General features: G+C 38.1%; 49 protein-coding genes and 3 tRNA genes (1 of these 52 cut by a window edge). 25 read left to right on the plus strand and 27 right to left on the minus strand.

Features of this window, described 5'->3' with window-relative positions:
- The 4 genes from PYV58_RS08000 to PYV58_RS08015 all read left to right on the plus strand — a co-directional run.
- Window positions 1-3,633: the 3' portion of a SwmB domain-containing protein gene (locus tag PYV58_RS08000; protein ID WP_275059794.1), read on the plus strand. Its footprint begins 12,753 nt before the window's first position; 3,633 of the gene's 16,386 nt are visible here — the last part of the coding sequence; its start codon lies beyond the left edge, outside the window; the stop codon is at window positions 3,631-3,633.
- A 110-nt stretch (window positions 3,634-3,743) separates the two neighbouring features.
- The gene (locus PYV58_RS08005) at window positions 3,744-4,340 is read left to right on the plus strand and encodes a YigZ family protein (RefSeq protein ID WP_034615880.1); all 597 of its coding nucleotides are present in this window, start codon (window positions 3,744-3,746) and stop codon (window positions 4,338-4,340) included.
- Window positions 4,333-4,950 (plus strand): acyltransferase, encoded by a 618-nt coding sequence (locus PYV58_RS08010; RefSeq protein ID WP_034615877.1) that lies wholly within the window; start codon window positions 4,333-4,335, stop codon window positions 4,948-4,950. Before PYV58_RS08005 ends, PYV58_RS08010 begins: the two co-directional genes overlap by 8 nt.
- Before the next feature lie 128 nt (window positions 4,951-5,078).
- Entirely contained in the window at window positions 5,079-5,921 is an 843-nt protein-coding gene (locus PYV58_RS08015; protein ID WP_004719212.1) for a universal stress protein, read from the plus strand.
- A 382-nt stretch (window positions 5,922-6,303) separates the two neighbouring features.
- Here the strand turns inward: PYV58_RS08015 and PYV58_RS08020 are convergent, their stop codons facing one another.
- Window positions 6,304-6,969: an O-methyltransferase gene (locus tag PYV58_RS08020; protein WP_004822576.1), complete on the minus strand. Its 666-nt coding sequence runs from the start codon at window positions 6,967-6,969 to the stop codon at window positions 6,304-6,306.
- 199 nt (window positions 6,970-7,168) lie between these two features.
- Entirely contained in the window at window positions 7,169-8,221 is a 1,053-nt protein-coding gene (locus PYV58_RS08025; RefSeq protein WP_034615874.1) for a Rieske 2Fe-2S domain-containing protein, read from the minus strand.
- Window positions 8,222-9,079: 858 nt separating this feature from the next.
- Here PYV58_RS08025 and PYV58_RS08030 point away from each other — a divergent pair.
- From PYV58_RS08030 to pstB, 4 genes are all read left to right on the plus strand, one after another.
- Window positions 9,080-10,087: a substrate-binding domain-containing protein gene (locus PYV58_RS08030; protein ID WP_004822573.1), complete on the plus strand. Its 1,008-nt coding sequence runs from the start codon at window positions 9,080-9,082 to the stop codon at window positions 10,085-10,087.
- A 103-nt stretch (window positions 10,088-10,190) separates the two neighbouring features.
- Entirely contained in the window at window positions 10,191-11,570 is a 1,380-nt protein-coding gene (gene pstC / locus PYV58_RS08035; protein ID WP_004822570.1) for a phosphate ABC transporter permease subunit PstC, read from the plus strand.
- Window positions 11,567-12,961, plus strand: coding sequence for a phosphate ABC transporter permease PstA (gene pstA / locus PYV58_RS08040; RefSeq protein WP_004822568.1), 1,395 nt, complete (start codon window positions 11,567-11,569; stop codon window positions 12,959-12,961). The genes pstC and pstA overlap by 4 nt, the downstream gene beginning before the upstream one ends.
- A 17-nt stretch (window positions 12,962-12,978) precedes the next feature.
- A complete protein-coding gene (gene pstB, locus PYV58_RS08045; protein WP_004719228.1) occupies window positions 12,979-13,890 on the plus strand; it encodes a phosphate ABC transporter ATP-binding protein PstB in 912 nt (303 codons plus the stop codon).
- Between the two features lie 487 nt (window positions 13,891-14,377).
- On the opposite strand, the gene PYV58_RS08050 is transcribed toward pstB, so the two are convergent.
- Window positions 14,378-15,724, minus strand: coding sequence for a dicarboxylate/amino acid:cation symporter (locus PYV58_RS08050; protein ID WP_275059795.1), 1,347 nt, complete (start codon window positions 15,722-15,724; stop codon window positions 14,378-14,380).
- Between the two features lie 626 nt (window positions 15,725-16,350).
- Here PYV58_RS08050 and sohB point away from each other — a divergent pair.
- The 3 genes from sohB to PYV58_RS08065 all read left to right on the plus strand — a co-directional run bounded on the left by sohB (window position 16,351) and on the right by PYV58_RS08065 (window position 19,257).
- The gene (sohB, locus tag PYV58_RS08055; RefSeq protein ID WP_004822565.1) at window positions 16,351-17,313 is read left to right on the plus strand and encodes a protease SohB; all 963 of its coding nucleotides are present in this window, start codon (window positions 16,351-16,353) and stop codon (window positions 17,311-17,313) included.
- Window positions 17,314-17,507: 194 nt separating this feature from the next.
- Entirely contained in the window at window positions 17,508-18,650 is a 1,143-nt protein-coding gene (locus tag PYV58_RS08060; RefSeq protein WP_034615871.1) for an acyl-CoA dehydrogenase family protein, read from the plus strand.
- 307 nt (window positions 18,651-18,957) lie between these two features.
- Window positions 18,958-19,257 (plus strand): DUF1905 domain-containing protein, encoded by a 300-nt coding sequence (locus PYV58_RS08065; protein WP_004822562.1) that lies wholly within the window; start codon window positions 18,958-18,960, stop codon window positions 19,255-19,257.
- Between the two features lie 350 nt (window positions 19,258-19,607).
- Here the strand turns inward: PYV58_RS08065 and PYV58_RS08070 are convergent, their stop codons facing one another.
- Window positions 19,608-20,126 carry a DJ-1/PfpI/YhbO family deglycase/protease gene (locus PYV58_RS08070; protein WP_004719237.1) on the minus strand — a complete coding sequence of 173 codons (519 nt, stop codon included), beginning with the start codon at window positions 20,124-20,126 and terminating at the stop codon, window positions 19,608-19,610.
- A gap of 251 nt (window positions 20,127-20,377) precedes the next feature.
- Here PYV58_RS08070 and pheA point away from each other — a divergent pair, with 251 nt between their 5' ends.
- The 4 genes from pheA to PYV58_RS08090 all read left to right on the plus strand — a co-directional run bounded on the left by pheA (window position 20,378) and on the right by PYV58_RS08090 (window position 24,868).
- On the plus strand, window positions 20,378-21,484 hold the full coding sequence (gene pheA, locus PYV58_RS08075) for a prephenate dehydratase (RefSeq protein WP_004719240.1): 1,107 nt from the start codon (window positions 20,378-20,380) through the stop codon (window positions 21,482-21,484).
- A 32-nt stretch (window positions 21,485-21,516) separates the two neighbouring features.
- On the plus strand, window positions 21,517-23,763 hold the full coding sequence (locus tag PYV58_RS08080; RefSeq protein ID WP_034615868.1) for a bifunctional prephenate dehydrogenase/3-phosphoshikimate 1-carboxyvinyltransferase: 2,247 nt from the start codon (window positions 21,517-21,519) through the stop codon (window positions 23,761-23,763).
- A 118-nt stretch (window positions 23,764-23,881) separates the two neighbouring features.
- Window positions 23,882-24,262 carry a hypothetical protein gene (locus PYV58_RS08085; protein WP_004822559.1) on the plus strand — a complete coding sequence of 127 codons (381 nt, stop codon included), beginning with the start codon at window positions 23,882-23,884 and terminating at the stop codon, window positions 24,260-24,262.
- A 21-nt stretch (window positions 24,263-24,283) separates the two neighbouring features.
- Window positions 24,284-24,868, plus strand: a complete 585-nt coding sequence (locus PYV58_RS08090; RefSeq protein ID WP_034615865.1) for a GAD-like domain-containing protein — start codon at window positions 24,284-24,286, stop codon at window positions 24,866-24,868.
- An 86-nt stretch (window positions 24,869-24,954) separates the two neighbouring features.
- Here the strand turns inward: PYV58_RS08090 and PYV58_RS08095 are convergent, their stop codons facing one another.
- The 9 genes from PYV58_RS08095 to PYV58_RS08135 all read right to left on the minus strand — a co-directional run bounded on the left by PYV58_RS08095 (window position 24,955) and on the right by PYV58_RS08135 (window position 35,158).
- A complete protein-coding gene (locus tag PYV58_RS08095; protein ID WP_004822556.1) occupies window positions 24,955-25,398 on the minus strand; it encodes a DUF2147 domain-containing protein in 444 nt (147 codons plus the stop codon).
- Between the two features lie 186 nt (window positions 25,399-25,584).
- Complete coding sequence (rtcA, locus tag PYV58_RS08100) at window positions 25,585-26,616, minus strand: RNA 3'-terminal phosphate cyclase (protein ID WP_034615889.1); 1,032 nt, start codon at window positions 26,614-26,616, stop codon at window positions 25,585-25,587.
- Window positions 26,594-26,872: a CPCC family cysteine-rich protein gene (locus tag PYV58_RS08105; RefSeq protein ID WP_051671060.1), complete on the minus strand. Its 279-nt coding sequence runs from the start codon at window positions 26,870-26,872 to the stop codon at window positions 26,594-26,596. The genes rtcA and PYV58_RS08105 overlap by 23 nt, the downstream gene beginning before the upstream one ends.
- 487 nt (window positions 26,873-27,359) lie before the next feature.
- On the minus strand, window positions 27,360-27,821 hold the full coding sequence (locus tag PYV58_RS08110) for a DIP1984 family protein (RefSeq protein WP_004822548.1): 462 nt from the start codon (window positions 27,819-27,821) through the stop codon (window positions 27,360-27,362).
- A 26-nt stretch (window positions 27,822-27,847) separates the two neighbouring features.
- Entirely contained in the window at window positions 27,848-28,030 is a 183-nt protein-coding gene (locus tag PYV58_RS08115) for a hypothetical protein (RefSeq protein WP_034615861.1), read from the minus strand.
- Between the two features lie 440 nt (window positions 28,031-28,470).
- Window positions 28,471-29,736 (minus strand): RtcB family protein, encoded by a 1,266-nt coding sequence (locus PYV58_RS08120; RefSeq protein ID WP_034615856.1) that lies wholly within the window; start codon window positions 29,734-29,736, stop codon window positions 28,471-28,473.
- Between the two features lie 723 nt (window positions 29,737-30,459).
- Complete coding sequence (locus PYV58_RS08125) at window positions 30,460-30,741, minus strand: hypothetical protein (protein WP_034615853.1); 282 nt, start codon at window positions 30,739-30,741, stop codon at window positions 30,460-30,462.
- 1,166 nt (window positions 30,742-31,907) lie between these two features.
- Entirely contained in the window at window positions 31,908-33,539 is a 1,632-nt protein-coding gene (locus tag PYV58_RS08130) for a TROVE domain-containing protein (protein ID WP_275059796.1), read from the minus strand.
- Between the two features lie 641 nt (window positions 33,540-34,180).
- Complete coding sequence (locus PYV58_RS08135; RefSeq protein WP_034615849.1) at window positions 34,181-35,158, minus strand: ribonuclease Z; 978 nt, start codon at window positions 35,156-35,158, stop codon at window positions 34,181-34,183.
- A 272-nt stretch (window positions 35,159-35,430) separates the two neighbouring features.
- On the opposite strand from PYV58_RS08135, the gene rtcR reads away from it, so the two are divergent.
- Entirely contained in the window at window positions 35,431-37,032 is a 1,602-nt protein-coding gene (gene rtcR / locus PYV58_RS08140) for an RNA repair transcriptional activator RtcR (RefSeq protein WP_034615846.1), read from the plus strand.
- Between the two features lie 52 nt (window positions 37,033-37,084).
- Here rtcR and PYV58_RS08145 read toward each other — a convergent pair whose 3' ends face one another.
- Window positions 37,085-37,717 carry an alpha/beta fold hydrolase gene (locus tag PYV58_RS08145; RefSeq protein WP_004719268.1) on the minus strand — a complete coding sequence of 211 codons (633 nt, stop codon included), beginning with the start codon at window positions 37,715-37,717 and terminating at the stop codon, window positions 37,085-37,087.
- Window positions 37,718-37,841: 124 nt separating this feature from the next.
- Here PYV58_RS08145 and yaaA point away from each other — a divergent pair, with 124 nt between their 5' ends.
- Window positions 37,842-38,621 (plus strand): peroxide stress protein YaaA, encoded by a 780-nt coding sequence (gene yaaA, locus PYV58_RS08150; RefSeq protein ID WP_034615843.1) that lies wholly within the window; start codon window positions 37,842-37,844, stop codon window positions 38,619-38,621.
- Window positions 38,622-38,775: 154 nt separating this feature from the next.
- Here the strand turns inward: yaaA and PYV58_RS08155 are convergent, their stop codons facing one another.
- Together PYV58_RS08155 and PYV58_RS08160 are read right to left on the minus strand one after the other, a co-directional pair.
- A complete protein-coding gene (locus PYV58_RS08155) occupies window positions 38,776-38,952 on the minus strand; it encodes a hypothetical protein (RefSeq protein ID WP_275059797.1) in 177 nt (58 codons plus the stop codon).
- 71 nt (window positions 38,953-39,023) lie between these two features.
- Window positions 39,024-39,395, minus strand: a complete 372-nt coding sequence (locus PYV58_RS08160; RefSeq protein ID WP_227504295.1) for a hypothetical protein — start codon at window positions 39,393-39,395, stop codon at window positions 39,024-39,026.
- Window positions 39,396-39,451: 56 nt separating this feature from the next.
- On the opposite strand from PYV58_RS08160, the gene PYV58_RS08165 reads away from it, so the two are divergent.
- Window positions 39,452-40,084, plus strand: coding sequence for a metal-dependent hydrolase (locus PYV58_RS08165; protein WP_034618302.1), 633 nt, complete (start codon window positions 39,452-39,454; stop codon window positions 40,082-40,084).
- Window positions 40,085-40,221: 137 nt separating this feature from the next.
- On the plus strand, window positions 40,222-40,911 hold the full coding sequence (locus PYV58_RS08170) for a hypothetical protein (RefSeq protein ID WP_034618303.1): 690 nt from the start codon (window positions 40,222-40,224) through the stop codon (window positions 40,909-40,911).
- Between the two features lie 36 nt (window positions 40,912-40,947).
- On the opposite strand, the gene PYV58_RS08175 is transcribed toward PYV58_RS08170, so the two are convergent.
- Window positions 40,948-41,385 (minus strand): PaaI family thioesterase, encoded by a 438-nt coding sequence (locus PYV58_RS08175; protein ID WP_034618304.1) that lies wholly within the window; start codon window positions 41,383-41,385, stop codon window positions 40,948-40,950.
- 108 nt (window positions 41,386-41,493) lie between these two features.
- Window positions 41,494-41,739, minus strand: coding sequence for a hypothetical protein (locus PYV58_RS08180; RefSeq protein ID WP_004719281.1), 246 nt, complete (start codon window positions 41,737-41,739; stop codon window positions 41,494-41,496).
- A gap of 166 nt (window positions 41,740-41,905) precedes the next feature.
- Between PYV58_RS08180 and PYV58_RS08185 the strand changes: the two genes are divergently transcribed.
- Entirely contained in the window at window positions 41,906-42,325 is a 420-nt protein-coding gene (locus tag PYV58_RS08185; protein WP_034618305.1) for a GFA family protein, read from the plus strand.
- Window positions 42,326-42,433: 108 nt separating this feature from the next.
- On the opposite strand, the gene PYV58_RS08190 is transcribed toward PYV58_RS08185, so the two are convergent.
- The 6 genes from PYV58_RS08190 to PYV58_RS08215 form a co-directional block, all read right to left on the minus strand.
- Window positions 42,434-44,446 carry an alpha/beta fold hydrolase gene (locus PYV58_RS08190; protein WP_034618306.1) on the minus strand — a complete coding sequence of 671 codons (2,013 nt, stop codon included), beginning with the start codon at window positions 44,444-44,446 and terminating at the stop codon, window positions 42,434-42,436.
- 102 nt (window positions 44,447-44,548) lie between these two features.
- Window positions 44,549-45,475: a hypothetical protein gene (locus PYV58_RS08195; protein ID WP_034618307.1), complete on the minus strand. Its 927-nt coding sequence runs from the start codon at window positions 45,473-45,475 to the stop codon at window positions 44,549-44,551.
- A 462-nt stretch (window positions 45,476-45,937) separates the two neighbouring features.
- On the minus strand, window positions 45,938-46,762 hold the full coding sequence (cysE, locus tag PYV58_RS08200) for a serine O-acetyltransferase (RefSeq protein ID WP_034618153.1): 825 nt from the start codon (window positions 46,760-46,762) through the stop codon (window positions 45,938-45,940).
- Entirely contained in the window at window positions 46,762-47,595 is an 834-nt protein-coding gene (locus tag PYV58_RS08205; RefSeq protein WP_034618151.1) for an RNA methyltransferase, read from the minus strand. The genes cysE and PYV58_RS08205 overlap by 1 nt, the downstream gene beginning before the upstream one ends.
- A gap of 41 nt (window positions 47,596-47,636) precedes the next feature.
- Window positions 47,637-51,209, minus strand: coding sequence for a DNA polymerase III subunit alpha (dnaE, locus tag PYV58_RS08210; protein WP_004822504.1), 3,573 nt, complete (start codon window positions 51,207-51,209; stop codon window positions 47,637-47,639).
- Window positions 51,210-51,612: 403 nt separating this feature from the next.
- Window positions 51,613-52,485, minus strand: a complete 873-nt coding sequence (locus PYV58_RS08215; protein WP_034618149.1) for an ATP-binding protein — start codon at window positions 52,483-52,485, stop codon at window positions 51,613-51,615.
- Window positions 52,486-52,686: 201 nt separating this feature from the next.
- On the opposite strand from PYV58_RS08215, the gene PYV58_RS08220 reads away from it, so the two are divergent.
- The 5 genes from PYV58_RS08220 to PYV58_RS08240 all read left to right on the plus strand — a co-directional run bounded on the left by PYV58_RS08220 (window position 52,687) and on the right by PYV58_RS08240 (window position 55,436).
- Window positions 52,687-54,198, plus strand: a complete 1,512-nt coding sequence (locus PYV58_RS08220; RefSeq protein WP_034618147.1) for a DUF3336 domain-containing protein — start codon at window positions 52,687-52,689, stop codon at window positions 54,196-54,198.
- Window positions 54,195-55,007 (plus strand): protein kinase, encoded by an 813-nt coding sequence (locus tag PYV58_RS08225; protein ID WP_034618144.1) that lies wholly within the window; start codon window positions 54,195-54,197, stop codon window positions 55,005-55,007. Before PYV58_RS08220 ends, PYV58_RS08225 begins: the two co-directional genes overlap by 4 nt.
- 108 nt (window positions 55,008-55,115) lie before the next feature.
- Window positions 55,116-55,200, plus strand: a tRNA-Leu gene (locus PYV58_RS08230).
- A 41-nt stretch (window positions 55,201-55,241) separates the two neighbouring features.
- Window positions 55,242-55,315 (plus strand) — tRNA-Trp (locus PYV58_RS08235).
- A 36-nt stretch (window positions 55,316-55,351) separates the two neighbouring features.
- Window positions 55,352-55,436 (plus strand) — tRNA-Leu (locus PYV58_RS08240).
- Window positions 55,437-55,608: 172 nt separating this feature from the next.
- On the opposite strand, the gene PYV58_RS08245 is transcribed toward PYV58_RS08240, so the two are convergent.
- From PYV58_RS08245 to gloB, 3 genes are all read right to left on the minus strand, one after another.
- On the minus strand, window positions 55,609-55,812 hold the full coding sequence (locus PYV58_RS08245) for a hypothetical protein (protein WP_004719296.1): 204 nt from the start codon (window positions 55,810-55,812) through the stop codon (window positions 55,609-55,611).
- Between the two features lie 399 nt (window positions 55,813-56,211).
- Window positions 56,212-56,874: an alpha/beta fold hydrolase gene (locus PYV58_RS08250; RefSeq protein ID WP_227504229.1), complete on the minus strand. Its 663-nt coding sequence runs from the start codon at window positions 56,872-56,874 to the stop codon at window positions 56,212-56,214.
- Window positions 56,875-56,898: 24 nt separating this feature from the next.
- A complete protein-coding gene (gloB, locus tag PYV58_RS08255; RefSeq protein ID WP_034613366.1) occupies window positions 56,899-57,630 on the minus strand; it encodes a hydroxyacylglutathione hydrolase in 732 nt (243 codons plus the stop codon).
- Window positions 57,631-57,671: the final 41 nt, after the last annotated feature.

Genomic DNA, 57,671 nt, shown 5'->3' on the forward strand with positions numbered 1-57,671 from the left:
TTGGTGACTGTAACCGGTGTTGCGGTGGTGGGTAATAACGTGGTGTTGACTTTAGGTAGCCCAGTGACAGTAGGTCAAGCGGTGACCGTGGGCTATACCGATCCAACCACAGGTAATGATCTAAATGCGATTCAGGATCTTGTTGGCAATGATGCGGCAACGCTTCCAACCACTACAGTGACCAATGATTCAGCTGTGCTTGATACCACAGCGCCAAGCTTTGTTAGTGCGGTGGTTGACCCACTCGGACTGAGTTTGACACTGACGTATAATGAATTGCTCGACTTTAATCCACTGCACTTGCCAACAACAGGTAGCTTTACAGTGACTGCTGGTGGTCAATTGGTGACTGTAACCGGTGTTGCGGTGGTGGGTAATAACGTGGTGTTGACTTTAGGTAGCCCAGTGACAGTAGGTCAAGCGGTGACCGTGGGCTATACCGATCCAACCACAGGTAATGATCTAAATGCGATTCAGGATCTTGTTGGCAATGATGCGGCAACGCTTCCAACCACTACAGTGACCAATGATTCAGCTGTGCTTGATACCACAGCGCCAAGCTTTGTTAGTGCGGTGGTTGACCCACTCGGACTGAGTTTGACACTGACGTATAATGAATTGCTCGACTTTAATCCATTGCACTTGCCAACAACAGGTAGCTTTACAGTGACTGCTGGTGGTCAATTGGTGACTGTAACCGGTGTTGCGGTAGTGGGTAATAACGTGGTGTTGACTTTAGGTAGCCCAGTGACAGTAGGTCAAGCGGTGACCGTGGGCTATACCGATCCAACCACAGGTAATGATCTAAATGCGATTCAGGATCTTGTTGGCAATGATGCGGCAACGCTTCCAACCACTACAGTGACCAATGATTCAGCTGTGCTTGATACCACAGCGCCAAGCTTTGTTAGTGCGGTGGTTGACCCACTCGGACTGAGTTTGACACTGACGTATAATGAATTGCTCGACTTTAATCCACTGCACTTGCCAACAACAGGTAGCTTTACAGTGACTGCTGGTGGTCAATTGGTGACTGTAACCGGTGTTGCGGTGGTGGGTAATAACGTGGTGTTGACTTTAGGTAGCCCAGTGACAGTAGGTCAAGCGGTGACCGTGGGCTATACCGATCCAACCACAGGTAATGATCTAAATGCGATTCAGGATCTTGTTGGCAATGATGCGGCAACGCTTCCAACCACTACAGTGATCAATGATTCGACTGTACCTGCTGGAGATACTACTCCACCTATATTTGTAAGTGCTGCAGTAGGGGCAAGTGGAACACAATTAACACTAACGTATAATGAACCGCTTGATTTAAATCCACTGCACTTACCAACAGTAGGAAGTTTTAATGTTAATGTAGGTGGTCAATCAGTGACTGTAACTGCTGTTGCGGTAGTGGGTAATAACGTGGTGTTGACTTTAGGTACAATTGTAACTGCTGGTCAGAATGTTAAAGTTTCTTATACCGATCCAACTGCAGCCAATGATCTAAATGCGATTCAGGATTTGGCTGGTAATGATGCAGCAACACTTCCATCAACCACAGTAAGCAATGATTCTCTCATACCAAGCTTTGATACTACTCCACCTGCATTTGTAAGTGCTGCAGTAGGGGCAAGTGGAACACAATTGACTCTTGCTTATAATGAAGCTTTAGACGCAGTGAACTTACCACCACTCGGCAGCTTTAATGTTAATGTGGGGGGGCAGTTAGTGGCTGTGACAGGTGTATCTATAAGTGGTACTAATGTTATCTTGACTTTAGGCACAGCAGTGACTCAAGGTCAAACTGTCAAAGTTTCTTATACCGATCCGACTACAGGCAATGATCTAAATGCGATTCAGGATCATGCAGGTAATGATGCTGTGACGCTTCCATCAACCACAGTAAGCAATGGTTCTCTCATACCAAGCTTAGATACCATTCCTCCTGCATTTGTAAGTGCTACCGTAGGGACAAGTGGAACACAATTGACACTGGTTTATAATGAAGCTTTAGACGCAGTGAACTTGCCTGCAATAGGTAGCTTCGCTGTTACAGTGGGTGGACAGCTTGTCACAGTAACTGGTATCTCTGTTAATGGTTCAAACGTAATATTGACTTTAGGTTCTGTAGTGACATCTGGTCAAAGCGTCCAAGTGGGTTATACCGATCCAACTGCAGCCAATGATCTAAATGCAATTCAGGATCATGCAGGTAATGATGCAGCGACACTTCCGTTAACGACAGCGATCAATGATTCTACAATTCCACCAGCACCAATTATTTTAGGTGCTCAAGACAATGTCGGAAATACAACTGGAAATTTATATTCAGGTGATTCTACAGACGATTCAACGCCAACTTTGTTTGGTCAAGCACAAAGTAATAGTACTGTTACGATCTATGTTGATGGATTAGAGGTTGGAACTGTATTGACAAATGGTGCTGGTAATTGGAGTTATGAACCTACTTTAAATTACTTATCAAATGGTCAAATTACTAATCATAAAATTACTGCTACAGTCACAGATTCTTCTGGACATACAAGTTTAAGTAGCAGCGACTTTAACATTGGAGTATACGCTCCTAGTACAGTTCAAAATCCTATAACAGCACTAAAATCAGGAAGTCTACTTGGTTTAATTGAGCTTGATGCACTTGGATTAATTAAATTAGATAACCAGCCTTTGGCAGCTTATGATGTAAATAATGACTTAAAGAAAATATCCTTAAAATCAAGTGCATTAGTGGGGCTGAATCCGACATGGTCATATTCTCAAGCTGTAGCTGATATCTTAGGTTTAAAAGTTACGCTTACAAATACTGGTATCATAGGAATTATTGCTGCCACTTCAACAATAGAAATTACATCCTTAGATGGAGGTATAGTTGATAATGCTAAGGTGATGGAGTTTTTAGCGACAGTATACAACCCAAATCTCTTAGGATTGGCAAATCTTACTTTATTGGGAAGTATCACTTTGGAAGCTTGGGACTCTCGATACACTGTAGATACCAATATAGTGGGAGGTAATATTGTTGGTTATAGCAAATCAACTGCCGGTTCCGTTGCTGATGTCAACTTACTAGGCTCAACTCAAATTTCATCTTATGATAAGGTTGCTAATTTTGATCAAAGTGCCTCAAATGTGAATGTTAGAATTTATGGAACCAACGGAAGTGATACTCTTCATGGCGGACATAAAGATGATATTTTACGCGGTGGCGATGGTAATGATACTTTAAATGGTGGTGCTGGCAATGACTTACTAGAAGGTGGTAAAGGCAACGATATTCTAATCGGTGGTACAGGTTCAGATACTGCTGTATATCGTTTATTACTCTCTACGGATGCTACTGGTGGAAATGGAACAGATACATGGACGGATTTCCATAAAGGGAATGTTACCACGGATACTGAAGCAGATAAGATTGATATTCGCGAATTACTCGATAGCACTGCCAATATGGGTAATATCTCACAATATGTCTTTACAACTTATGATTCGGTCAATAACAAAACCGTGGTACAGATTGACCGTGATGGTTCTGGTACGACATATGCGAAGGCTGATCTTTTAATCCTTGAAAATGTCAATACAACGCTTGATGAGTTGCTGCACAATCAACAACTTATATTCTAATTGCTAAACTTAAAAAAACCCTAAGTTCGCTTAGGGTTTTTTATTGTCCAATGTATTTTAAAAGCACGTTATAATGGCAATATATTGAGTTTGAATGTTTTATTTTCATTATGGTTTATACACTTGTATCCGAAACGATTTTTGAGGAAGATATTAAAAAGAGTCGATTTCAAGCCATTGCAGCGCCTGTTGAAAATGAACAGCAAGTTAAAATGTTTCTGGAAAAACATTTAGATCTAACAACAACACATCAATGCTGGGCATGGAAAATAGGTCATAATGTTCGTTTTAATGACGATGGTGAACCTTCAGGTACAGCAGGTCGCCCGATCCTTGCGACCATTGAGGGCAATGATTTAACCAATGCAATTGTATTGGTCAATCGTTGGTATGGTGGCATCAAGTTGGGCACAGGTGGTTTAGTTCGTGCCTATGGTGGTTGTGCAGGGCAATGTCTGCTTTTGGCTGAAAAAATAGAACTGATTGAAAAGAAGAAAATTTATTTTCAATGCCAATTCAGCGAATGGTCAATTTTTCAGTATGAATTAAATACCCAAGGTATTGAATATACAGAACAATATACTGCTAATGGGGTTGAAGTTGAGGCATTATTACAAATACATCAAATTGATCCACTTAAGTTAAAAATTCAAGATGTAACGCGTGGGCGTGAGCAACTTAAATTGTTGGAAGACGTTGATGATTGAACAAGACCCATTATTGAAATATCGTGAACAACATAAGCATCGCTTAAATTATATGCCGTGGCTGTATTATTCACTTAAACCGAAAAATCGAGTTTGGGCGGAGCAGTGGCAGCAGCATTATCAAGCGTATTTGATGGCAATGGAAACTGTTGAAATAGGTCAAAATTGTTTTATTTCACCATTGGCGCATATTTTTGCTGAGCCTGGTCGGAAAATTGTCATTGGGGATAATACTTTTATTGCAGCGGATTGTACCTTGCATGGACCGTTAGAGATTGGTAATGAAGTCGCGATCAACCATCATTGTATTTTGGATGGGGGTAAAGTCGGTATTAAATTGCATGATCAAGTTCGTATAGCCGCCTATTGTCATCTTTATGCTTTTGATCACGGGATGGATTTGAGTATTCCTGTTTATCAACAAGCTGTGACTTCCAAAGGCATTGAAATTGGTCAGGATGTTTGGCTGGGCGCGCACGTTGGTGTGAAAGATGGTGTAAAAATTGCTTCACATGCGGTGATTGGAATGAATAGTATGGTCACTAAAAATGTAGCTGAACGAGAAATTGTGGCAGGGAACCCAGCGCGTTTTATTCGTTATCGTGAATGAACGCACAGTTTGTACAAATACATAATTAAATTATGGAATTAATTACATAAAGTTGTCCAAACTTATAAAAACTTATGCTAATTTAAAATAATATAGACCCAAAGCTGTAAAGCTAAAGCGAGGTTAAAATGAACAGAGTAGTGGCTTGTATTGACTCTTCTCCGTGCATCAATGCATTGGCAGAAGCAGCCGCATGGATTGCTCAAAAAACTGGTCGTGAACTGGTTTTATTGCAAGTATTGGATTATTACCCTGCAAGTTATCATTTAGGGGAAATTAGTGGGGTAATTGGCTTTGAAAGTAATGCGATGTTACTTAAAGAGCTGGCTGAACTTGAACAAAAGCAAAGTGAGTTAGCACTGGATTACAGTAACAATTTACTCAAGCATATTTCTGAAATGATTCAAGAAAAATACAATATCACACCAATTCAAATTCAAGCCAAAGGTGATTTTCTCGAACAAAGCTTCAATGAATTGACTGAAGATGATATCGCTGTCATCGGTCGAGTGGGTGAGCGTTCAGCTGAGAAGAATAAAATATTGGGCAGTAATGTTGAAAACTTTATTCGTGGAACCAAAAGTACCGTATTAACTGTTGGGCAAACATTTAAACCACCTACACGGTTTATTTTTGCTTATGAGCTTTCAGAAACATGTCAAAAAATGCTAAAACGCGTTGAAAAAAGTGATTTGCTTAAACTTTTGCAATGCCATTTACTCTATGTTGGTGATCATCCTGAAATTCTCAATGAGCCTGCGCAACGTTTAAAAGATGCAGGTTTAGATGTGGTGGTAGAGTACCGTTATGGTGATGTTGCTGAAAATATTTTGGATTATCAAGATCAGCATCAAATTCAATTGATTGTTCTAGGTGCATTTAGTCATAGTAAAATTCATCAATTCTTTTTGGGTAGTGTAACGACCACTATTTTTAGAAACGCTGCAGTTCCATTGTTGGTTGCAAAATAAGTTTGATTTGAAGATAAAAGACAACGCGATTGAGCAATCGAGATTCAGTCAAATGACCGATCAAACAGAAGAGATGAAATGCCACAAATAATATGATTTGTGGCATTTTTTTTGATTAAAAAATTTGATAAAAATATTGCATTTTGAAATGCAAGCACTTTTTCATGAACCATGAATTTAACTGGTTGAAAATTAATCGACGATTAAAAGTATTTTATTTTCATGGGTTTATTAAAGCATTATTGAGTTATCCACAATTCTACAAACAAGTTCAGGGGATAACTCTCAGGAGAATGATTGAAGCTAAGCTGGACTTGTTAAAATTTTAGCTATAAAAAAACTGCTATCTAAATAGCAGCTTTAAAAATTAAATCAGCATGCTTTATTTTACTATCGCAATGGCAAAACCATCATGTCCTTTGCTACCTACAGTTTGCAAAGCTGTACATGACAGAATTTTAGGATGGTTTTGCATGGCTTTATACATGTCACGGATCCCTTCAATACTTGGTTTGACATTGTCTGGGTCAAGAATGTCACCAGCACGAATCACGTTGTCCAAAACAATCACTGTACCTGAATGCGACAGGTTTAAGCTTAATTCTAAATATTCAGGATAGCTTTGTTTATCAGCATCGACAAAAATAAAGTCAAAAGGTTCTGTAGCTTCAGGTAACGCTTTTAAAATATCAGCTGCACGACCACATTTTAATTCAACAGTTTGTTTGAGCTTGGCCTGATCTATATTTTCTTGACCTAAAGCAGCATGCGTATCACGACCTTCAATTGTTAAAATATAGCCATCTTCAGGTAGCGCACGGGCTAACCACATGGTGCTATAAGCTGCAAAAGTACCTAATTCTAAAACACGTTTGCATTTGTTCATTTGAATCAACATTTGCAATAACATGCCTTGATTTGCGGCAACAGCAAGGTGGTCTGGAAATCCTTTATCCTCAGTGTTTTTTAATGTTTGTATGAGGATTGGATCTTCAGGAATTAAATGTGATTCGATATAGGCATCGATGTCTGACCACATTTGTTGCATGTTATACCACCTAATTGGAGTCACTTCATTTATGTAATGTGCATTTTAATCTTTTAATCGAAGAGTGCAATTTTAATAGAAACTTTTGAGTTAAATTTAATCAACTGAAAAAAATTATAAATATATAGAGCGATACATTCAGGTTTTTTGTTTTAAAGAAGCCTGATCAAGTTCTATAAAACATGGTGATGAAACTGATTTATGCGGCGAATAATGGGCTAAATCCAATTTTCCTTAATAAACGGCGATACATACTTGAACTGCGATCAGCAGGGAAGTGCGCCTCAATGGATAAATCTAAAGGTAGATATTCTGGTTTTTGTGTCTCAACGATCAAACGGTCTTCTTCAAAGATTTTAAGGTTGTATTCGTAAGCATCTTCTATTGGTAAATCTTGATCATAGTTACGACAAATGGGGGCAAATAATCGAGTACTACGTGCAGTCATGGGCGAGGCAGCATTCATAATGACCTGTTTCGCTTGATTGGGGAAATGAATGGTTAATGTTGCGGTAAAAGGTAAATGAATTTCAAAATGGCGTAACCATTGAAAATCCGCTTGTCCTAATTGATCTAGACCAATCGGGTAACGACCTACACTACTGATATAATCAGCACTAAAACCATAGTCTGTTTCTTGCGTGGTGTAATCAGGCACTTCAGTATTTTCTGGGTCACCAAAAGTTTCTGGATGTACCCATGCAAAATGGGCAACATCGATAAAACCTTCCAATTGTCGACCAGCAAAGCATTTTAAATCGACTTGAGGACAAACCAGTTGTTGGTACGTGGTCTCATCCCAATGCGGCATGTTTGGAATATTGGCTATATCCTGTTTTTTTGCTAAAAGTGAACACCAGATTAATCCATAACGTTCAACAGCAGCATAGGTTTTTAGGTGGAAACGGTCCGAAATTTTATGATTTGGGTGCGCAGGGATACGATTACATTTTCCGTTTTCTCCAAAGCGTAAACCATGATAACGACAAACAATACCTTGACCATCATTTGTTCCGATGCTTAAAGGAACACCGCGATGTGGGCAGGCATCTTTGGCAACAATAATTTCAGTATCTATTTTATAAATGACCAATGGCATATCCAGCAACATGGTTCCGAGTGGCTGCTCAGTAATATCTCTTGCTAATGCAATTGGATACCAATATTGGGCTAAAAGCTGCCAATCATGTTCGGAGAAGCTCATATGAACGGGACGGTCTGGATTAAAGGTGTTCAGCGTTTTGCTATTCATATTCAAATCTTTTAGGGAGTGCTCATTTGAATATAAAACAATGCCGTGTTCTTTGAAATTTCAATTATTGTGCGGAATGATTAAGAAAAATAGAACACTTGATTGCATAGTAGGCATGTACAGTGGTGGTCTTTTAGATCTGCTTAGCTGTAATAATCTTTTAACATTTTTCCAAAATTTAATAAAAATGAGCTGACTACAATAAGTGCGATGGAGAAACTGCTGCAAAAGAAAATAATTTTTTGATAATTTAACCTGCAACTATCCATTAAAGGCAAATAGTAGACCTGATACATTGAACGTAAGGTTTGCATGGTTAATATAAATAAACTGATGAAGCTAAAACTAATGACAATATTTTGGATCAGATTGTATTGGCTAATTTGTGCCAATAAAAAGTAAATAATCCAACAACTCATATAGATAATAAACGTGATCATGCTGGCTGAGGCTACCATTTTTAGAAAAGTTTCATGCCATTCTTTACGATTTAATCTGATCATTTAAATTACTCTTTTTTATTTATTTTAAGGGTTTTTAGATGAGAAAATAAGGCTATCACGACATATAGTGTCACTTGAAATGGGTAATCCTTAATACATCTTTTGTGACATACACATGAAATATTACAATTTGAATTGTAATATCCTCAAATTTAAAAAATAGAACACAGTTGATTACATATTGAATTTAAAAGATTTTTAATAAAATCAAATGTGAATTATCAAATATCATAAAAGCGTCATAAAGCTGTAACTTATTTGTCATATTTTAAAATCAAAATGCAGTTATCCGAAAAGTACGACACAACAAGAAGTGGTGTACTTCAAAATAGCAGTTTATTTAAGAGAGAAAAGAATGCGCATTAATCACATCGCACTTGCATTAGCAGTTTCAGGGGCAGCAGTAGCAGCAAACGCTCGTGATACCATCCAAATCGCTGGTTCTTCTACTGTACTTCCTTATGCGAGTATTGTTGCTGAAGAATTTGGTAATACTTTCCCTCAATTTAAAGCACCTGTAGTTGGCTCAGGCGGTAGTTCTGCTGGTCTTAAACAGTTCTGTTCAGGTGTAGGCGATAACACAATTGATATCGCAAATGCTTCACGTAAAATTAAAGATACTGAAATTGCAGCATGTAAAAAAGCTGGCGTAAATAAAATCCAAGAAATAAAAATCGGTTATGACGGTATCGTTTTTGCTTCAAATGCAAGCAAAGCAGCTTATAAATTACGTCCACAACATGTATTTGCAGCCCTAGCAGCTGAATTACCATCAAATGGTAAATTGGTACCAAACCCATATACACGTTGGAACCAAATTGATAAATCGCTTCCAAATGAGCCAATTACTTTAGTTGTTCCAGCTTCTAACCACGGTACACGTGAAGTGTTCCAAGAGAAAATGGTTGAAGCGGGTTGCGAAACTTACGATTACTTCAAAAAGTTAGACAAAGATGCACAGAAAAAAGCATGTTCTAACTTCCGTAAAGACGGTAAAGTAATTGAAATTGCTGGTGATTATACTGAAACTCTAGCACGTTTAAAAACATCTCCAAGTGCGGTAGGTGTATTTGGCTTAGGTTTCTATGACCAAAACAAAGATAAATTACGTGTTGCGACAGTGAACAACGTTGTTCCTTCTGAGCAAACTGTACTAAATGGTACTTACCCTGTATCTCGTCCTTTATACTTCTATGTGAAAGGTGAGCATTTACAGTCAATCAAAGGCTTAAAAGAATATACTGAATACTTCCTTAACAAGAAAGTATCTGGTAAAGGTTCTAAGCTAGACAAAGCTGGTTTGATTTCATTGTCTGACGCTGAACGTGCAAAAGTATTGGCTGGTTTTAAAGCTGGTAAATAATAAAACCGCAATAATGGAGCTGATGGTGGGTGACTACCATCGGCTTTCCTTGCTAAGTAGAGTTTTTTCAAATCATTAAAATTGAAAAAACGGTGGAGAATACATGAATCTGCTACTCATTGGCGTGTTATTGGCTTTAATCGCTATCGCATATCAAATCGGGCTACGAAAAAGCCGAAGCCTAGCAGGTAAGGGAAATAACACTGCAATTTTACATTCACGTCCTGGCTATTATGGCTCTTTGGTGGCGTTGTGGTGTGGAATCCCAGCTTTTTTAATTTTGATTGTTTGGAACTTGGTAGAACCAAGTGTTTTGCAACATCTAATTTTAAAAAATGTTCCAGCAAATATTGCTTCATCGCTAGATACAGCTGGGGTAGATGTACTGGTAGATCGTATTAAAGCAATTGCCTCTGGCTTTGGTGTGACAGATACGCCAGCAGCTTATGAGGTTGCAGCTGCAGAACAACTCTCAAAATTTGAAAGAATTGGCTCGTTTGCAAAGTTTGCTGTGGTAACGTGTGCTGCGATCCTTGGATTGATTTGGGCAAGAAAAAGAATTAGTCAACAATTTCGTGCACGTAACGAAGTTGAAAAAACCATTAACGTTGTTTTGATCCTGTGTTCAGGTGTTGCGATTCTCACGACTGTGGGTATTGTGATGTCGATGTTCAGTGAGGCGATGCACTTTTTCCAGTTTGTGAGTCCAATCGACTTCTTCTTTGGTACAGAGTGGAATCCTGGCTTTAGTACTTCAGGTAATGCTGAAGGAAGTTATGGTTTATTACCATTACTGTGGGGAACACTCATGGTCAGTGGCATTGCGCTACTGGTTGCTGTTCCACTGGGTTTAATGATTGCAATTTATCTTGCTGAATATGCTTCTCCTCGATTCCGTTCATGGGCAAAGCCGACAATTGAAGTTTTAGCGGGTATTCCAACCATTGTTTATGGTGTTTTTGCCATGATGGTGATTGGCCCAATCTTCAAATCAATTGGTGATTCTATTGGTGTTGAAGTCAATGCGACCAGTGCATTAACAGCAGGTTTTGCAATGGGTATTATGATTATCCCATTCGTATCTTCTTTGTCAGATGACATTATCACTCAAGTGCCACGTGCCTTACGTGATGGTTCTTTAGGTTTAGGTGCGACCAAATCTGAAACCATTCGTCAAGTGGTTCTTCCAGCTGCCTTACCAGGTATTACGGGTGCATTCTTACTTGCAGTATCTCGTGCAGTCGGTGAAACCATGATTGTGGTACTTGCTGCTGGTAATAGTCCATTGTTACATATCAATCCACTTGAAGCTGTTTCAACAGTTACTGTAACGATTGTAAAACAATTAACAGGCGACACAGACTTTGCAAGTCCGCAGGCATTGGTTGCGTTTGCACTGGGTTTAACTTTATTTACCATTACATTGTGTTTAAACATTGTCGCACTTTATATTGTGCGTAAATATCGTGAGCAATACGAATGAGTACATCAAATACATCTCCTGTGGATCAAAATGTATTTGATCCTCAAGCTGCCGCTGAGTTGCGAGAAAAACGTAAAGCTAAAATCGCCAGCTCATTGTCAAAACGCCATCGTAAAGAAAAGACCTTCCGTTTTGCTGGTTTTTCAGCAGTGATTATTGGTTTGGCATTTGTTGCAATTTTATTTGGAAGTATCTTATACAAAGGGTTGCCAGCATTTTGGCAAGCAAGTATGACTGTACCTGTGTATTTTGATCCAAGTATGATTGATGCTGGACCAAAACCAACACAAAAAGTGGGCGAATCTCCTGCTGTATTTCAAGAGCGTTATGTCGACTGGCAAACTAAAATGGGTATGGTCGATTGGGATGCATTGATTGTAAATGCAATCATTGCAAAAGACCCTGCACTCGAAAGTCGTCGTGATGATCTTTCAAGTATTTACACCAGTTCAGAAGCATATCGTATCCGTGATATGGTCTTTAAAGACCCAGCATTGATTGGTAAAACGGTAGAACTTAATTTCCTTGCTGATGCCAATATTGATGTGTGGTTGGCTGGTCATATCGATCGTTCATTGCCTGATGAGCAGCAACAACTTAGTCCAGAAGTACGTAAACTTTCTGATGACTTGGCTGCGAAAGGGATTATTAACCGTACTTTTAACACGCAAATGTTCACCAACCCAGATTCACGCAGCTCACCAGCAACAGCAGGTTTGGCTGGTGCATTTATGGGTTCATTGTTCATGATGTTAATTGTGATCGCGATTTCTATTCCATTGGGTGTAGCAAGTGCGATTTATCTAGAAGAGTTTGCACCGAAAAACTTTATTACTGACATTATTGAAGTCAATATCAATAACCTTGCAGCAGTTCCATCGATTGTATTTGGTTTATTGGGTGCTGCTATCTTTATTGGTTGGATGCATTTACCTATATCCGCACCTTTGGTTGGTGGTTTGGTCTTAAGTTTAATGACTTTGCCTACAGTAATTATTACCACACGTGCTTCATTGAAGGCAGTACCACCATCAATTCGCCAAGCGGCGTTAGGTATTGGTGCTTCTCGTTTACAAACAGTATTCCACCATGTATTGCCTTTGGCTCTACCAGGGATTATGACAGGTGCGATTATTGGTATTGCTCATGCATTGGGTGAAACCGCACCATTACTATTAATTGGTATGAGCGCTTTCGTTGCAAATATTCCAGTATCTCCATTAGATCAATCTACGGCTTTACCTGTTCAAGTTTACTTATGGCAAGGTAATGAATTACGTAACTTCTTCGAAGGGCGTACGGCTGCAGCCATCATTGTGTTATTGGCACTTATGGTCGGTCTAAACAGCTTTGCAATTTGGTTACGTAAGAAATTTGAAGTTCGCTGGTAAAAGAGGGCAGAATAGAGATGAATACTGTAGAAACTAAAAATTCCTTAAGACAGGATACAACCGTGAATTCTGAACAATCTCAATTTACATCGACTGATAGTAAGCAAAAGCAAGCAAGCACTTCTTTTGTCTCCCAGTTTGAGTCTTCGACACCGAAGAAAGAAAAAAATACAACTGTGAAACTTAGTGCTGAAGATGTGCATGTTTACTATGGTGACGCAGAAGCGATTAAGGGTATTGATCTTCAAGTTTATGAAAATGAAGTGATTGCATTTATTGGACCATCAGGTTGTGGTAAATCAACATTTCTACGTACCTTGAACCGTATGAATGATACGATTGATACTTGCCGTGTAACAGGTAAAGTGCGCTTAGACAACCAAGACATTTATGATCCAAATCTAGATGTTGTGTTGCTCCGTGCTCAAGTTGGAATGGTATTTCAAAAACCAAACCCGTTCCCTAAATCAATTTTTGATAATGTTGCTTATGGGCCTAAACTGCATGGTTTGGCCAAAGATAAGTATGATTTAGAAGAGATTGTTGAAAATAGCTTGCGTAAAGCAGGTTTGTGGGATGAAGTTAAAGATCGTTTAAGTCAGCCAGGTACAGGTCTTTCAGGTGGTCAGCAACAACGTTTGTGTATTGCACGTACGATTGCGGTAAGCCCTGAAGTGATTTTAATGGATGAACCATGTTCTGCACTTGATCCAATTGCAACAGCAAAAGTTGAGGAGTTAATCTCTGAGCTTTCTACGCAATATACAATCGCAATTGTAACCCACTCCATGCAACAAGCAGCGCGTGTTTCTGATCGTACAGCATACTTCCATTTAGGTGACTTAATCGAAGTGAACTCTACAGAGAAAGTCTTTACTCAACCAGATCACCAATTGACTGAAGCTTATATTACCGGCCGTTTCGGTTAAGTAGAATATTAGTCAAGATAAGTTTAGATGTGAAATTAAAGGGCCGAAAGGCTCTTTTTTTTTATAGATTAAGTATATAAGCATCTGAAGCAATGAATCAAATTGATGAGAATGGTAGATCAAAAACAATTAAAAATTTAAGCTTTAAAATAATGAATGGATCGTCTAAACCTATTCATTGATGAGTACTGAAATAGGGGGTAATACGGTTTTCGTTAAGTCTTTTGAATGAAGTATTTTTGTTTAAGCCTGGTATTATCTGAATAAAACCAATCTATTGAGAATGGGTAAATTAGACAAATGCTTTTCTAAGAAATACATCATTTTAAGCTTTATGTATTAAACCTATTTTTCAGTTAGTGCCTCATTTTATATGCGAATAGCAGTTGATTGTTAGTTGTAATTTTCTGATCTACTCATAGTTGCTTTATATAAAAAAGGAGCTCAAAAGCTCCTTCTTATTACAAATATTGCTTATCGGATGTTTTTAATCGATTGGATCTTCACGATGTTGTTCAACTGCTTTAGCATCATAGTGTGCTTTACTTGGATGAGCGAATGCAGCAGCCAGTTTGTCTTTGTCTAAAGCATTGTCCCAACGTGCCACAACAATCGTTGCACACGCATTACCGACTAAATTGGTCAGTGCACGGCATTCAGACATAAAGCGGTCAATACCTAGAATTAAAGCCATACCTGCAACAGGAACTGCTGGAACAACAGACAATGTTGCAGCTAAGGTAATAAATCCAGCACCTGTAACACCAGCAGCGCCTTTAGAACTCAGCATTGCAACGAGCAATAATAAGATTTGGTCTTGAATACTCAAATCGATATTACATGCTTGTGCAATAAAGAGCGCTGCCATCGTCATATAGATGTTGGTACCATCGAGGTTAAATGAATAACCGGTAGGAATAACCAAGCCAACCACAGATTTTTCGCAGCCTGCTTTTTCCATTTTACGCATCAATGATGGAAGTGCAGCTTCAGATGAACTGGTCCCTAAAACTAACCATAATTCATCTTTGATATAGCGAATCAGATCTGTAATTCTAAATCCATTATAACGAGCTACAGCACCCAAAATAACCAGAATAAAGAGTAAGGCCGTGATATAGAATGTCATAATTAAAAGTAAAAGATTTCCAATACTTTCAATGCCATACTTACCAATTGTAAATGCCATTGCACCAAAAGCACCAATCGGAGCAAATTTCATCAGCATGCCAACTAAATGGAATACGGGTGCTGTAAGGTTATTTAAGAAGTCTACAATCGGTTGACCTTTTTCGCCTACCGCAGCCAAGGATAAACCAAATAATACGGCAACAAATAGAACTTGTAGAATGTCACCACTTGTTAATGGGCTAACGATGGTTGTTGGAAGAATATTCAGTAAGAAATCGACAATCGAAGCTTCATGTGCTTTTTCAGCGTACTCTACAACTTTCTCTGATTTTAATGATGTAGGGTCAATATTTAAACCTTGTCCTGGTTTAATAATATTGGCAACAATCATCCCGACGATTAATGCGAGTGTAGAGAATGTCAGGAAATAAAGCATTGCTTTACCCGTTACTCGTCCTACAGTTCCCATATGTTTCATGCCTGATATTCCAGTGACAACCGTCAAGAAAATAACAGGCGCAATAATCATTTTGACCAGTTTAATAAATGCATCACCTAATGGTTTTAAACTTGCACCAATATCTGGCCAAAAGTGTCCAAGAAGGATACCAAGTACAATGGCAAAAATAACCTGAACATAGAGGATTTGATAAAACTTTTGTTTTTTAGGGGGTAGGTGTTCATCGTGTGAGGAGATATCCATACTCAATCCTTATCCTTGATGTTGATAAAATTAAACATTTTTTAAAGAAATGACACGTAAATGTTCATAAATTTGAAAAATGTAATTATTCTTTTTAACGTGTTGATTTTAAATAGTTTAATCAAAATAACAAATATGTTATTTAGATAAAAAGAGCTGGTAAATAACCCAATATAAATTTTTAAAATGTGTGATATATGATTATTTGTATTTTCTGTTTGATATAAACATGTCTATGTTTTTTTATGTGAATTTGTCATAAGAAAAGCCAGCAAAAGTTCTACCAAGTGGCATTTGCGTTATTTTCAAGATAAAGTCGCTGAATATGCTGAAATCTGCAAAGCTTAACTTAGATGTAAAAACTATTAATAAAATCTTAATTTATTCAAAACGCTTATCTTTGCTCGAATTTTCATGCGTTTTTAAGTATAAAAAAAAGCTATATATTCTATAACTAAAATTTAGTTATTGTTGTTTTTAAAAGTATAGCTAAATCTTTTGATCATGCATCAAGTCGAAGTGAATTGAGTTTTGTCGAATTTTTCAAAAAGTGTATTGAAATTTAACTGATCCGTCCGCATCTTATTAGAAAAGCATTTCCTTAGATATTCGAGATTATAAATTCTATGTTATTTCATTTACCCAAAGTACCCGCAGAAATTCGCATCAGTCATTTAAATGCTCGAATTAATGAGCAAAGAAAAAGAATTGCTCAGTCAACTGCATCGAAATTGGAATTGTTTCAACTGACTCAACAGTTTGTAAAAGAAGCACGTGTACGTAAAAAAAATAATCAAAAAATCTATGTCTTAGATTTTAAAGGAGATGTACAGGCTTCAGCTGTAGAAAACTTAAGAGAAGAAATTACATTAATTCTTGCGACAGCAAAAGCAGGGCGTGATCGTGTCATTGTTCGTTTAGAAAGCCCGGGTGGTATGGTGCATGGTTATGGTCTTGCAGCTGCACAATTGGTTCGTTTACGTGATGCAGGCTTTAATCTGACGATTTGCGTGGATAAAGTGGCTGCGAGTGGCGGTTATATGATGGCGTGTATCGCAAGTGAAATCGTCTCTGCACCATTTGCTGTGGTTGGTTCGATTGGTGTTGTTGCGCAAGTCCCTAATTTTAATCGACTGTTAAAAGAACATCATGTTGATTTTGAGCTATATACTGCAGGTCAGTTTAAACGTACTGTGACGATGTTTGGTGAAAACACCCCAGAAGGTAAAGCAAAATTTGAAGAAGAGTTACAACAAACGCATCAATTATTTAAGCATTTTGTTGAAAAATATCGCCCGCAACTCAATGTCGAAAAAGTTGCAACAGGTGAACACTGGTATGGTGAAGATGCGCGCAATTTAAATTTAGTGGATAAATTGCAAACTTCAGATGAATATTTGCTGAGCTTATTGCCACAACATGACGTATATGTGATTCAAACACGTCGTAAGCCAACACTTGGCGAAAAGTTAGGTTTACAAGCTGCACAAATGGCAGATGCCTTAATTCCATCCGTTGTGAATAAATTGATGAGTGAGATCACCAAGCTAAATTCTTCTTTACCGATGTTTAAAGACGATAAATTCTAAGTTTTGATTATTCATTGACAACCTAAGGAGTAATTGGCGAAAGCTGATTACTCTTTTTTTATGGAAAAGTCTTTTCTTTATTCGCAAAAATGCTCAGAAAAAATGACCTCATGTGGTCATGACAAGTCCGTAAAAAATGATTAGCATGCTAGGGATCATAAAATCAAAAACTCAGATTGAAAGGAATACAAGACATGTTGGCATATGATGCAGATTTAGAACTTTTTCGTGACAACTTTAAACGTTTTATGAATGAACACGTTGCTCCATTTTATGAGCAATGGGAAAAAGAAGGTTTAATGCCACGTTCAGTATGGTCATTATTGGGTGAAAATGGCTATCTTTGTGTAGATGTACCTGAAGCGTATGGTGGTTATGGCGTTCCAACTGAATATTCATTGATGTTGGTTGAAGAGTCTGCACGTGCAGGCTATGGTGCATTGTCTACCGCGATTTCATGCCATTCAGAAATTGCAGCTCCTTATATTTTGCATATTGCCGACGAAGAACAAAAGCAATACTGGTTACCTAAAATGGTGTCAGGTGAAGTGGTGGGCGCAATTGGGATGACGGAACCGGGGGCGGGTTCAGACCTACAAGGGATGCGTAGTAGTGCGATTTTAAATGGTGACCATTATATTTTGAATGGTTCTAAAACGTTTATTTCAAATGGTCAGCATGCGGATTTAGTAGTATTGGCAGCAAAAACTGATCCTCAAGCGCGTGCAAAAGGTGTGTCACTTTTATTGGTTGATACACATCTAGAGGGATTTAAAAAGGGCACCAACCTCGATAAAATTGGTTTGCATTCTCAAGATACCTCAGAACTGTTCTTTGATAATGTTAAAGTTCCAGCAAATCAATTGTTAGGTAGTGCAGGTCAAGGTTTTGCCTATTTGATGCAAGAGTTACCTCGTGAACGTACTGCAATTGCAGCAACGGCACTTGGTGCAATTCGTGGTGCAATCGATATCACTACTCAGTATGTACAGGAACGTCAAGCGTTTGGTCAGAAAATTGGCAGCTTCCAAAATACTCGTTTTGTTTTGGCTCAAGCAAAAATTGATGAGTTGGCAACAGCAGCATTCTATAACCAAAATTTAGCTTTATATAAACAAAGTAAATTGGATGTTGAAACAGCAGCGGCTTTAAAAAGTTTTAGTACGGATATGCAGATGAAAATCATCGACAGCTTGCTACAACTGTTTGGTGGTTATGGCTATATGACGGAATATCCAATTTCTCGTTTCTTTGTAGATGCACGTATTCAGCGTATTTATGGTGGAACAAATGAAATCATGAAAGAAATCGTGGCACGTGGCATCATTGGTCGATAGTGTATATGTAACAATAATATAAATATAAGCTGTTCATGTTTTTTATGAAGCATGAACAGCTTTTTTTATTTTGATGGGAATATGTTGAGAAAAATCAAATAAATATATTGAAAAAACAAACATTAAAAAGTAAAGATAGAGCAAACAACAATTGATCAAATACGTAGGTGTAGGTCTTGTTTGCTGGATTGGATTTGTACAATAATAAGTCAGTGGTAATGTGCTCATGCCTTATCTAAAAAATAGAATTGGCGAATGAAATAGATATAACAACGATAAGCTGTTTAAACTTTTAAGTGAAATTAAAATGATGGATCATGAAGTTTCTTTTCAAATTGAATCAACAGTCCAGCACTATTTGGGTGTTGGTGGATGGCATTATGCTCTTATTTCCAAATTACAATCTGAAGAAATAAAAAAATACATTCATCAGAAACGAAGTTGGGGTGCTGTACCTATTACTGTCACACTGGGTAAAAGTATCTGGAAAACATCTATATTTCCTGACAAGCAATCAGAGGGCTATTTACTGCCACTTAAAGCAGAGATTCGCAAAAAAGAGAAGATATATTCAGGAGATCATATTTCTTTTTCAATTCTGTTATAAGTTTTAATGGTCAAGCTTTGAGTAGGTATATTTGATCACTAGTGAGGCTGTATTGAATAAGTCAACTCATATGCTGTAAAGCCCTTACAACGTGATTTTAGCTTAAACGTTTAGCCTCATTGGTACAGGCAATGATGCGTGAATTAATGATTTCGCTTTTTGGATGAGCTTTTAAATTTTTATATTAAGCTTCAGTCGTAAATCCTTTTTAAAGCATAGATCAACATAAAAGCTCCGTCATCCTAGCCTTTTCCCAAATTGGGGATGGGCTTTCAATACCTATATCATTCATGCAATATGATTATTTTGACTTATAAAAGAGATACAAAATTTCATAAATAAGGTTAAAACTAAGCACTTAATACATTTAAACATTCATTGATAAAGATAGGTAACTCAAAAGTTGAACGTGATGAAATATATAAATTGTTGTCGTTTACCACTTCGCGATCAAAAACCACAGCGCCAGCGTCTTTAAGTTCTTTGAGGATATCTTCAATTGAGGTTAAGCGTCGTCCAATGGCAATTTGTGCATCGATAAGCAAATGGCTACTGTAACAACATAAAAAAATAGGTTTTTGCGCATTGGCAAAATTACGTAAAAAATCAATAAATCGTTCATCTTCTTTAAGATGATAAGGGGAATATCCACCCGGAATCATCAGCGCATCAAAATCCCGAACAGAGATTTCATCAATGCCTAAATCTATACTGACCGAAGATTTTCTTTGTTTGCTATACACAATATTCCCCGCAGACTTTTCAATATTGCGTACAGAGTGGCTTGCAGCTCGAAAAGCTTCAACGGGATGATGATATTCCGCATCTTCGAAATCATGGGTAATGAGAACAGCGATTTTTTTATTCATATTCTATGACTCGAAATGCGCTTATGCTTTTTATCATAGAGCGCAATGCTTAAAATTCTATAGCTGCTTTGTAATTCATTTTGTAGTCAGAAAAGTTATAAAGTGATGACATTTTATTCAATATATAAGTTGAAAGTGAAACATTGAAAAATGCACTATTGCCCAACAAATTAAACTGAACTATTGTTATACTGTCAGTGGTCTAAAACATAGACTTCTCGTAATTCTCGACTTTAAAGGGCGACATAACAATGATCAACGATGATCAAAAAACGACTTCTCTAGATCTTGCTCAAATCCGTGAAGATATTGACTCTGTAGATCAGCAAATCCAACAACTTATCAATCGCCGTGCAAAACTGGCGGAATCAGTTGCTAAAGCAAAATTTGCAGCAGAAGAGAATCCGTTATTTTATCGTCCTGAACGTGAAGCACAGGTTTTACGTCAAGTTATGGAGCGCAATGAAGGGCCATTGTCAGATCAAACCATGGCACGTTTATTCCGTGAAATTATGTCTGCATGTTTGGCACTGGAAGCACCACAAAGTATTGCATTTTTAGGTCCAGTCGGCACTTATACCCATTCTGCTGTATTAAAACATTTTGGTCAGGATGCTGTGGTTCGTCCACTACCAACGATCGATGAAGTGTTCCGTGAGGTTGAAGCGGGCAGTGCACATTATGGTTTAGTTCCAGTTGAGAACTCATCTGAAGGTGTGGTCAACCATACTTTAGACTGTTTTAAAGCATCGCATTTAAATGTGATTGGTGAAGTTGAATTGCGTATTCATCACCAATTTCTGATTTCTTCAAATACTCGTAAAGACAGTATTAAACAAATTTATGCACATCAACAAACACTTGCGCAATGCCGTAAGTGGTTGGATGCACATTATCCGGGTGTAGAACGTGTAGCTTTAAGCTCAAATGCAGAGGCTGCCCGCCGTATTCGCAATGAATGGCATTCAGCAGCAATTGCATCTGATGTGGCTGCGAGTATTTACGACTTAGAAGTTCTCCACGGCAATATTGAAGATAACCCTGAAAATACGACACGATTCTTGGTCATTGGTCGTGAAAAAGTACCACAAAGTGGCAATGATAAAACCTCATTACTGATTTCAGCACATGACCGTGCAGGGGCTTTATTGGAAATTCTTGCACCATTTGCAAAACACAACATTAGTTTGACCAGTATTGAAACCCGTCCAGCATTACCTGAAAAATGGGCTTATGTATTCTTCATTGATCTTGAAGGTCATGTGGAACAGGACAATGTTAAAGCGGCGATTGAAGATATTCGCCCACTGGTTAAAGAAGTACGTGTATTGGGTTCATATCCGATTGCTGTGCTTTGATGTCGTTGTGAAATAGGTAGTTCAAAATCGTTATGTCACAACCTTTATTTAAAAAAGTTGCCTTTATTGGACTTGGACTGATTGGTTCAAGTCTAGCCCGTGTGATTGCAGCCGAACATCTTGCTGAAAATGTTGTTGCGTCAACCCGCTCAAAAAAAACGCTGGAAGATGCAAAAGCTTTAGGAATTATTTCTGCGGGTTTTAGTGATCCTGTAGAAGCTGTAAAAGATGCAGATTTAATCGTTCTGGCTTTACCCGTTCGCGCGACACAGAAAGTGCTTGAAACGATTCAAGCTTATGTTTCTGAAAATGCCATTATTACTGATGTCGGAAGTACCAAAGGGAATGTGGTGGCTGCAGCACATGCTGTATATGGTGAAAATCTTCCTGTAGGTTTTGTACCTGGTCATCCAATTGCTGGTGCAGAACATACTGGTGTTCATGCAGGTAAAGTTGACTTGTTTGTGAATCATAAAGTGATTCTAACGCCGTTGCCGAGCAGTGCTGATTGGGCAGTTGAAAAACTGATTCAGCTTTGGCAGGCTGCAAAAGCTGAAGTCATTTGTATGGATGTGGACAAACATGATGAAGTGTTGGCACATACCAGTCATTTACCGCATCTGATGGCATTTAATCTGGTTGAACAGCTTGCAAATCGTGAAGATAACTTAGATATTTTCCGTTATGCCGCTGGAGGTTTTCGTGACTTCTCACGTATTGCTGCCAGTGATCCGCAGATGTGGCATGATATATTTTTTGCCAATAAAACAGCCATATTGAAAGCAGTTGATGGTTTTGAAACGCAACTTGCGACATTACGTCAACTGATTGAAGATGAGAATTCACAAGCCCTGATGGGATTGCTAGGACATGCACAAGCGGCACGACAGCATTTCAATCATATGCTCGCCAATAAACCTTTGATGGAGAAAAATAAGGTGACACAACAATTTACCATTTTGCCAGGTGAGAAGACATTTAAAGGTAAATTTACCGTGCCGGGTGACAAGTCAGTGTCACATCGTTCCATCATGTTTGGTGCAATCGCTGAAGGTACAACCCACGTTACAGGTTTCCTTGAAGGTGAAGATGCTTTAGCAACACTTCAAGCATTTCGCGATATGGGTGTCAGTATTGAAGGCCCTAAAAATGGTGAAGTGACCATTCATGGTGTGGGTATTCATGGTTTAAAAGCGCCCAAAACGGCACTGTACATGGGTAATTCTGGTACGTCGATGCGTTTGCTTTCAGGCATGCTTTCAGCACAACAGTTTGACTCTGTGATGACGGGTGATGCGTCTTTGTCTAAGCGTCCAATGGAGCGTATTGCAAAACCTTTACGTGAAATGGGTGCGCAAATTCAAACCACGGGTGAACGTGGTACTCCGCCTGTTTCTATTACTGGCGCTCAAGCACTTAAAGGTATTCATTACGATTTGCCAATGGCATCTGCGCAAGTCAAATCTGGAATTTTATTGGCAGGTTTATGGGCAGAGGGTGAAACATCTGTGACTGAACCTGAACCAACCCGTGACCATACTGAGCGTATGTTACGTGCTTTTGGTTATGCTGTAAAAACGGAAGGTAATCGTATTTCATTACACGGTGGTGGCAAGTTAGTTGGGACAGAGATTCAAGTGCCTTCTGATATTTCTTCTGCTGCATTCTTTATGGTGGGTGCTGCCATTACTGAAGGTTCAGATATTACCCTTGAAGCTGTTGGGATTAATCCAACTCGTACAGGCGTAATCGAAATCCTGAAGCAAATGGGTGCAGACTTAACTGTTGAAAATGAAAGAATTGCAGGCGGTGAGCCGATTGCTGATATACGTATCCGTGGTACCCGTACATTGAAAGGCATTCATATGCCTGAAGATCAAGTACCATTGGCGATTGATGAGTTTCCATCTTTGTTTATTGCTGCGGCATGTGCTGAAGGGCAAACGGTGTTGACAGGTGCCGCTGAATTACGGGTTAAAGAGTCTGATCGTATCCAAGTGATGGCAGATGGTTTAAAAACCATGGGGATTGATTGTACGCCAACTGATGATGGCATCATCATTGAAGGAAAAGGTAAATCGGGCGACTGGTCTGCTATTTTCTCTGGCGGTGAAATTGAATCGCACCATGACCATCGTATTGCAATGAGTTTTTCGATGGCGGGTTTACGTAACTCAGGCGAGATCAAGATTATCGGTACCGAAACTGTAGCAACAAGTTTCCCAACATTTACTGAACTCACTAATCAGGCGGGGCTTCAGATTCAAGTCACCGAATAAATCAGTCCTTGTCTAATATTTGTATAATTAATTAAAAACAGCCAAGCAAATGCTTGGCTGTTTTGTTTATATTGCTTATTCTAAAACCATACAACTATAAAGCCTTTTGGATGAAGCAATGAGAACATTACAATTTACAGCAAACTGTGAGAATCATATTAACAGTCACAACCATGGTGAAAATGTATGTTATGTCACTCAGGAATACGTGACGACCTTGTTGTTAAAACAACTGTCTCAATATGGCTTTAAAGCGGAAACAACACACTCTGATGAAGACCTTGCTGTCAGCGTAGAAAATCATCCAATTGGTTTGGGGGTTAATTGTCATTTAAATGATCAAGGATTATTAACTTGTGAAATTTCAGCCCATGCTGATGAAGAACAAGCATGGTTTAAGAAGATTGCAACCCAGAGCATGATTAAGCAATTGGCAAATGCTGTCGAAAATACATTAAAAGAAGATGATGCGTTTAGTGGATTTGAATGGAAAGTATAAGCAGGGCTAGAGAAGATACTTATGCAATTACAAACATTTATCAATAAATTTCCAGTAGATCAGGTGGGAAACACAGTAAGCCCTGAAACTGTAAAAAAATATCAAGCATATTTACCTGAAGCGCTCTTAGAGCTTTGGCAAAATCATGGTTTTGGCTTCTATGGCAACGGTTTGCTACAGATCATTAACCCTGAGCTTTATCAAGATGTGCTTTGGTCATGGTTAATGAAAGATCAACCTGATATGACCCGATTACCCATTGCTATTTCGGCATTTGGTTTAGTGTTTTATTATCGTTTATTGAGCGATGATGGCGATGAAGATATATCCTTTATCGACCCGCACAACTCGGATATTGGGGTAACAGCTTGGTCATTAGCAGATTTTTTTAATGACTGGATTTGTGATGATGAGATCATTGAGCAATTTTTAGAAAAATCAGCCTTAGCAAAGGCACAAACTCAATATGGTAAATTAACTGATAATCAAATGTATTGTTATCTTCCTGCACTGAGATTGGGTGGGCGTGCCAGTGATCTCAATTTAGATAAGGGTGATGCAGCCACACATTTAGATTTTTTATATCAACTTGCTGTGAATAACTGATTTAAAAATCATTCAAAATAGAGGTTTAGAAATGACAGTTTGATTGAGATAAAACTGTCATTTCTATTATGAATTAAATTATGCTATTACTCGACACGTAACCATGTTTGGCTACGACCTACTGCTGAAATACCGAAATATCCACGAAGAAATAGTTTCTTGCCATTTGGGCTGACTTTACCTTTTAAGCGATAGATTTTACCTGAAACTGGGTCAATAATTTTCCCATCAGTATAACTAACATGATCATCTGTCTTTAGCCCAGAGATTACCTGTAAGCCAATAATTGGCTTGTTGGTATAAGGTGCAGGGCAATTGGTGCAAAATTCTTTTGGGGTGTAGCCTGGGCGTGGTGTTGCTTTTAATGCTGTACCCGCATAGGTACCGTTACTTTGTTTTTCAATTTTAACCAGTCCCTTTGCTTCACCAGTTTTGTCATCGATATAACGCCAGGTTCCCACGATATCTTCCGCAAAAGCTGTCGATGTTAAAAATGCGATACATGCTGTCCCCAATAAAACTCTCATCATTTCCCTTATTCCTTAAGTGGGTATTTTCTACTTTAAAAATCATACTTATTTAAGGCGTTGATTATATAATGAATAGTTGGGTCATTTATTTACATAATGTGCCAATAAGTATGAAATTTAAAATGAATTAGCACATAAAGATAAGCAATTGATGAGCTTGTAAACTGGATTTAGCATAGCTGAAGCTTATGTGATGACACTCACCTTAAAAATATCATTGATTGCTTCAAAATGAATTTCACAATCTAAGAATTTTTGAATCATTTCAGCTTGTGTTGAGGTGTGTTCACTGACAACTTGAGCAGTAAACTCACCACCTTTACCTAAAGCTAAAGGTAATAAAAGTTGGTCTGCTAGATATTCGTCAGCCACAGCATCGCAAGCTAAAAAGGATTTAACTTCTTTGGCTAAATCATGCGCTACTTTTTCTGCACTTTTCTTCATTTCACCTAACGCAGAAAATACTTGTTGATGGTGTTGGTAATTTAACACCACAAAAGCCGTATTCCCTTGACTAATCCCTTGAAAATTTAGTCTATTACGTTGGCTTAAGCTCAATTTGTTATGCAATACTTCCAGTTCACGATCCGCAATATTCTGTTGAATATTTAAGGCAGCGGCATAGCCATGTATTTCCAGTAATTTGCCTTTATCTAATACTGAATATTCAAGCTTATCTATCCACGGATAAGTTGTAATATTGATTTGACCCGCACCAATTGGAAAGAAACCAGCACGTTCGCATTCAAAGTCGACTTTTATTCCAAGTTTATGAAGAGCAGGTAGAAAACAAGACTCTATGAAATCTGCAGTCGGTGCCATTGGATTATGTGTTCCGCCGTGGATACTGATGTGACTGATTTCATTTTGCATCATCAGTGCAGGCAGTAGTGTTTGTAAAACCAATATTGTGCTACCCGCTGAACCAATATGAAAATCATATTTACCCGCTTGAACTTGTTGGGGTTGGAAATATAATTTTTGTGAATGTAGTTCAGCACCTTCCACAATGGCATTACTGATGCGTTGTGATGCTTGTACACAGACTAAATGCTGTCGCATTAAGCCCGGCTTTTTACGCCCTGCACGAATATTCACAAGCTCAAATGGAATACCCGTTAACATAGACAATGAAAGGGCAGTTCTTAAAATTTGCCCTCCACCTTCGCCTTGTGAGCCATCAATTTGGATAGTTTTATTTTTTACTAATGTGTTCATTTTGTTCTTCATCATTTCTTTCTAAATCATTCGGTTTTCGAACATGTTTTAAAAATCGTAATTCACTTACACCATATTGTTGATAATTATCTTGTGCTTCTGCTAATGAGATTGCATTTGCACCACTTTTTGAATTTGGATGAATATTTTGTACAGGATCATCTTCCCAAAAACAAACTGGACAAATCTCAAAGTCAAAATTACCCGAAGGTTGATCTCTCGTGTAATGATGACAACAAGAACAAGGGTAATTCATTAAAAATTCCTAAAAGGGGTGAACATACTGTCAGTGCATGGTGATGCTTAGTGCATTGTAACTTTGCTTTCACAAAGGTTTGCCTTGTACGTAGTGATGGGTTGATTTGTGCTTAAAGTTTTAAGCTAACCCGCTCGCTCATCAAGCCACTACACCTTATTTTCAATCCTGTGTTGTGGAGGTAGGGGATCTTGCACTCGCCCAGTATGCTCGGGTGATCTCAAATGACGAATCACTTGAGATAAGGTGAAATATATTGTCAGTACGTGGTAATGCAGTGTAAATAATCACTCTGATTCACAAAGGTTTAAGTGATGAAAGGTGATGGATTTGATTGGTGCGTTTCCGCTCTAAATCCGCTTCGCTGTCATTACCTAAAAATGATGCTGACTTTTATTTCAATCTATACAGCCTTAGATCTTGTACTCGTCCAATATATTTCGAGGTCTGATAGGGTAAGCCCTATCAAAGCTTTTAAATGATGACTTTAAACGTCAAGTAAATCAACTTGCCAATTGGTGGCTTGTATCAATACATTCAAGTCGCGTAATTTGGCACTGATATCATCGGATTGTTTTTGCAAGGATGATACTGGAATGACCTTATGCCATTTGATTTCACGTGTACTATAGCGGTCAGGCTCACGTTGTGTGTTGCTGATGGCTGAGGTTAAAATTTTATGGCGCTCTACAAGCTCATCACGTTGAGTAAGTAAAGCCAATAATGAACGACCATCTGTTAATTTTGCTAAAGCATTGGTTTGATGAATGGCATAAACAAGTTTTTGGGATTCTTGAGTTAATGCAAATACTTGCTTTAATAACTCGTTTGGATCCTCGGATGGCTCATCACCGTCTTGTACCAATACGTTCGCATTGATACGTTGTTTCAATGAAGCGAGTTTCTTTTGTTGATCGCTTCGTAATAAGAGTGCTTCTGCAAGTTTCATTTTATTTTCCTTATTGCTTTTAATAGTCAATAAATATTTAACACAACGATTTCATATAAAGTTTGCTGGGGTAGTGTATCAACTGGGATTGATTCGGCAAATTCTATAACGTCTTCTAAAGTTTGAATTTCATGCCAAGTGGTCATGAAATTATAATCATCCTCTTTAGGTTGATCATAATTACAAAATTCTAAATAAGAATAATCCAATGCATCATCCCAAATTGAACATTCAGTTAGGAGGGATTTGGGAAAGACAAAAAGCTTTATGATATATAAGTCCTTTTTCAATCCATACATCATATGAAAAAGAGTGTATATTTCGTTGTAAGGCTATAATCTCATTTCTCCAGATACGAATATCTCCATGCTTTATCTGTTTAGACTCACTTAAATACCGTTGTAAAACCAAAGTTTTTTCAAAGGGATCACTTAATCTTTTAAATTGATAAGCAACCATATAGTAGAGTAGATACTTAAAATAATTCTGCTTATTGCATTTGTGGTCTACTGCAAGTTCCAGAAAAAGTAATAATTCATCTTTCCAGACCAAGTATAAATCCCATTCAGTCGTAGGCAGATATGTATCCGAAAATGCCCATGCTCGAATTTCAGTTATGCTCGGATTGGAGATGTTGGTTATCACTATATTATCCCTTTACACAAACAACCTGACTTAAGGTATAAACCACTTCCACCAAATCGCTTTGTGCTTTCATCACATCTTCAATAGGTTTATACGCAGAAGGGATTTCATCAATCACGGCTGCATCTTTACGGCATTCCACACCTTTAGTTTGTTCAATCTGATCTTCCACAGTAAACAAATTTTTCGCTGCAGTACGGCTATGTACACGACCAGCACCATGCGAACATGAACAGAAAGACTCCTGATTTCCCTTACCTTTGACAATAAATGACTTGGCACCCATTGAACCCGGAATAATTCCATACTCACCCAAACGGGCACGTACTGCACCTTTACGTGTTACCAGTACTTCCTGACCAAAGTGTTCTTCTTTATCCACATAATTATGGTGGCAATTTACGGCTTCAACTTTGGCATTAAATGGTTTGTTGATGATGATTCGTAAAGCTTGAACCGCAGCTTCCATCATTAACTCACGGTTTTTCATGGCAAATCGTTGTGCCCAACCCACTGCAAACCAATAATCATCAAAGTGTTCAGTCCCTTCCACTAAATAAGCTAAATCTTTATCAGGCAGGTTAATAAAATGCTTTTGCATATCTTTACGTGCAAGCTCAATAAAGTGATTACCAATCGCATTTCCAACACCACGAGAACCTGAGTGCAACATAATCCATACTTGTTGATGCTCATCTAAACAGACTTCAACAAAATGGTTTCCAGTTCCCAAAGTACCTAACTGTTTATGGTTGTTGGTATTTTTCAAACGGGGATGCTTAGCGCAAATATATTCAAAATCAGTCACCAACTCAGCCCAAGCCTGATCAACACGAGCAGTAGGTGTCTCCCATGAACCTCGGTCACGACGTCCACGACCTTTGGTCATACCATGTGGAATTAAACGTTCAAGTTCGGTACGCAGTGCGTGTAAGTTGTCTGGTAAATCTGATGCGCTTAGCGAAGTACGTGCGGCCATCATTCCACAGCCAATATCTACACCGACCGCAGCAGGGATGATTGCACCTTTGGTTGGAATTACACTTCCAATCGTTGCTCCGATTCCTACATGTACATCTGGCATTACTGCCATCCATTTATAAATAAAAGGCATTTGTGCTGTCTTTAATAATTGGTCTTTCGATTTCTCATCGACAGGGACACCTTTGGTCCACATTTTTATAGGAACACCTTTAGCATCCTGAATTACGTTATAAGTACGTTCCTGTGCTAAGGAAGTTTGTTTTTCGATTTGTTCTGCGACTAACATAGACATTGCTTTGATCCTTTTCAAAACCTGCCTGCCAAGCGGTTGCAGGCAGGTGATATTTATATACATCTCAAGATGTATGCTCTATATATTGCAGAGAGTGTGCCAAGTTTTATGGGTTTGAGATTTTTATTTATAAGTTATTAATTTATAATCAATAAATAAATTTAAATTTTATTTTAAATGTGCGTTTTAATAAAAAATATGCAAATTTAAATATTATTTTAGATAGTAATTTATCTATTTTTATATTTTAAATAAAATATAAAACAACCAATTCCTAAACATAATAAGAAAAGGAGGCTAAAACCAATTGAAAAGATGAGGCTTATTTGGGAGCCTTGTAAATATGCAAATAAAGTGATTGAAAATATTAGGCTATAAATACTACTAAGGAAATATCTTCCACAATGTGGTGCAAATTTAGTTGTAAAATAGCCGAGCCAAATTGCTATTGGAAATATTGATATAATTGAAAAATAATAAATTTTTGAACAGGTTGGGGTATCTTCTTGCTGGAAACCGCAACCCAAAGTGAGTGAAAGCAAAAAAATGACGTAGAAGAAAAATAAGAATACAAAAATTACTAAAGGAAATAAGAGGAAAGCAAACCAAGTACGCATTGTTATTATTCAGGATATTTATCATGTTACAGATTATAGTATGAAACCTAGTTTGGGAGAATTTTTTCTCCCAAACTGAGTTTGATGAAATTTGTGAATCTTAATTTTTGTTCATATCCCATTTCGTATTATCATCAGTTGGTTGATAATGTTCTTCGATATGGATTTTTAACCTCAGTGCGAGAGGATCATCTTCTAGGATTTGACTATGCCCATGTAAAAGTTTCAGTTCGCTTTTTTTACGACTTTTACTTGGCGGTTTTTCATGATAGTTCTGGCACTTCTTATACCAGTGGTTAGTTTCTAAATAGTATTTTTTGACTCTTAGTTTTTCTAAAGCAAGATCAAGATTGTTATCGTCAACAATAACTTGTATAGACATGATTTGCGTTTTACAGACTGACACCTGTCTTTGGTTTTAAATTGAGTCTCCAAGCTAGCAAATTTTTTGTTGATTCACAAGCATCGCTTTTAAACATGATGAGTTTAAAAAGAAAAGCAGTCACAAACATTAAGATCAGATTTTGTGAATGAACACGATAGGAGGGCTTAAACCCTGCACTAAAGTATTACCATGTAATCCAATCTATATTTGTGACTGCTTATTGCGTAAATCTATTTATTATAATGAGAGTACATCAACAAAAGGCTGAAGACAGTCGTGGCTCTACCAACTGAGCTACTGTATCTTGTCATACAGGGTGGTATCGAAGCACCGACAAACGCGTAATGTAGTCCTCAAAGCATTTGATCTACTTTCATTATTGCATATAGAAGATCAAAAAAAGTTGGTGTTGGATATGTGCAGTACCCGAAATACTGTGCGTGAGATTGCGATGTAATCCAACAGGCATTTGATCATTTAAACATAGGTCAAAGCCCATCAACAAATTTGATTATAAGACAAACAATTCACCGCTTTTGCTTTAAGCGACTGTATATATACAGCAGAGGAATCTAACCTCTGATCTATGAATTCTAATGTAGTCCTATGAGTATTTGATGGACTGATGACCCCAGCATATTTTCCTATACTGCCCTACAAGTGAATCAACAAGTTTTTCAAAGACATTCGTGCCTTACCACTTGGCGACCATCATCGAAATGATGGGGTGGATTCGAACCACCGATGACGTCAATTTTAAGATGTAGTCCTTGAAGCATTTGATTCTTTTACTGCTTTACATAAACAAAATGTTAAAGACGTTTCGTTGCTCTATCCAACTGAGCTACTTTTCAAACTTGGAAAAGAGTGAAAAGGGTGGATTTGAACCACCGACCTACGCATTAAAGATGTAGTCCTTAACGCATTTTATGCGATGTATTTTGCCAACAAAGGTGTCGATAAAACATCAATTATTCAAAGTAATGTAGTTCTATCTGCATTTGGCAATTTCTTACTTAGCACAACAATTAAATATAGAAACAGCATAATCTTGGAATGTAGTTCCTATGGCATTTGTGCTTTTTATCTAACCCAGTCTTATCAAGTATGGACATTGTTAAATGCAAACACTTGAAGAGACTCGATCAAATTTGTTTATACATTCAGCTTGCATAAAGCTGAGTTTGTGTAATATCTATTTTTTCAATTTCATTTACCCAATGATCTGCATGCATTTCATTTTTGGCAAAACTTTCAATCAGTTGAAATACCGTATCGGAAAACCCACCGATATTCATCACATCGCTATGTTCAGGCATTTGTGTGGTGGTATAGGGTTGCAAATCAACACACACCAGTTTTGCATCAGGGTTATGCTGTTTTAACTGTTTCCAATAATGCATCATCCCTGTTTTTCGATGTGATCTTGGAACTTGATCTGCCCATGATTCATTATCAGAGAAGTAAATTACCATATCAACTTTGGCATTTTCTTTCACTAACAGTTCCAAAGGCTTAGAGCAATCAGTTCCTCCACCACACATGCTGGCAAACTTTTTAGCCAAAGCAAAAATATCAATTTCTGAATTTTGCTGTTTTCCAAAATTTTTTCGTTTTAAATATTCCTGTACTTTGCTGAAATTGGATAATTGACGAACTTCAGTATCAAACGGCATCAAACGAATATTTGGATTTACATATTTAAATGCACTAGCAAATAATGCAGCAGCATCTACGCAACGTAACTGAGAGGTTGCACCCTGACGATAACCCGTCACAGAACTTGACATCGAACCTGAAACATCAATCGCAATCACCACATTTCCTTCAAGTTTCGGTACATTGGCGATGGCGCGCTGCATAGCAAACTTTAGCGCATTGGCAATTTCATGTGGCATATCCTCTGCAAGTGCTGACCAAGCCATCATCAATTGATATGGAAATACTCGACTTTTGGCTATGGCTTGCTCATCCATCAATTTATCGGCAATGATTTTTGTCATTCCTTTGATTTTAAAAACATCATGGCGTAAGAAGGTATTTAAGTTCATACGTAGCATTTGCCAAGAACCATTTTTTGCAATTTCGGCCCATTGTTTCGCATTCAAATTTAAATTGGTTAGAAGCTGCATCGGCACTTTAGGTAATTGTGTTGCTGTTCCCAATCGAAACTCTTCCAATGCTTGCACTTGAGTCGGAAGTTGGACAAGTTGGTATTCTTTTCCTAGGACATAGGCAAAAAAAGCATCGTGTTGAACTGTCTTTGGTTTTGGATGAGTCATTTTTAACACATCGGCAAGTGAAGGGCTGTTTCCAATATTGGCCGCAATCAATTGTTGATCCGATGCTGAAAGAATCCATTCATTGACCATACGTTTCGGTAATGAACCTAATGACTTGCGACCAATCATTCCAGAGCGCATGATTTGAACAAAATTTCTCAACTGTTTTCCATTATCAATAATCAAAGGAAAAACTTGCTTAAATAATTCTGCATCAAGTTCAGAAAGTAAAGCCAATAACACTACAGGTGTATCTTTCATATGTGCCTTTTGGCGTGCATAAATTGCAGTTTTAGCCACAAATTCAGGCTCTACTTCAAGCGCTAGGTTTAGAATATTATCAAGTTGCACTTGTGCATTTTGATAAAAGGTCTGATTCAGTGTACCTGTTGCAGCAAGCTGCGCTAATGCGGCACGAGATTTTAATTTATATGCGCGACCACCAGCTTCGTTGTATTCAATGGTTTTTGGTTTTGCCTGTTGTTTAGAGGCAAAAATTGTCTTGTTCGCCATGACAGCATCCTCAAGTGAATTTTTAATTTCTTGAGATAGATATTGCAGAGAGTGTGCCAAGTTTTGCTTTGGAATGAATTTTTATTTTTAAATGACTGATTTTATGCGTTTAAAAATTTTAAAAGTTCAGTGGTTATGTGCTTTTAAATTTAAAAGGTATAAAATAAAATATCTTTATTTATAGGTTTTTATCTTTATTTCTATTTTTAAAATAAAAAATCAATGAGCCTAATGTTGTGCAAATAAAAAAGGACACTAAATCCAGCTAAAAGCAAAGTTAGTTGGGGTACAGTCAACCTATTAAAAAAACTCAGACACAAAAAGATAATTTTTCTTAATTCATATTTTTAATTAAATTAATTGCAGTCGGAATAAACTATTTGAATATAAAAAGCTTGCACTGCCACACCTTACATTTAAAGTTTAAATAGCTTTGCGTATGCGATGCCTCACTTTTCTAGGGGATGCGAAACCTTGCGCTGCAAACAAAGCCGTGCTTTGTTTTTACTCATGTTGGGCGAGGGGTAGATCCTGTACCCCCGCATTCCTACACATAATGGGCGATATCCATGTCGCCACACGATAGAACGCCCATCTATGATTCAACAATATTGCATAGCATTAAATTGAAGTTGGGAAAATTACTTTTCCCAAGGTTTCCCAGTGCGAAGCTGTGTTAATTCGCCGTGCATATTTAGTTCATACTGATCAAAATCATCAGCAATATAAAAATTGCCATGATAGTACTGAGCAATTTCATCACCAATGCTTTGCACACCTTGTGCATCGTGGTAACGGGCACTGAGATGCGTTGCAATTAAATTGGGTAGCTGAATCGATTCGGCAAACTCAGCGACCATTTTCGCAGAACTGTGCATTGGACCTGCGCCTACTTTGTCTAATATCGATTGAGTATAGGTTGTTTCATGAATCAGCAGTGCTGCATCCTGACAAGCGTTGGATAGTAATTCTGGCTGATCGTTATCTCCACCGACAATGGCATAAACACTTTGAGTGTTTTGAATGAGAACATCTTGACTTAAGATCGACTGCCCATTCCACTCAATATTTTGACTTTGTTGTAGATCGCCCCAGAGTTTACCTTTCGGAATTTTGAGTTGATTTAAAACCTCAATATTGAGTTTGCGCTGAGTATGTGTCGCTTTAAAGCCATAAGCATAACTTGTCACACGGTGGTGTAAGTGATGAACGTCAATAGAAATATGCTCATCCAATTGCAATGGACTCGTCAACGTATTTACATCGATAAAATGTATTGGATAAGGCAGGAAAAGTTCAGTGAATTGACAGGTAACTTCTAACCATTGCTGAATTTCTTTGGGTGCAATCAGTGTGATTGGATCTTTACGTGCATTCATACCAGCACTTGCCAGTAAACCCATCAAGCCATAACAATGATCGCCGTGTACATGCGTAATGCAAATGGCTTTTAAATGTTGTAAAGAGAGTTTTGCTTGTTGAATACGATGCTGTGTACCTTCGCCTGCATCAACCAATATCCAGTCTTTGCTTTTGCAATAATGAATCGCTAAACCTGACACATTGCGTGTTAATGTGGGCACACCAGAGGATGTCCCTAAGAATGTAAACTGTAACATGAGGAATTAAAACCTATTGAATATTTAAAATGTTTTCTATGATTGTTTTTACAACAAAGCAGAGTGGATTCCATCAAAAAAGTGTCGAATCAGACGGTGATGGGAGAAGTGAGTAAAAGCTTTGTACATCAATAGTATAGTCGCATTATATTCAAAAGAGAAACTGAGATTTTTAAAATATTAAAAATGACGGTATAAACAGTATTTGATTTTTGACAAAATAAAACTATGCTTTAAGCAAGATATATAAAATTTTATAGATTTATAGAAATATGCAAAAATTTAAAAAAACAGTCGTGATTGGTTTTGTGGGTTCTACTTTAGATCAAGGGAAAAAACTTGATCGCTGGCAACGCTGGCGTCCCACCATGAGTTTATTGATGCATGAAGATTTAGTGGTTGATGAGCTGGTTTTGTTACATGATCGCCGTAATGTCAGCTTAATTGATCATTTGCGACAAGATGCTTTAGAAATCTCACCACAAACCCAGATTACTGGCCATAAGGTGAATATCCGTGATCCCTGGGATTTTTCGGATATGTATGGTGCATTATATGACTTTGTAAAATCATATTCTTTTGATACTGAGAACAATCATTATCTATTACATATCACCACAGGTACGCATGTTGCGCAAATATGTTGGTATTTATTAATTGATGCGCATTATTTACCAGCCAAACTCATTCAAAGTGCACCTACAGGTAAACAACAACCTGAGGGTGAATATCGGATTATAGATTTAGATTTATCTCGATATGCAGCATTAACCCAGCGGTTTGAACATGAACAAGCTGAAAATTGGCAGCAGTTAAAAGCCAATATTGCCACGAAGAACCAAAACTTTAATCAAATGATTCAAGAAGTAGAACTGGTTGCAACACGCTCAAGTGCGCCAATTTTGATTATGGGTGCAACAGGGGTCGGTAAGTCGCATTTAGCCAAGCAAATTTATCAATTGAAAAAGGAAAAATTTCATCTTTCAGGGCGCTTTATTGATGTGAACTGCGCAACGCTGGTTGGTGATAGTGCGATGTCGACATTATTTGGTCATAGTAAAGGTGCATTTACAGGCGCTATTGCAGCACGTACTGGTTATTTAAAAAGTGCGGATAATGGCATTTTATTTCTCGATGAAATCGGCGAGCTAGGGTTGGATGAGCAAGCCATGTTGCTCAAGGCCTTGGAGGATAAGTCATTCTTTCCTGTAGGAAGTGATAAAGAGGTTCAGGCTGACTTTCAGTTGATTGCAGGAACCAATCGAGATTTACGTGAGGAAGTCCGTGCAGGGCGTTTCCGTGAAGATCTATGGGCTCGCTTAAATACATGGACCTTCTTTTTACCGAGCTTAAAAGATCGTGTGGAAGATATTGAACCGAACATCACCTTTGAATTACAGCGTTTTGCTGTTGCACATCAACGTCAGTTACGTTTTCATACCGATGCCTTAGAGAAATATTTAAAATTTGCGCAATCTGCAGATGCCAGTTGGCAAGGGAATTTTCGTGATTTAACTGCAAGCGTGACACGTATGGCGACTTTAGCCAATGGCGAGCGTATTGGTTTACATGAAGTAAATGCTGAGATTGGCCGACTACAACAAATTTGGAATATTGCTGAAAATAAAGATGCGTTAACCCAATCGTCACTGATGAAAATTTTAAGTGCTGAACAAGTGGCGCAGATTGATGAATTTGATCGTATTCAATTGCAAGGGGTGATTGAGGTTTGCCAAAAATCGAAATCCATGGCCGATGCTGGCCGGCGTTTATTTTCTGTATCTCGTGAGCAAAGACAAACCACCAACGACAGTGATCGCGTGAAAAAGTATTTGGCCAAATTTGCTCTGAGTTGGGATGATGTGAACGGATAAATAAAGTGAATCATTCACCTTATTTATCCTAGAATTCTTTTTAAATTCAGATTTATGGCACAAGAAGAAAACGCGAAATTGCGATTCTTAACTGCTTTAAATAACCTGTAAAGAAATGGTTTGCACCTGGCAATACGGTAATTAAATGGCGCTGTGGTTTCGCCCATTCAAGCAAATCAGAGAGTTTAGTCGTCGGATCTGCTTCACCGTGTACAAACAGGATATCGCCTTTAATTGCTGGGGTAACATAATGACGTAGACCATCTACAGTGGATGTTGGTAAACCACATAAGATCACTTGTTGCGGTTTAATTTCATCAGGGAGCGCATGATAGGCTTTTGCCATTACATGTGCACCAAAACTAAAACCGCCAACATAGAAAGGTAGACTTTTGTGTAATTGTCTAACGTGTCTAATGACCTCTAGAATATCTTCAGTTTCAGCAAAGCCTTCATCATGGATTCCATCGCTTTGTCCAGAACCACGAAAACTTGGGCGATAGACCACACAACCCTGTTCAGAGAGGATTTGTGCAAGTAAAGCAGGAACTTTATGTTGAGGTGTACCACCTTGCAGTGGGTGAGGATGACAAACGACAGCAAAACCTTTTACTTCGCCCACAGGATAGTCAACAAAAACTTCAATTTTGCCAACCGAACCTTGAATGAACAGTTGTTCGGACATAATTTAAACGATCATAAGCAGGGAAGTGCGATAGTTTACCGATTCTGTTCACAGAAAACATGAATTGGAATTAAAATATCCCGACTGTTATAGTTTGATTAGTTATTTTTTGATCAGGAAGACCATGCTCGCCTTAATTTCCCCTGCTAAGACGCTCGATTACCAGTCAGCACTCCCGACCGATACGCACACTCTACCAAGACTGCTGGATCAATCTCAACAGCTTATAGACCTAAGTCGTAAACTCTCCGCTTCAGATATTGCCAGTTTGATGAGTGTCAGTGAAAAAATTGCCAATCTCAATGCGGAGCGTTTCCGTGACTGGAATGCTGACTTTAGTTTTGCCAACGCGCGACAAGCGATTTTTGCATTTAAAGGCGATGTTTATACAGGTCTGGATGCATATAGTTTGTCGCAAGATGATCTCAATTTTGCGCAAGATCATTTACGCAGCTTATCTGGTCTATATGGCTTATTACGTCCTCTTGATTTAATGATGCCGTATCGTTTGGAAATGGGAATAAAACTTGCCAATACCCGTGGTCATAATCTTTATGAGTTTTGGGGGGATCGAATTACCGATTTGATCAATCAGGATTTGCAACAAAGCGGCTCAACGTTATTGGTCAATATTGCTTCTGATGAATACTATAAATCGGTCAAGGAAGCAAAAATTCAGGCTGATATTATTAAACCAGTATTCTTAGATCAGAAGAATGGTAAATATAAAGTGATTAGCTTCTATGCTAAAAAAGCGCGTGGCTTAATGGCTCGATACATCATTCAAAATCAATTGGAAAAAATGGATGATCTTAAATCCTTTAATACCGATGGTTATTATTTTGACGCCGAGAGTTCATTGAAAGGTGAACTGGTATTTAAGCGTGATGAGCAAGTTGCTTAAGTATTTCAATCGTTTAATGTATTGAAAGAGAGTTGGCTTGCTTAAGCCAGCTCTTTTTCAAAAATAATGTATTCATGACCAAGCGAATTTACCGCTTTGATTTGAATAAAATTAAACATATCTTTAATTAAATCAATTATTTGATGATGTAAATCTAGCGCTGCCACACCTTACATTCAATGTTTAAATAGCTTTGCGTAGGCGATGCCTCACTTTTCGCAGGGATTGCCAAACCTTGCGCTGCAAACAAAGCAGTGCTTTGTTTTTGCTCATGTTGTGCGAGGGGTACGTCCTGTACCCCCGCCCAACGGCGACATCCCTGTCGCCCCACGGTAGGATCACCATCTATGATTCAAAAGCACAAAAAATAAGCTTCATTTTTGATCAATGACTTGATAGAAATCACTTGTATGAATAATTAGCTAGTTTGACTATAAAATAATCTGCAGGTCTTTCGGTGATTTGTTCATGTGTAAACTCATCACAGAACATGGGATCATAACCATGTTGCGTACCATCAAAAAGTAAAATTTCTTCATTGCTTTCTACATCTACCGCGTAGATGAGTTCTGGTGTAAAGTCTGTCCCACAAATGAGCTGATATTCTTCAAAAATCTCTCCATAATATTTGATTTTAAATCGTTTATTTTGTGTGGAGGATTGTATTTGACCTCGCCATTCAATATCAATGAGATCTTGAAAATAGCCAGCGTGTTTATAACAAGCAAATTTGTCTAAATGAGAAGGGGCTAAAAATTTTGATTTATTGATCATGGGATAACAGCCAAAAATGTTGTATTAATATATAAAGTCTTAGATGTTCTATAAATATGATCATAGCTAAAACAGAAAATTACCTCAAACCATTCAATCAGTATTGGGCTGAATTTGCGAATCACATAGCAATCGAAACAGAGCAGTGTATTTTTTTACAGCAGTTGCTTGTTGCTGCTTATACCGAGCCACAACGTCATTATCATACGGTTCAACATATTGTCGAATGCCTTGCGTTATTTCACCAAGTAAAAGCGCAATTGAATGATCCTGTTGCTGTTGAGTTGGCAATTTGGTTTCATGATGCCGTTTATAATCCACAAGCAAAAGATAATGAACAACAAAGTGCTCAATTAATGTGTGAGCATTGTGCGGATATTTTAACGCAATCGGTCTTAGACAAAGTTTCTCAATGGATCATTGCAACACAAGAGCATCAACCGTCTAAACAGCATGATTTAAATTATTTATTTGATATCGATTTAGCAATTTTGGCTAGCTCTACTGAACGTTTTGCAGAATATGAACAGCAAATTCAACAAGAATACGCGTGGGTTGACGCTGAAATCTATAAAGTCAAAAGAGCAGAAGTTTTACAGCATTTTTATCAAATGCAACCTTTGTATCAGACTGAATATTTTAGAAAACATTTTGAGCAAAATGCTAAAGTAAATTTGTCAAAATTTTAAAAGTGAATTTATATCAGAGCAGAAATCGTTATTATTCGACCTTTTATAAATTTGCTGATTTCATTTTTATAGTTAAATTTCATAACTTTAAGTATTTATTTTATTAAGAAACCTTAGTTTGTATTTAGGAAAATATTTTGAACATTGTCAATATTTTGAGTTTATCAGGGCTTGTTTTCTTAAGCGCTTGTTCTCAACAAAATTCTCAGAATGCAGCTCCAGCGGAGTCTACGAAAAAAGCAGCGATTGCAGCAGATAATAATGACAAAGTTGATCGTGCAAAAGCTGATACAGGAAAGGCAAGCAGTGAAGTTGAAGTCGAAATTCCTACGACTGTTACTGAAGCAAAAATAGAGCATAAATCTAAAGGATTAAATTATCCTGATGAGCTTATACAGCAGGTAAAAGATGCGCAGAAACATTGTAAGCAAGCTGTAGCGGTTGATATGAAAGATGTTGTTACGGTTGTGGATTTAATTGGGAATGATCAGCCAGAATATATTTATGAACCTGACTCGATTAGGTGTGTTGAAGATGGTGTATTTAGAGGGCATGGGGGAGATCAGCTGGTGATCTACCAATCTAAAGATCATAAAACCATACAAGAAATTTTTAACAGTGCGGTATTTTCTTATCAGATTATCAATAATCAAGCCAAAGCTATCGTTCAAGTCGAAGTTGGTGGAGGATATTGTGGGCAAAACATGGCAGAAATTAGCCGTGCAGAAGCAATCAATTGCAAGCGTAATCTGGAATGGGATGAGAGCCTAGAACAGCTGAAGATGGGTAAGATGTATGTTGATGAACCGAAGGCTAATGCTGAATAAGTGCTATTCAATATAAATAGCACTCTAAGCAGCCAGTTATGCACGAATAATCATACAGGTCGCTGTTGCGTGTGCATATAATTTGCCATCTTCATCGACCAATTTCCCTTCAGAAATGGCAAGACTTTTACTTAAATTAATCAACTGTCCAATAGCAAATAATTGCTTATTTTGAGGTACAGGGCGGCACATTTTTACATTTAAATCGATGGTCCCATAACCTACGCCTGCTTCTAGGGTGGTATGTACAGCACAGCCAGTTGCTGAATCTAAAACTGTTGCTGCAAAACCGCCATGTACGCCACCTAAAGGATTTAAATGACGCTGATCCGCTTTGACTTTAAAACTTGCATGACCATGCGAAATTTCATGTAAATCCATCGGGATGGTTTCACTAATCGATGCTCTAGGAATTTGTCCATCAACCATTGCTTGTAGAAATTCAAGCCCTGTCATTTCTTTTGGGTGTTTCATATATTTATCCTTTATATGGGGTTCTAAAAGAGAACTTAAAATAAAATATGATGTTGAGGGATTTACTGTCAAACTTTTTATTGAATTTGAACGATTGAGTTGATCTTTTTAATGTTCAAAATCGTAGAATTTTTCAATATGGTTGGATTGATGAATGATTTTTAAATCAATTCTTTCACCCGTTGCCCACGTGGCAATCGATGCTTGTAAGTCGACATCAATAATATCGAGCTCTTTACATAAGGTTTGATCACTTTCAATCACAATGAATTGAGGTGATTGTGTCTTTAGACACTTTGCAATATACCGTTGAATATTTTGGAGCTGATAAACATCTATAATTTTATAACGCATACTTTTCCAAATATTATATTTAAATTGTTGTATTGACTAATTTAGAGCGAATCATTTGGCTTTTCAATTAAAAAACATCCGTATGATAAAAAATATCTGTTTCACTATAATTTCACTACATCATTGTAGTATCTTTATGGAAAATTTATAAAACAAGGAAATCATTATGAAAGGGCAATGTGTTTGTGGGGCAACAACTTTTACGGTTGAATTAAAAAATCATGATGTTCATGCGTGTCATTGTTCAATTTGCCGAAGACAAACGAGCGGTGTAATTATGACGATTGATGTCGAACAGGGCAGTTTACAGTTTACTCAAGATCAGCACTTAAGCATTTATAATTCTTCTGATTGGGGCGAGCGAGGCTTTTGTAACTGTTGTGGTACAAATTTATTTTGGCGGACTAAAGACCAGAGTTATTGCAATATCAATGCATTTGCATTGGATCAACAGCCTCAAGATATAAAATTCGATATGGAAATTTTTATAGACAATAAGCCTGAGTTTTATGCTTTTAACAATGAGACAAAAAAACTAACCGAAGCAGATGTAATCGCGCTTTTTGCAGGAACCACTGATTCATAAGTGAGTTATTCACTGATTCGGATAAGACCTTAGATTTTTATAAAACCAATAATTCCATGCCAGCCAATTTAAGATTGACTGGCATTTTTATGTGCTTGGACGCTGAGTTTAAGGTTTATAAAGCCCAAGTTCGGTCAAATGTAATCTTAAAATCCGTCTAAGTTCCAATACGGCTTCAGGTGTCTCTTGGATCGAATGACCACCTTTGATAATTTTCTCAGATACTGCGCCGTCCAAATGTGAGCTGGTATATGGAACGATTCCATCCGTCATCACGTTAGGATCTGTGCTATTGGTGATATTGCCCATAATTGAGTGATAGATCATGTCTTTCTTGGGCATCACGTTTTCAGTCAATTTGGTGAAGTTTGAGCTATGGCTTAAGTCACTTGGACCATTTTGAATCAGTCCATGCCCAACATCTTTTAAAAAGTTTTTTGCATTTAAATCACGATCATCAATAGAGTCAGCTAAAGCCCCCAAGAATGCACCTGGCAGCTTAATAATCCGACGAGCAGCTAAAGTGAACCAGCGATCAGCAAATGCAGTACCACGATGTGGTGCTGAAATAAAAATAGCACGGTCAAAATTAGGCACAGATTGAATGGTCAAACGAGATTTGAACATTGGATCATCTTTAAATTTATCAAATTTACGATTGTTCAGCATCTTTAAGGCAGGTTGCGTCAGATTAGCATCACTGACTAATAAGCGCGCAATAATCCCGCCCATACTATGCCCAATCAACACGGCATCTTTAGCAGAAGCCGAATTCTGATTAATTGAAGCAAAACCTTGATTAATGATGGCATTGATCTGAAAACGGCTTTCTAAGATCGGCATATTGGTTGAATAAAAAACCTGCCAGACTTGATAGTGCTCACGTAATACATTGTCGCCCATAATATCATTGGTTAAACGAATCCACGCTTCAGGGCTACTGGCTAAACCGTGTACCAAAACAATCACTTTCTTATTTGGGTTATACGGTTCAAGCATATATAAATGAGGCATGGTCAGGCTTTGATCGCGATCAATTAAGCTCAAATAAGCTGCAATGCCTAAGTTGTTTTGAGCCAGCCATAGGCCATAGGGAGCTGAAAAGTTTGCAGCAAGTGGGTATTGCTTACCGCCAATTTTTAAATTTTCAATGCTATACGGGTCATACACATTCAGTTGAAAATTTGGGTTATGTAAGATGTTCTGTAATGATTCATTTGCATTTTCAGGTTGTGCTGCAATACTGACCGATAAATAACGCGGTTGATGAATATTGGGATTCATGCCGTTTTTGTATTTATAATCAAATGGATTCACAATATATTTGTTTTCTTCAGGTGCTGTCGTGTTAGGTAAAATTGCCACAAATTCTGCACCGAAACCGTCTCTACGGTTGATCGAGCGTAATCCTGAGAAGTTTAAATTATAGCTTGAAACGAGATCTTCAAGTTCAATTTGAGCCAGTGCAGGGTAGCCATTAAAATTAATACGATAAGTGCTTTTGCCCACTTTAATTTGTTTTGCCACTTTTTGGTTTTTATTTCTTATGGCATATGTCGAAATCAGTTTGGCTAAAGCTTGATTATAAAAGTCACGTATCTGAACTTGTCTGTTGTTAAAAATACGGTCTTGAGGTTGGCGTTCAGTTTTAAATAAATAGGCATAACTATAACGGATACTGTTATCTAGCATCACCATTTGCTGATCTAAACATTGCTCATAGTTTTTCTGAGAGGCTTGCTGCTTTTCAGTGGATTGATGTTTTGAAAAAAGACTGACTTTACAATTAGATGAGTCACCAAGATTGATTGCTTTGGTTAAGTAAATTTCACTTGCGGTGGAAAGCAGTTGTTCATCTTGAATCTGTGGAATTTCGGCTAAATCGGCCACACATTTTTCGGGTTCATCTGTACACGATTTGGCTTCACGTCCAGTCATTGATAAAACATTTAAGCTGGCTTCACTCATTTTTGAACGGGTCAAAATGCTGTCACGTTCATTGGCAATGGTTACGTTCACCTTTTGATTTTTTACACTGACAACTTGGCATCCAGATAAAATCAATGGGCTCATTGCTAAAGCACAAAGCAAAATATTGTTTTTTGAGTATTGCATAATCATTAACTAGATCAATCTTTGTCTGAATCATACGTTAGTTTTATTCAATTTATAAACAAAAAAATAGACTGAATGTTCAGCCTATTTTTTCAAAAATTTATAAATTTATTTTGCCAGAGCTGGGTTTTTCAAAACCTGCCAAACGTTGTAACGACCTTGTTTTTCAATTTCTTGAATTAAACGATCAGCAACTTCAGCTTCTTCTGGGTATTTCACTTTATAGTTTTTCAAGGTTTGGATCGCATTTTTCTTTTGCTCCATACCAATAAAGTTGTTTGCAGAAGATAAATAGGCTTCTTGAACACCTTGTTTGATGGCTTTATCTAAATATGGAATCGCTTCTTTTTGACCGCCACCCTCAGATAAAGAGAAACCAAACCACAAGTTTGCTTCAGCATCATCTTTGTTGATTTTAAGAATACGTTGAGCATACTCTAATGACTTGGTGGTATAAGAAGAACCTAAGTCAAGGTTACGGCCTAAAACACTGGCTTTAAATGCACGAATCAAAATATCAAAAGAAGCATTTGGTGCCGCAGCCAATTGGTCAAGCTGAGTAGAGACTTCTTTCAACTTAGTTTCAAAGCCTTTACGTTCTTTACGGTCACTAAATTGTGGTGGGTAATGACGTGCTTTACCTTCAACCATTTGCAAGAAATCATCAATTGCTGTGATGTCAATTTCATTGTTTCCAGCAAGTACTGCATATTTCATAGCACGTTGTGCGCTATTTACTGTAGGTACAATCAGTTTATTGGTATCTAAAATGATTTTTTGGCTTGGATTTGCCGGATCTGTCACTTCAAGTTTGTTTACAGGTTGAGCCGCTGCTTTTTTTAACTCTAATTCAAAAACTGGCGGTTGCGAGTAATCAAAAGGGTTTAATGCATAGAACGGAGGAGACAATTCAGGCTCAGTGTAAATAAACGGCTCGTTTGCATCTATTTTATTCTGTTGCTTAGTCGGTGTTGTTGAACACGCAGTAAGTAATGATGTTGCGAGCAATGCATATGCCAAAGGCTTAATCGTCATGTGTTTCTTCCATTAATTTATATTAAAAAACGTGCATGCGCATCAGTCTATGAAAAGACGTCTGAACATGCAACTTGATTTGGTTCGTATTATTAAAAATTATACATTACAGTCTATTGACACTTCATTTTGTGAAGTAGTTGGGGCTGTTGAGATTTCATAAATGGCTTACGTTGTAGGTTAAAATTGAGCAGGCAAGGCATGAAACGAAGAGAATAGCGAGACTATTTTCGAGTTTCATAACGAAGGCTGAGATAATTTTAACCACAACCCTGAGCAAGAACAAAGCACTGCTTTGTTTGCAGCGCAAGGCGCAGCTGGGGGACTAGTGTATTTTTTGCCGCTACGTCGTTACGAACTACTCATTTAGAATGACTAAATTTCGTATTTCGCGTCTAGTATCGCCTAAAAAACACACGTAGTCGCAAACATAGACGAATTGTCAACAGGCCCTAAGAAACCTTATGCTTTCGATGAGTGGTTTTGTGCTTCACATTCACGTCTAACTTCTTCAATAATTTTGATTTCATCTTCACTTAAAGGCTGTTCAATATTGTGTTGTAAATTAAAGGTTGGGTCTAAAAGTGATAAACGCTGGCACAAACTATTGATGCGTTTTTCATTTTGTTCCAAACGATCTAACAAAACACGCATACCATCAAGCATAGGGTCGGATTGTTCTGGTACGGCTGCGTAGGCTTGAAATTCTGTGTTTTCAATACCACTGGTCATTTCTTCTGGACAACTTGGTTCTGGTGTAGTGACGGTTTCTTTATCTTTGCTAATAAAGCGAGCAGGATTACCTACCGCCGTGACGCCATCAGGTACAGCTTTAGTCACCACAGCATTTGAGCCGACTTTAGCATTTTTACCGACCACAAAAGGGCCTAGGATTTTTGCACCAGCGCCTACTACAACACCGTCTGCTAAAGTCGGATGACGTTTACCTTTATTCCATGTCGTGCCACCTAAAGTCACCCCATGATACAAGGTGACATCATCACCAATTTCTGCTGTCTCACCAATCACCACACCCATACCATGATCGATAAAAAAGCGTTTACCTATTTTAGCGCCAGGGTGAATCTCAATACCTGTAGTAAAACGACTAAAAGAAGACAAAATGCGTGCTGAAGTTTTACAATCTTTTTCCCATAACTCATGGGCAACACGATGCATGATTAATGCATGTATCCCAGGATATGTAGTTAAAACTTCAAATGTATTACGCGCAGCAGGATCTCGCGCAAATACAGCTTGGATATCTTCTTTAAGCTGTTTTAGCATTAGTTTTGATCCTCATCTTTTGACTTTTTCCATGTACCATTATTTAAGGCTTGAACTCGGCTAAAAATGCCTCTTAATAAATGATATTCCATCTTATCTAATTGTATACGCCCAAATAATCGACGCAAGCGTAAAGGCAGTAAACGCGGGTTTTTAGGGTCTAAAAATTCGATATCAGCCAACATTTTTTCAATATGCGGATAAAACTGTTCCATTTGTTCGTGTGTGACCAACGGTTCATCCCAATGCATATCTGCTGAATCTGTTACCCGCATCACTGCTTCAGTATCCAGTTTCTTATCAGCCAGTTCTAATGTTGCCATACGCATTTCATAGCACAGCACTTGAATTGCTTGGGCAACATTTAACACACCATATTCACTATTCACTGGTACGGTGACATGAAAGTTTGCCAGTGCAAGCTCTTCATTGGTTAAACCACGATCTTCACGACCGAAGACAATAGCGATTTCTTGCTGATGTTGAATAACCGCTTGCATAGATTTTTGCGCCGCAGGGCGTGCATCAAGTAAAGGCCACGGAATGGTGCGACTACGCGCACTGGTTCCAAATACAATATGACAATCTTTAATGGCATTTTCTAAGCTGTCGACAATTTCTATGTGCTCAATCAGATCTGCCGCACCCGCTGCCAAGGCATCTATATCTGGGTGAGGGTAGGTTTTAGGTGCAACGAGCACAAGTTTAGTTAAGCCCATTGTTTTCATTGCACGTAGAGCACTTCCGATATTGGCAGGAAGTGTCGTATTGACCATGACAATACGTACATGACTTAAATGCTGTGAAATCACAGCATTGTCGAAAATATCCATGAATATTCCAAAATATTAAGCTTTAAATTCAAATAGAGAGGTTAGGAGAATTGGCCTGCATCTGCCATATAGTCATCCATTGCATCATCCATACTCATATTTTCTGGCGGTGGTGCAACTTGAGTCGGTTGGGCAAGTCCACGATGATCTACGGCTTTTGCCGCTTTAGATTTGACTTGGTATTCAATATGAATAGATTCTTTACCAAAGTAATCACGTAATTTAGAAAGCAACTCATCCAATGGGGCAACTTTCCATTGTTGCCCTAAATGTAACTCAGCCGTGGCATAGTCATAATCTAACTGGATCTGCATTGGAATGTGTTGACACATATCGACATTACAGAAAGGCAGTAAGATCTTTTGAATATCCGAGGCTAAAGTTTTCGTCATCACTTCAGTATTCAGTGTGATGGCAATGCTATTGGCACGCTTTTGTCGAATTTCATTGAGGGTGAATGCTTTGGTCAAACGACCCATAGGGCGGTCAAAACCTTCACGTTCATAAATTTCACCTTCAATCACCACCACTTTTTCATTTTGAATAATGTCTTTAAAGCGTTGGAAGCGTTCATGATTCGCAGAGACTTCGATACGTGCTGTGCCGTCATCAAGGGTAATCATCATCCGATTTGGGAAATTGGCAATATCGACCACTAAACCAGCGAAAACGGTGGTTACACCACGGCGAGTAGGGGTTAATTCATTAATTTTATTTGGAATAAAGGATTTTAATTCTGCACGATAGACATCAATTGGATGACCTGTCAGATATAAACCCAATGTATCTTTTTCGCCTTTTAGACGCACTTCATCAGACCACGGTTTTACAGGTTTAGCTGGCTTACGTTGAACTTCTTCAACTTCACCAAATAAGTCCATGATGCCCGTTTCACGATTAGAACGCGCCTGTTCAGCGGCTTGGACGGCTTCTGGAAGTTGAGCCATTAAACTTGAGCGTTCAATTCCCAAACAGTCCAGTGCACCAGCGCGAATCAATGCTTCCAATGTTCTTTTATTGATTTTCTTCAAATCTACACGGTGGCAGAAATCGAATAAATCTTTAAAAGGACCATCTTGCTCACGTGAATCAATCACGGATTGCATGGCTTGTTCGCCGACACCTTTAATTGCACCTAAGCCATAAATAATGGTGTTTACATCACTGGCATAGAATTGGTAGAACGACATATTTACCGATGGCGGTAATACCACTAAGTTGTTGATTCGGCAGTCATCAATTAAAAATACAATGTTATCTGTATTTTGCATTTCCGAAGACATGACCGCAGCCATAAATTCAGAAGGGTAATGTGCTTTTAACCAAGCCGTTTGATAGGCAACTAAAGCATACGCAGCGGCATGTGATTTGTTAAAACCATAGCCTGCGAATTTTTCCATATAGTCAAAGATATGGTTGGCTGTACCTTCATCAATATCTTTTTTCGCAGCACCTTCAATAAAGGTGGCACGTTGCTTGACCATTTCCTCGACTTTCTTTTTACCCATCGCACGACGAAGTAAATCTGCACCACCCAGTGTATAGCCAGCACAGAACTGTGCGGCTTGCATTACCTGTTCCTGATATACCATGATCCCATAAGTGGGTTCGAGTACACTTTCTAACAGCGGATGTAAGTATTCAAATTCACCACCATGCATACGATGGATAAAGTCAGGGATAAGGTCCATTGGACCCGGTCGATATAAGGATACGAAGGCAATAATTTCTTCAAATTTACTTGGGCGTGCTTCTTTAAGCATTTTTTTCATGCCCACGGATTCAAACTGGAATACCGCGGTGGTATTTGCGTCAGCAAATACTGCATAGGATTTAGGATCGTCCAAAGGAATGTTTGAAATATTTAATGGCTTATCAGATTGAATACGCTTATTAATATTTTGAATCGCATCTTCAATTACAGTAAGGTTACGTAAGCCCAAGAAGTCGAATTTTACTAAGCCCGCAGCTTCTACATCATCTTTATCGAATTGGGCAACCCGTCCTGTACCATCAGCTTCACACAAAATTGCCGAATAATCGGTGATTTTGGTTGGTGCGATCACCACACCACCTGCGTGTTTACCTGTATTACGGGTAATGCCTTCAAGCTTGAGTGCCATTTCCCAGATTTCAGCAGCATCGTCATAATCTGGGTTGGATGGATTGGTCACAATATCTTTAAGTTGCGGTTCAGCCTCAATAGATTCTTCTAAGGTGAGTCCTAAAGGTTTAGTCGGAATCATTTTAGAAATACGATCTGCCAAACCGTAAGATTTACCTAAAACCCGTGCTACATCTCGAATCGCACCTTTAGCAGCCATGGTACCGAAGGTTGCAATCTGAGAAACCGCATCACGACCATAATGGCGTGCTACATAATCGATGACCTTATCACGTCCAGCGATACAGAAATCGATATCAAAGTCGGGCATGGATACACGTTCTGGGTTTAAGAAACGCTCAAAGAGTAGGTCATAACGCAGCGGGTCTAAGTCAGTAATTTTTAAACTATAAGCGACGAGTGAGCCTGCACCTGAACCACGACCGGGACCCACAGGAACCCCATTGTTTTTAGACCATTGAATGAAGTCCATGACGATGAGGAAGTAACCGGGGAAATCCATTTTATTGATAATGCCAAGCTCATAGGCCAGACGTTCATCATAAGGCTTACGAATTTCAGCCCAATCTTCATCACGTGTTTCAACAGGGTAAAGGAAGTCTAAGCGTTCTTCTAAACCAATTTCAGAAAGATGCTCAAAGTAAGAATGGATAGTATGACCTTCCGGAATTGGATAGTCTGGTAGATCATGGAATCCTAAACGGAGTGAAACGGTACAACGCTTTGCAATTTGTAAGGTGTTTTCTATGGCACTTGGAATATCTGCGAACAGCTTAATCATTTCAGCAGAGGTTTTAAAATATTGCTCAGGGCTGTAATGCTTAGGACGTTTACTATCGCCTAGAACATAACCATCTGCGATACAAACGCGTGCTTCATGTGCTTCATAATCTTCTGGTCTAACAAAATGCACATCATTATGCGCCACAACACCAATATTATATTTTGCAGCGAGTTTAACCGCTTCTTCGTTGAAGCTTTCTTCTAATGGGCGACCTGTACGTGTCAGTGCTAAATAAACACGATTGCCAAATTTTTCGATCCATTGTTCTAACAGCGGTTCAGCTTTTTCAGGATAAGCTGCACAGAGCATTTCTCCGACATCACTATGTAGGCCCAAAAGTACAATGATGTCTTGAGACTGTTCAAGTACCCAATCTTTTTGTACACATGGAATCGACAGCTGTTGTCCTTCAATAAAGCCGCGAGAGACAATTTCAGTCAGACCACGCCAGCCTTTATTGGTCATTGCCAGTAAGGTTGCTTTATGGTTTGCATCATTTAATCGAATTACACTGCCGAAAATAGGTTTAATCCCTTTCCCCAGCGATTTGTTATAAAACTTAACTGCTGCATGCAGGTTGGATAGGTCTGTAATGGCTAAAGCAGGCATTTCATCAGATGCGGCAGCTTTAATCAGATCAGGTATACGTACGATCGATTCTGTAATCGAGAATTCGGTATGAATACCAAGATGAACAAACTGCATAGACCTATCCTATATGAAACTGTCGGCTATTTTATCACGCTTAAACTGTGATGTGCTGAAATAAAATGTTCTGGATGAATTATTGCTTTGTATTTAAGTGTTTGAAATATATTTAAATATATAGAAATTTTTAATTTTGGCTTTTAGTTGCATGATTAACCAGCAGTCAGTTTGAGTTGTGTGTTGATGGTCTTTTTTACATAGAAACAAATAATTTAAGCTTTATTTGAATAATATGGATTGAATGAAACAGGGTAATCCATTCAAGCTATTGTTATCAAATGAGACAAAGAAGGAGTGAAATTTTATCGGGTGATAAAAGGGTTTAGGATGACTAAGGTGATAATAATAAAAGCCCTGACTATTATTCAGTTAGGGCTGTGTATATCTAAAAAAGTCGGACTTATAAAGCCTTTAAACGTTCTGAACCAATCCAATGTTTAGAAAATTGATATGCTGCACGCCCTGAGCGTTGACCACGAGCTTGACACCATCTTAATGCTTCAGCACGAACATCATCAGCAAAGGGCATATCAGCTTTTGCTAAATAATGCTCCACAATTTCTAAATAAAGATTTTGATCCATTGGATAAAACGACAACCACATACCGAAACGATCTGATAATGAAATCTTTTCTTCGATGGCTTCTTGCGGATGCAACTCTTTATATTGCGGCACATCGACTTTGGTTACAGGTGTGTTTTCATGCATAAATTCAGGCAATAAATGACGACGGTTACTGGTCGCGTAAATCACAAAATTACTTGAGCCAGATTGTAGCGAGCCATCTAACACGCTTTTTAAACTACGGTAATTTTCATCTTCAGCATTAAATGCCAAGTCATCACAATAAACAATGAACTTTTCTGGACGATCTTTAATAATTTTTTGAATTTCTGGCAAGTCAGACAAATCATCTCGTTCAATTTCAATTAAACGTAAGCCTTGTTCTGCATACTGGGTAAGTAAAGAGCGGACAATGGATGATTTTCCTGTACCGCGTGAGCCAGTCAGTAAAATATCGTTGGCAGGTAAACCGTGTAGAAATTGTTCAGTATTTTGTAAAATTTTAGCTTTCTGACGTTCAATCCCTTTAAGATCATCCAAATGCATTGCTTTCGGGTTATAAATCGCTTTGAGTTGTTTATCGTGCCACCTAAAAGCCACTGCTGCAAAGTCAGTATCTTGTTTCTTTTCAGGAAGAACTTGATGTAACTGATCAAGAACAGTGGATAATTTTTGGATGATATTGTCAGGTAAGTCGAAAGTTGCCATATCCGTTCGCTATTTTCAGAAATTACAATGTGTGGTTGATATTAGCACAGTAATTTTATTGAGCTAATCTCAATAGGCGATAATTGGAATCTAAAGCAAGAATTAAATGACTTATGGTAATTGATTATCTGGTTATTTTTCAGCATAGTTTATCGACAGGTATTTAAAAGTGTCGGATTAAAAATCAAAGGAATATTAGAAATGTTATTAGAACTCACTCAAGATTTAAATCCGCATCAGGCTTATCGTATTAAAAAACTAAAAAGAAAACTGAAACATGCGGAAAACTATGAAGAGTGGAAATCTATAGCGTTAAAACTGGATGAAGAAACGGGGGCACAGGAGTGGAAGCTGGATAATACCTCACTATATTTTGATGCTGAAATTATTTCCCATCGGTTAAATTTATTGCGTCGTTACCGTCTACAAAATCGCACCCAAGATTTGATGTATATCCTAAGAGAAGGATTTAGTCACGATGTTGCCAACATCGGGCATCCCATGCTATTTGCACATACCTATGTTGGAACTAAAAAAATAATTGAAGATTATATCGATGAAGTGAGCAATAGTTTGGCATTCATCGCTTCAGAAAGTTGCCAAGCCTTATGTCATGAAAGCAAAAGGAAGTTTTTTGAAAACTGTGAAAAGGCCTATGGTCAGCCCGCACTGATGTTTTCAGGTGGAGCAACGTTAGGTTTATTTCATAGCGGTGTTTGTAAAGCATTAATGGAACAAGACTTAATGCCAAAAGTACTTTCTGGTTCAAGTGCTGGGGCAATCATGACGGCGATGCTGGGGGTAAATGAACCGGGTGAGATTCCAAACTTACTCAGTGGTGACCAGTTTTATAGTGAAGCCTTTCACTTCCGTAGCTTCAAAGAATTAATAAAAGGCAATGGTGGTTTTGCAGATGTCCGATATCTTAAAAAGTTTTTGGTCGAAAATTTAGGTGATGTAACCTTTCAGGAGGCATTTGAAAAATCAGGCTTAGATATCAATGTCACCGTCGCGCCTTATGATGTTTCCCAAGAAGATGTACGAATCATGAATAAATATACCTCACCAGACTTATTGGTCTGGAGTGCTGTATTGGCATCATGTGCTGTACCGGTTTTATTTCCACCTGTGCGTTTGATCAGTAAACGTTATGATGGTGTACATACTCCTTATTTGGCAAATACGCGTTGGGTAGACGGCAGTGTCCGCAATGATTTTCCCCAAGAGCGCATGTCACGTCTTTATAATTTGAATTACACCATTGCCAGTCAGGTTAATCCACATATTGTACCGTTTATGCAGAATGATGAAGAACGTTACCGTAGAGATTTACTGAGTTGGCCTGAACGTATAGTGCGTAGTCAAGGACGCATGGCTGCAATGGGGATCATGGACTTTGCCAGAGGTCGTATGGGACGAGTTCCTTCTATGCGTCGTTTACTCGATCACGGTTACGGTATTATTGACCAGCGCTACTATGGTGATGTCAATATTATTGGGGAGTATAGTCTGCGCCATTATAGCTATATGTTACAGAACCCACGCCCATATCTATTTAAGCTGTTGCAACGAGAAGGTGAGCGTGCAACTTGGCCAAAAATTTCAAGTATAGAAACACATGCACGTATTGGTAAAACAATCCAACATTGTCTAGAAGTTTTGAATCATCCAATGGCGAAAGATATACCCGCAGAACAATTGACCGAAGTATGAGCCAAAGCAGAATTCTTCCAATTGCAAATAATTCAATCCAAAGTCAAAAATTTGGTCGTCGTGTTTATCAAATTCAGCAGGGTCAGCAATTGCTTTGGTTGAAATTACAGCTCAAAAATTCAAATCGCTGTTATCAACAGCACTTTTTCAATGAGCTGAACTGTTATAGCGAGTTGAATGCATTAGAGACTGAAACTCAACCTGTATTGTTAAACTTTTCAATATTTGATCCATTTCAGCAATTTCAAATGGATGAAGAGGTCATTGATCAAGCTTTATGGGTGGAAGATGCCCCAAAGCTTTTTCAGGATCTACCTGATCGACTTAGCTTGGCTGAAATTGGTAAGCGATTATTACTCAGCTTAGATGTGCTTGAACATTTGCATGACTATGGTTATCTGCATGGTGATATCAAAGTTGAGCATTTTCGCGTTAAGGATGAGAAAAGTTATTTGATTGACTTTGAACAGGCTGTAAACACCGCTCACGACGCAAATTTAACAAATATCGCAACACATACAGCAACACCACGGTATATGGCACCAGAATTGTTTCATGCGCAACCAAAATCATTTCAATCCGATATTTATGCGTTGGGAATCGTTTGGTTGGAGTGGTTGACACAACAGCGCTTATCGGCGAAAAGCTATCAAGATTGGGCATTTTTGCATTGTCAGCAGCTAAATGTGGTGTTACCACAGCAATTTAAAATTTTTGAAATGGTTTTAACAGAGATGTTAATGAAAAAAATAGGGCAACGTTGCTCAAATATTTATCAAATAAAACAAGTATTAAGCCAAATTGTTTAAACAAAAAGCAGTATTTGCAACATTTGTTTTTTATTTAAACAAACGAGTGTCTTTTTCGAAAAAAGGGCTTGTCATAATAAAACGATCTCTATAATATACACAGCCATTGGGGACGTGGCGAAATTGGTAGACGCACTGGATTTAGGTTCCAGCGCCGCAAGGTGTGAGAGTTCGAGTCTCTCCGTCCCCACCAAGCAATTCATTTTGTGGTACTAAAACAAAATGAAGGGTTATAGAGGATTGGTGTAATGGTAGCATGACGGTCTCCAAAACCGTTCGTCAAGGTTCGAATCCTTGATCCTCTGCCAAGTTATTTAAAAAGACTACAGCGTTAGTTTTTATTCGGGGACGTGGCGAAATTGGTAGACGCACTGGATTTAGGTTCCAGCGCCGCAAGGTGTGAGAGTTCGAGTCTCTCCGTCCCCACCAAATTTAAAAAAGCATGATGAAAATCATGCTTTTTTTATGCCTAAATTTTTATTCTAACTATGCTGTATCGTGATTAAAGGTTTCTTAGAATTAGAATTTTAGCCAGATCAATAAAAAGACCTAAACGAAATCGTTTAGGTCTTTTCAAAGAGAAACTTCATTTAGACACTTACTAAGCCTTTAAGTGATCTTCAAATTCTTCACCGAGCTGCATTGCTAAGTTATTACCAGATAAATCACAAGTGACTAAACCATATTCTTTTTTAAAGCTGAAAGTAAATCCTTTTCCATCAGCTAAATTTTTTACTGAATAGCCTAATTTTTCTAACCAAATACGAAAAGCGATTAAATTCTTTGCCTTTACAACCTTTTTCACAGAAGATCTCCTTAATTCCTGCCTATAAATTTAATAGGGGTGATCATTAAATTTTTAAAGGGGAAATTTGATGAAACTTATTTTTTATATCAATATTTGAGCAATTTGAGAAATAAGGCTTTTGTATCAATGCGTATTTTTTTGCTGCTAATATGGATGAAATGTGAATTTAATAAAAAATATTAAAATAAAACAATGGGTTAATTAATTTTAAAAACTGTGTTTGTAATATTTTGATGCAAAGATATCGTTTTAAAAAAGCAGAATTTTTCTCATTTTTACTTTGGTTAAATGTAAGTAAATTTAACAGAAGTATAGGTTATTATGGCTGTATGGGATGATGTTGATCTAAGAAATCTAAAATATCGCCAAACAGTTGTGTCTGATCTTTGCCTAAAGTCATGAGATGCCCAGTATTGGGATAACTTTAATTTGTTTTTCTGTAAAATTCACATGATTGTAAATGGTTTGTGCACTGGATTGATAATGTGCATCATCTAACCCACCATACAATAAAAAAATAGGTGCGCGAATTAAAGAAACATTGCTTATGGTTGCGGCAACAAACTGATGAAATGCATGTAGTTGTATTGCTGCTTTATTTTCTAAGTTTTTTAAGTCTAGCTCTACATTGCTATTCTTAAATTGATGGAGATATTCAGCATAGTGCTTTAGTCGCTTAAAAAGATCATTTACACTCCGATCCTGTGGCGCAGACATGCTAATACATGCATCAATTGGAAAGTGCTCAGTGAGTTTTAACGATAAAATTGCACCTAAAGAAACCCCAATGACAGCAATATGCTTATAACCCTGATTTTCTAAGAGTTGATAAGCATTATATGTATCTTGCCACCAATCCGCTGTCGTGTAATTGAGAAACTCATCAATCGTTAAACCATGCCCGGCGTAGCTAGGTGCATAGCAAGTGTAGCCATGTTGATGCAGAAATTTTGCTAAGGCCTTCATATCTTGAACGGTACTGGTATAGGCATGTAATAACAGTACCGCCCGCTGAGAGGCTTTTAAAAACAGAGGCTTAGGCTGGCGCAGTTTTAACATTGTGGGGACAATAATCGTGATTGCTTAAAAATGATCTTTCAATGCACGAATACGCGCAAATTCCTCAGCACTTTCTACACGTAAAAAAGGATTGGTTTCAAGTTCAAGTTCAATGGTGCTGGGCAAGGTGATTTTCCCTTGTTCGCGAAGCTGTTTGATTTCTTCGGCACGTTGTTGTATCGCTCGGTTCTCTGGCTCGATATGCAAAGCAAATTGTGCATTAGAAAGCGTATATTCATGGGTGCAGTAAACTTTGGTTCTTGGTGGTAAAGCAGCAAGGCGATTGAGAGAGTGATAAAACTGTTCAGCAGTTCCTTCAAACATACGTCCACACCCCATAGCAAAAAGGGTATCACCACAGAAAACGCTGTCTAATGCATCAATAAAGTAAACGACATGCCCTAGGGTGTGACCTGGCACAGCAATAATGTCGATGTTTAATCCATGAAATTCAAATTGATCATCGTGTTGCAGTGGGTAGGTAATAAAAGGAATGTGACTCAGTTCAGCACGAGGCCCATAAACAGGAATATTATGATCTGCAATCAATTCTGGAACACCACCAATATGGTCTTTGTGCCAGTGTGTAAGCCAAATTTGTTTTAAATTCAGTTGATGCTCAAGGCAATAATCTTCAACCAGCGATGCTTCTGTGGGGTCAATTGCAACGACATCGTGGCTGTGACTGTCTTCGATCAGCCAAATATAGTTTTGTAATTGATTTTTTACATCTATGACGTGAATTTTAAATTGCATCGTTGAATTCCATATATATGCTGATACAAATTTAATAGCAA

Source organism: Acinetobacter sp. TAC-1, from assembly GCF_029025845.1.
Classification (GTDB): domain Bacteria; phylum Pseudomonadota; class Gammaproteobacteria; order Pseudomonadales; family Moraxellaceae; genus Acinetobacter; species Acinetobacter guillouiae.

Coding starts and splice junctions, on each gene's coding strand:
- PYV58_RS08005 (WP_034615880.1), top strand. CDS start 3,744: ATGGTTTATACACTTGTATCCGAAACGATTTTTGAGGAAGATATTAAA.
- PYV58_RS08010 (WP_034615877.1), top strand. CDS start 4,333: ATGATTGAACAAGACCCATTATTGAAATATCGTGAACAACATAAGCAT.
- PYV58_RS08015 (WP_004719212.1), top strand. CDS start 5,079: ATGAACAGAGTAGTGGCTTGTATTGACTCTTCTCCGTGCATCAATGCA.
- PYV58_RS08020 (WP_004822576.1), bottom strand. CDS start 6,969: ATGCAACAAATGTGGTCAGACATCGATGCCTATATCGAATCACATTTA.
- PYV58_RS08025 (WP_034615874.1), bottom strand. CDS start 8,221: ATGAATAGCAAAACGCTGAACACCTTTAATCCAGACCGTCCCGTTCAT.
- PYV58_RS08030 (WP_004822573.1), top strand. CDS start 9,080: ATGCGCATTAATCACATCGCACTTGCATTAGCAGTTTCAGGGGCAGCA.
- pstC (WP_004822570.1), top strand. CDS start 10,191: ATGAATCTGCTACTCATTGGCGTGTTATTGGCTTTAATCGCTATCGCA.
- pstA (WP_004822568.1), top strand. CDS start 11,567: ATGAGTACATCAAATACATCTCCTGTGGATCAAAATGTATTTGATCCT.
- pstB (WP_004719228.1), top strand. CDS start 12,979: ATGAATACTGTAGAAACTAAAAATTCCTTAAGACAGGATACAACCGTG.
- PYV58_RS08050 (WP_275059795.1), bottom strand. CDS start 15,724: ATGGATATCTCCTCACACGATGAACACCTACCCCCTAAAAAACAAAAG.
- sohB (WP_004822565.1), top strand. CDS start 16,351: ATGTTATTTCATTTACCCAAAGTACCCGCAGAAATTCGCATCAGTCAT.
- PYV58_RS08060 (WP_034615871.1), top strand. CDS start 17,508: ATGTTGGCATATGATGCAGATTTAGAACTTTTTCGTGACAACTTTAAA.
- PYV58_RS08065 (WP_004822562.1), top strand. CDS start 18,958: ATGATGGATCATGAAGTTTCTTTTCAAATTGAATCAACAGTCCAGCAC.
- PYV58_RS08070 (WP_004719237.1), bottom strand. CDS start 20,126: ATGAATAAAAAAATCGCTGTTCTCATTACCCATGATTTCGAAGATGCG.
- pheA (WP_004719240.1), top strand. CDS start 20,378: ATGATCAACGATGATCAAAAAACGACTTCTCTAGATCTTGCTCAAATC.
- PYV58_RS08080 (WP_034615868.1), top strand. CDS start 21,517: ATGTCACAACCTTTATTTAAAAAAGTTGCCTTTATTGGACTTGGACTG.
- PYV58_RS08085 (WP_004822559.1), top strand. CDS start 23,882: ATGAGAACATTACAATTTACAGCAAACTGTGAGAATCATATTAACAGT.
- PYV58_RS08090 (WP_034615865.1), top strand. CDS start 24,284: ATGCAATTACAAACATTTATCAATAAATTTCCAGTAGATCAGGTGGGA.
- PYV58_RS08095 (WP_004822556.1), bottom strand. CDS start 25,398: ATGATGAGAGTTTTATTGGGGACAGCATGTATCGCATTTTTAACATCG.
- rtcA (WP_034615889.1), bottom strand. CDS start 26,616: ATGAACACATTAGTAAAAAATAAAACTATCCAAATTGATGGCTCACAA.
- PYV58_RS08105 (WP_051671060.1), bottom strand. CDS start 26,872: ATGAATTACCCTTGTTCTTGTTGTCATCATTACACGAGAGATCAACCT.
- PYV58_RS08110 (WP_004822548.1), bottom strand. CDS start 27,821: ATGAAACTTGCAGAAGCACTCTTATTACGAAGCGATCAACAAAAGAAA.
- PYV58_RS08120 (WP_034615856.1), bottom strand. CDS start 29,736: ATGTTAGTCGCAGAACAAATCGAAAAACAAACTTCCTTAGCACAGGAA.
- PYV58_RS08125 (WP_034615853.1), bottom strand. CDS start 30,741: ATGTCTATACAAGTTATTGTTGACGATAACAATCTTGATCTTGCTTTA.
- PYV58_RS08130 (WP_275059796.1), bottom strand. CDS start 33,539: ATGGCGAACAAGACAATTTTTGCCTCTAAACAACAGGCAAAACCAAAA.
- PYV58_RS08135 (WP_034615849.1), bottom strand. CDS start 35,158: ATGTTACAGTTTACATTCTTAGGGACATCCTCTGGTGTGCCCACATTA.
- rtcR (WP_034615846.1), top strand. CDS start 35,431: ATGCAAAAATTTAAAAAAACAGTCGTGATTGGTTTTGTGGGTTCTACT.
- PYV58_RS08145 (WP_004719268.1), bottom strand. CDS start 37,717: ATGTCCGAACAACTGTTCATTCAAGGTTCGGTTGGCAAAATTGAAGTT.
- yaaA (WP_034615843.1), top strand. CDS start 37,842: ATGCTCGCCTTAATTTCCCCTGCTAAGACGCTCGATTACCAGTCAGCA.
- PYV58_RS08160 (WP_227504295.1), bottom strand. CDS start 39,395: ATGATCAATAAATCAAAATTTTTAGCCCCTTCTCATTTAGACAAATTT.
- PYV58_RS08165 (WP_034618302.1), top strand. CDS start 39,452: ATGATCATAGCTAAAACAGAAAATTACCTCAAACCATTCAATCAGTAT.
- PYV58_RS08175 (WP_034618304.1), bottom strand. CDS start 41,385: ATGAAACACCCAAAAGAAATGACAGGGCTTGAATTTCTACAAGCAATG.
- PYV58_RS08180 (WP_004719281.1), bottom strand. CDS start 41,739: ATGCGTTATAAAATTATAGATGTTTATCAGCTCCAAAATATTCAACGG.
- PYV58_RS08185 (WP_034618305.1), top strand. CDS start 41,906: ATGAAAGGGCAATGTGTTTGTGGGGCAACAACTTTTACGGTTGAATTA.
- PYV58_RS08190 (WP_034618306.1), bottom strand. CDS start 44,446: ATGATTATGCAATACTCAAAAAACAATATTTTGCTTTGTGCTTTAGCA.
- PYV58_RS08195 (WP_034618307.1), bottom strand. CDS start 45,475: ATGACGATTAAGCCTTTGGCATATGCATTGCTCGCAACATCATTACTT.
- cysE (WP_034618153.1), bottom strand. CDS start 46,762: ATGCTAAAACAGCTTAAAGAAGATATCCAAGCTGTATTTGCGCGAGAT.
- PYV58_RS08205 (WP_034618151.1), bottom strand. CDS start 47,595: ATGGATATTTTCGACAATGCTGTGATTTCACAGCATTTAAGTCATGTA.
- dnaE (WP_004822504.1), bottom strand. CDS start 51,209: ATGCAGTTTGTTCATCTTGGTATTCATACCGAATTCTCGATTACAGAA.
- PYV58_RS08215 (WP_034618149.1), bottom strand. CDS start 52,485: ATGGCAACTTTCGACTTACCTGACAATATCATCCAAAAATTATCCACT.
- PYV58_RS08220 (WP_034618147.1), top strand. CDS start 52,687: ATGTTATTAGAACTCACTCAAGATTTAAATCCGCATCAGGCTTATCGT.
- PYV58_RS08225 (WP_034618144.1), top strand. CDS start 54,195: ATGAGCCAAAGCAGAATTCTTCCAATTGCAAATAATTCAATCCAAAGT.
- PYV58_RS08250 (WP_227504229.1), bottom strand. CDS start 56,874: ATGTTAAAACTGCGCCAGCCTAAGCCTCTGTTTTTAAAAGCCTCTCAG.
- gloB (WP_034613366.1), bottom strand. CDS start 57,630: ATGCAATTTAAAATTCACGTCATAGATGTAAAAAATCAATTACAAAAC.